Origin of the sequence: Flavobacterium ginsenosidimutans, from assembly GCF_003254625.1 — a bacterium.
Taxonomy (GTDB): domain Bacteria; phylum Bacteroidota; class Bacteroidia; order Flavobacteriales; family Flavobacteriaceae; genus Flavobacterium; species Flavobacterium ginsenosidimutans.
The window spans coordinates 288,357-346,027 of sequence record NZ_QJRJ01000080.1; the positions used below are offsets into that span (position 1 = coordinate 288,357).

General features: G+C 33.8%; 40 protein-coding genes and 2 tRNA genes (1 of these 42 only partly in view). 20 read left to right on the plus strand and 22 right to left on the minus strand.

Translation table 11 applies throughout. The features are described from left to right. Positions 1-871: the 5' end (the start) of a translational GTPase TypA gene (gene typA / locus DM444_RS17555; RefSeq protein ID WP_111288996.1), read on the minus strand. 926 nt of this gene lie to the left of the window's left edge; 871 of the gene's 1,797 nt are visible here — the first part of the coding sequence; its start codon is at positions 869-871; the stop codon falls past the left edge of the window. A gap of 168 nt (positions 872-1,039) precedes the next feature. Between typA and DM444_RS17560 the strand changes: the two genes are divergently transcribed. Next, the gene (locus DM444_RS17560; protein WP_111288998.1) at positions 1,040-2,749 is read left to right on the plus strand and encodes a PAS domain-containing sensor histidine kinase; all 1,710 of its coding nucleotides are present in this window, start codon (positions 1,040-1,042) and stop codon (positions 2,747-2,749) included. Between the two features lie 5 nt (positions 2,750-2,754). Continuing rightward, entirely contained in the window at positions 2,755-3,162 is a 408-nt protein-coding gene (locus tag DM444_RS17565; protein WP_111289000.1) for a response regulator, read from the plus strand. A 185-nt stretch (positions 3,163-3,347) separates the two neighbouring features. On the opposite strand, the gene rpsT is transcribed toward DM444_RS17565, so the two are convergent. From rpsT to proS, 4 genes are all read right to left on the minus strand, one after another. Further along, positions 3,348-3,599 (minus strand): 30S ribosomal protein S20, encoded by a 252-nt coding sequence (gene rpsT / locus DM444_RS17570; RefSeq protein ID WP_012026903.1) that lies wholly within the window; start codon positions 3,597-3,599, stop codon positions 3,348-3,350. Between the two features lie 154 nt (positions 3,600-3,753). Continuing rightward, a tRNA-Glu gene (locus DM444_RS17575) sits at positions 3,754-3,825 on the minus strand. A gap of 45 nt (positions 3,826-3,870) precedes the next feature. Then, a tRNA-Glu gene (locus tag DM444_RS17580) sits at positions 3,871-3,942 on the minus strand. Between the two features lie 78 nt (positions 3,943-4,020). Then, positions 4,021-5,499, minus strand: coding sequence for a proline--tRNA ligase (proS, locus tag DM444_RS17585; RefSeq protein WP_111289002.1), 1,479 nt, complete (start codon positions 5,497-5,499; stop codon positions 4,021-4,023). A 102-nt stretch (positions 5,500-5,601) separates the two neighbouring features. Here proS and DM444_RS17590 point away from each other — a divergent pair, with 102 nt between their 5' ends. The 5 genes from DM444_RS17590 to DM444_RS17610 all read left to right on the plus strand — a co-directional run bounded on the left by DM444_RS17590 (position 5,602) and on the right by DM444_RS17610 (position 11,286). Then, positions 5,602-6,606: a hypothetical protein gene (locus DM444_RS17590; RefSeq protein WP_111289004.1), complete on the plus strand. Its 1,005-nt coding sequence runs from the start codon at positions 5,602-5,604 to the stop codon at positions 6,604-6,606. A gap of 42 nt (positions 6,607-6,648) precedes the next feature. Continuing rightward, entirely contained in the window at positions 6,649-8,229 is a 1,581-nt protein-coding gene (locus tag DM444_RS17595) for an OmpP1/FadL family transporter (protein WP_111289006.1), read from the plus strand. Positions 8,230-8,436: 207 nt separating this feature from the next. Continuing rightward, on the plus strand, positions 8,437-9,750 hold the full coding sequence (gene rimO / locus DM444_RS17600; RefSeq protein ID WP_111289008.1) for a 30S ribosomal protein S12 methylthiotransferase RimO: 1,314 nt from the start codon (positions 8,437-8,439) through the stop codon (positions 9,748-9,750). A gap of 42 nt (positions 9,751-9,792) precedes the next feature. After that, positions 9,793-10,353 (plus strand): hypothetical protein, encoded by a 561-nt coding sequence (locus tag DM444_RS17605; RefSeq protein WP_111289010.1) that lies wholly within the window; start codon positions 9,793-9,795, stop codon positions 10,351-10,353. Positions 10,354-10,380: 27 nt separating this feature from the next. Continuing rightward, positions 10,381-11,286 carry an N-acetylmuramoyl-L-alanine amidase gene (locus DM444_RS17610; RefSeq protein ID WP_111289012.1) on the plus strand — a complete coding sequence of 302 codons (906 nt, stop codon included), beginning with the start codon at positions 10,381-10,383 and terminating at the stop codon, positions 11,284-11,286. A gap of 382 nt (positions 11,287-11,668) precedes the next feature. On the opposite strand, the gene DM444_RS17615 is transcribed toward DM444_RS17610, so the two are convergent. The 8 genes from DM444_RS17615 to DM444_RS17650 form a co-directional block, all read right to left on the minus strand. Beyond that, positions 11,669-12,760 (minus strand): outer membrane beta-barrel protein, encoded by a 1,092-nt coding sequence (locus DM444_RS17615; RefSeq protein WP_111289014.1) that lies wholly within the window; start codon positions 12,758-12,760, stop codon positions 11,669-11,671. A gap of 610 nt (positions 12,761-13,370) precedes the next feature. Further along, a complete protein-coding gene (locus DM444_RS17620; RefSeq protein ID WP_111289016.1) occupies positions 13,371-14,333 on the minus strand; it encodes a glycoside hydrolase family 5 protein in 963 nt (320 codons plus the stop codon). A gap of 10 nt (positions 14,334-14,343) precedes the next feature. After that, a complete protein-coding gene (locus DM444_RS17625) occupies positions 14,344-15,576 on the minus strand; it encodes a glycoside hydrolase family 27 protein (protein WP_111289018.1) in 1,233 nt (410 codons plus the stop codon). Positions 15,577-15,663: 87 nt separating this feature from the next. Beyond that, positions 15,664-16,923, minus strand: coding sequence for a fasciclin domain-containing protein (locus DM444_RS17630; protein WP_111289020.1), 1,260 nt, complete (start codon positions 16,921-16,923; stop codon positions 15,664-15,666). 63 nt (positions 16,924-16,986) lie between these two features. Continuing rightward, positions 16,987-18,054: an IPT/TIG domain-containing protein gene (locus DM444_RS17635; RefSeq protein WP_111289022.1), complete on the minus strand. Its 1,068-nt coding sequence runs from the start codon at positions 18,052-18,054 to the stop codon at positions 16,987-16,989. 20 nt (positions 18,055-18,074) lie between these two features. Further along, positions 18,075-19,637 carry a RagB/SusD family nutrient uptake outer membrane protein gene (locus DM444_RS17640; protein ID WP_111289024.1) on the minus strand — a complete coding sequence of 521 codons (1,563 nt, stop codon included), beginning with the start codon at positions 19,635-19,637 and terminating at the stop codon, positions 18,075-18,077. A gap of 11 nt (positions 19,638-19,648) precedes the next feature. Next, entirely contained in the window at positions 19,649-22,816 is a 3,168-nt protein-coding gene (locus DM444_RS17645) for a SusC/RagA family TonB-linked outer membrane protein (protein ID WP_111289026.1), read from the minus strand. A 318-nt stretch (positions 22,817-23,134) separates the two neighbouring features. Beyond that, positions 23,135-24,013, minus strand: a complete 879-nt coding sequence (locus DM444_RS17650) for an AraC family transcriptional regulator (protein ID WP_111289028.1) — start codon at positions 24,011-24,013, stop codon at positions 23,135-23,137. A 307-nt stretch (positions 24,014-24,320) separates the two neighbouring features. Between DM444_RS17650 and DM444_RS17655 the strand changes: the two genes are divergently transcribed. The 8 genes from DM444_RS17655 (at position 24,321) to DM444_RS17690 (ending at position 34,582) form a co-directional block, all read left to right on the plus strand. Further along, positions 24,321-25,457, plus strand: a complete 1,137-nt coding sequence (locus tag DM444_RS17655) for a glycoside hydrolase family 26 protein (protein WP_111289030.1) — start codon at positions 24,321-24,323, stop codon at positions 25,455-25,457. Positions 25,458-25,493: 36 nt separating this feature from the next. Continuing rightward, a complete protein-coding gene (locus tag DM444_RS17660; RefSeq protein WP_111289032.1) occupies positions 25,494-26,885 on the plus strand; it encodes an MFS transporter in 1,392 nt (463 codons plus the stop codon). A 26-nt stretch (positions 26,886-26,911) separates the two neighbouring features. After that, entirely contained in the window at positions 26,912-28,102 is a 1,191-nt protein-coding gene (locus tag DM444_RS17665) for a glycoside hydrolase family 130 protein (protein WP_111289034.1), read from the plus strand. A gap of 6 nt (positions 28,103-28,108) precedes the next feature. Beyond that, entirely contained in the window at positions 28,109-29,299 is a 1,191-nt protein-coding gene (locus DM444_RS17670; protein ID WP_111289036.1) for an AGE family epimerase/isomerase, read from the plus strand. 27 nt (positions 29,300-29,326) lie between these two features. Beyond that, positions 29,327-29,875 carry a carbohydrate binding domain-containing protein gene (locus DM444_RS17675; protein ID WP_111289038.1) on the plus strand — a complete coding sequence of 183 codons (549 nt, stop codon included), beginning with the start codon at positions 29,327-29,329 and terminating at the stop codon, positions 29,873-29,875. Between the two features lie 6 nt (positions 29,876-29,881). Next, complete coding sequence (locus DM444_RS17680) at positions 29,882-31,111, plus strand: glycosyl hydrolase (protein ID WP_111289040.1); 1,230 nt, start codon at positions 29,882-29,884, stop codon at positions 31,109-31,111. A gap of 59 nt (positions 31,112-31,170) precedes the next feature. Further along, positions 31,171-32,457, plus strand: coding sequence for a glycoside hydrolase 5 family protein (locus tag DM444_RS17685; RefSeq protein WP_111289042.1), 1,287 nt, complete (start codon positions 31,171-31,173; stop codon positions 32,455-32,457). Between the two features lie 145 nt (positions 32,458-32,602). Then, complete coding sequence (locus DM444_RS17690; protein WP_111289044.1) at positions 32,603-34,582, plus strand: glycoside hydrolase family 97 protein; 1,980 nt, start codon at positions 32,603-32,605, stop codon at positions 34,580-34,582. A gap of 53 nt (positions 34,583-34,635) precedes the next feature. Here DM444_RS17690 and mgrA read toward each other — a convergent pair whose 3' ends face one another. From mgrA to DM444_RS17710, 4 genes are all read right to left on the minus strand, one after another. After that, a complete protein-coding gene (gene mgrA / locus DM444_RS17695; RefSeq protein ID WP_111289046.1) occupies positions 34,636-35,592 on the minus strand; it encodes an L-glyceraldehyde 3-phosphate reductase in 957 nt (318 codons plus the stop codon). 199 nt (positions 35,593-35,791) lie between these two features. Then, entirely contained in the window at positions 35,792-38,089 is a 2,298-nt protein-coding gene (gene bglX / locus DM444_RS17700) for a beta-glucosidase BglX (protein WP_111289048.1), read from the minus strand. Positions 38,090-38,457: 368 nt separating this feature from the next. Next, positions 38,458-39,843, minus strand: coding sequence for a sialate O-acetylesterase (locus DM444_RS17705; protein WP_111289050.1), 1,386 nt, complete (start codon positions 39,841-39,843; stop codon positions 38,458-38,460). Then, positions 39,833-40,933: an SGNH/GDSL hydrolase family protein gene (locus DM444_RS17710; protein ID WP_111289052.1), complete on the minus strand. Its 1,101-nt coding sequence runs from the start codon at positions 40,931-40,933 to the stop codon at positions 39,833-39,835. Before DM444_RS17710 ends, DM444_RS17705 begins: the two co-directional genes overlap by 11 nt. A 216-nt stretch (positions 40,934-41,149) precedes the next feature. On the opposite strand from DM444_RS17710, the gene DM444_RS17715 reads away from it, so the two are divergent. Continuing rightward, positions 41,150-41,659: a C40 family peptidase gene (locus DM444_RS17715; RefSeq protein ID WP_111289054.1), complete on the plus strand. Its 510-nt coding sequence runs from the start codon at positions 41,150-41,152 to the stop codon at positions 41,657-41,659. A 183-nt stretch (positions 41,660-41,842) separates the two neighbouring features. On the opposite strand, the gene DM444_RS17720 is transcribed toward DM444_RS17715, so the two are convergent. Together DM444_RS17720 and DM444_RS17725 are read right to left on the minus strand one after the other, a co-directional pair. After that, positions 41,843-43,423 (minus strand): L,D-transpeptidase family protein, encoded by a 1,581-nt coding sequence (locus tag DM444_RS17720; RefSeq protein WP_111289056.1) that lies wholly within the window; start codon positions 43,421-43,423, stop codon positions 41,843-41,845. Positions 43,424-43,590: 167 nt separating this feature from the next. Continuing rightward, complete coding sequence (locus DM444_RS17725) at positions 43,591-44,007, minus strand: DUF1573 domain-containing protein (RefSeq protein WP_111289058.1); 417 nt, start codon at positions 44,005-44,007, stop codon at positions 43,591-43,593. Positions 44,008-44,171: 164 nt separating this feature from the next. Between DM444_RS17725 and DM444_RS17730 the strand changes: the two genes are divergently transcribed. The 3 genes from DM444_RS17730 to DM444_RS17740 all read left to right on the plus strand — a co-directional run bounded on the left by DM444_RS17730 (position 44,172) and on the right by DM444_RS17740 (position 46,969). Then, positions 44,172-45,437, plus strand: a complete 1,266-nt coding sequence (locus tag DM444_RS17730; protein WP_111289060.1) for a sensor histidine kinase — start codon at positions 44,172-44,174, stop codon at positions 45,435-45,437. Next, positions 45,434-46,120, plus strand: coding sequence for a response regulator transcription factor (locus DM444_RS17735; protein ID WP_111289062.1), 687 nt, complete (start codon positions 45,434-45,436; stop codon positions 46,118-46,120). Before DM444_RS17730 ends, DM444_RS17735 begins: the two co-directional genes overlap by 4 nt. Before the next feature lie 84 nt (positions 46,121-46,204). Beyond that, complete coding sequence (locus DM444_RS17740; protein WP_111289064.1) at positions 46,205-46,969, plus strand: MBL fold metallo-hydrolase; 765 nt, start codon at positions 46,205-46,207, stop codon at positions 46,967-46,969. Here DM444_RS17740 and DM444_RS17745 read toward each other — a convergent pair. Further along, on the minus strand, positions 46,966-49,149 hold the full coding sequence (locus tag DM444_RS17745; protein WP_111289066.1) for a B12-binding domain-containing radical SAM protein: 2,184 nt from the start codon (positions 49,147-49,149) through the stop codon (positions 46,966-46,968). The two genes, DM444_RS17740 and DM444_RS17745, sit on opposite strands and share 4 nt — an antisense overlap. Positions 49,150-49,339: 190 nt before the next feature. Here DM444_RS17745 and DM444_RS17750 point away from each other — a divergent pair, with 190 nt between their 5' ends. After that, positions 49,340-56,569: a T9SS type B sorting domain-containing protein gene (locus DM444_RS17750; RefSeq protein ID WP_111289068.1), complete on the plus strand. Its 7,230-nt coding sequence runs from the start codon at positions 49,340-49,342 to the stop codon at positions 56,567-56,569. Positions 56,570-56,689: 120 nt separating this feature from the next. Here the strand turns inward: DM444_RS17750 and DM444_RS17755 are convergent, their stop codons facing one another. Both DM444_RS17755 and DM444_RS17760 read right to left on the minus strand, forming a co-directional pair. After that, positions 56,690-57,349 (minus strand): SdpI family protein, encoded by a 660-nt coding sequence (locus DM444_RS17755; RefSeq protein ID WP_111289070.1) that lies wholly within the window; start codon positions 57,347-57,349, stop codon positions 56,690-56,692. Between the two features lie 3 nt (positions 57,350-57,352). Next, positions 57,353-57,607: an autorepressor SdpR family transcription factor gene (locus DM444_RS17760; RefSeq protein ID WP_111289072.1), complete on the minus strand. Its 255-nt coding sequence runs from the start codon at positions 57,605-57,607 to the stop codon at positions 57,353-57,355. Positions 57,608-57,671: the final 64 nt, after the last annotated feature.

The following is a 57,671-nucleotide window of genomic DNA, read 5'->3' on the forward strand; positions in this document are numbered from 1 at the left end:
TTTCGAAATCTGCAATAGTATCACCAATTTCAAAACCTTCAATACCAACTACAGCACAAATATCACCAGCAACAACTTGCTCAACTTTTCTACGGCCTAAACCTTCGAAAGTGTGTAATTCTTTAATTCTTGATTTGATGATTTTACCATCTCTTTTTACTAAAGAAATTGGCATACCTTCTTTTAAAACACCTCTTTCAAGACGACCAATAGCGATACGACCTGTGAATGAAGAGAAATCTAAAGAAGTAATCAACATTTGTGGAGTACCTTCTGAAACTTTCGGAGCTGGAACATTAGCAATAACCATATCTAATAATGGTTCAATGTTTTCTGTTTGGTTTTTCCAATCATCAGACATCCAGTTGTTTTTAGCAGAACCGTAAACAGCTGGGAAATCTAATTGTTCTTCAGTAGCTCCTAATTCGAACATTAGATCGAAAACTTTCTCGTGAACTTCTTCTGGAGTACAGTTTTCTTTATCTACTTTATTGATAACTACGCAAGGTTTCAATCCTAAATCAATCGCTTTTTGCAAAACGAAACGAGTTTGAGGCATTGGTCCTTCGAAAGCATCAACTAGCAAACATACACCATCGGCCATGTTCAATACACGTTCTACTTCACCTCCAAAATCGGCGTGACCTGGAGTATCGATAATATTGATTTTTGTTCCTTTATATTGAACAGATACGTTTTTAGAAGTAATTGTAATACCTCTCTCACGCTCTAAATCATTATTATCTAAGATTAAATCACCTGTGTTTTCGTTTTCACGAAATAACTGACAGTGATACATAATTTTATCAACCAAAGTTGTTTTACCGTGATCGACGTGGGCAATAATTGCAATGTTTCTAATAGATTCCATCTGTGATTTTTAATGGGCGCAAAGGTACACTTTATTTTCTAAAAAAAAACGTTTCTATCATAGTTTGCGTATATCCAATCAATTAGTTAATAGAAAACGTTAAAATATAGGCCTCAAAATAATATTAACATACGTTTACTTATTGTTAAATTAACTATATTTGAAGTGATGAAAAGTAAAACTCTCCAAATTACTCTTATTTATACAATCATCTCGATAATTATGGCGGTCATATGTCATAAATTACTCATCGCCTGCTTTTCTTCCTCAGAATATCTATATCTCTCTCTTTTAAAAGACATTGTATTCATATTAATTACAGGACTGATCTTCAGATTTATACTTGCAAAAAACGAAAAAAGGAGCATAACAATTTTTGAAAAGTTAAACAAAACCAACGAAGAAATAAAAGAATCCAATGAGAAATATGACATTGTAGCGAAAGCGACTAGCGATACTATTTGGGATTGGAAAATTCAAGAGGATAGTATTAATTGGAATAAAGGAATTGAAGGTGTTTTTGGTTACGATCCTGAAGAAGTGGGTAAAACTTCTAAATGGTGGTTTGACAAAATTCACCCGGAAGATAGTATCCGAATGTCAATAAAACTCTACTCTTTCATTGAACAAAAAACTGAAAAGTGGCAAGATCAATACCGTTTTAGATGTGCTGACGGAACATATAAATATGTTTTGGACCGAGGATTTCTCTTAAAAGATGAAAATGGAAGAGCCATCAGAATGATTGGTGCCATTCAAGATATTACAAAACAAAAAGAAGAAGAACAACGATTAAAACTTTTAGAAACTGTAATTACCCAATCTAAAGACTCTATTTTAATCACTGAAGCCAATTCGCCAGAAGGAAAAATTCCTAAAATAGTTTATGTTAACCCAGCATTTTCTCAGATGTCTGGATATCAGTCAAACGAAATAATCGGAAAATCTGCTAATATTTTTAAAGGCCCAAACTCCGATTCGGATGAATTAAAAAAATTATTGCGAGCCATAAAAAATGAGGAAGAATGCCTTATTGAAACAATTACTTACACCAAAAGTAAGCAAGAATATTGGGTACGTTTTTCCATGATTCCTATTTTTAACAACGAAGGAGTAATTTCGCATTGGATTTCAATACAAAGAGACATTACGGACGAGAAAAAACTCGAAACAGAAAAAGAACATCTAATTCGAGAATTAACTCAAAACAATAAGGATCTAAAACAATTCTCATACATCACTTCACACAATCTTAGAGCACCGCTTTCTAATTTAATTGGCCTCTTAAATTTAATAGAAGACACTCCAATAGAAAACGAAGAACTTCAAGAGATTTTGGCTGGTTTCACCAAATCAACCCATTTACTAAACGAAACCATTAATGACTTGGTAAAAGTTATCATCATTAAAGATAATCCTTCAATGCAAAAAGAAGAAGTATCTTTAAAAGAAGTTTTTGAAAATGTATTTAGCCAGTTATCATTTCAAATAGAACTGCACAAACCTATTATCAAACTTAAATTTGACAAAGTTCCTGAGCTTATCACAAATAAAGCTTACATCGAAAGCATTTTACTAAATTTGCTCACCAATTCCATAAAATACAAATCTGAGAATAGAAAACTTAAAATATCTATAACTGCAGAACAAATAGAAAACAGAACAATCTTAACCTTTAAAGACAACGGAATTGGAATTGATCTTGAAAGAAATCGCGACAAAGTGTTTGGACTTTATCAAAGATTCCACAATTACCCAGACAGTAAAGGATTAGGCTTGTATCTTGTAAAATCGCAGGTAGAAACAATGGGAGGAACAATTTCTATCGACAGCGAAGTCAACAAAGGAACTACATTTACAATAACATTTAAAAATTAATTATTATGCTTGAGCAGATTTTATGCATTGACGATGATCCAATCACATTGATGCTTTGCAAAAAAGTAATTTCAAAATCTTCATTTTCCCATGAAGTTATTACGGCTCAAAACGGTGAAGAAGCTCTTCATTACTTCAACATCTTGAAATACACAAACGACAAGACCAAAAGAAAACCCGAGTTAATCTTTTTAGATTTAAATATGCCAATTATGGGAGGATGGGAATTTTTAGATCATTTTACCTCTTCAGATTACAATGAATTCAATTCTGTTCCTGTAATTGTTTTATCTTCTACAATTGATCCAGAAGATTTAGCCAAAGCAAAAAAATACCCAATAATAATAGATTTTCTTTCTAAACCCATTACGCAGCCAATGTTAGAATATCTTAAAAAGAAAATAGAACCTTAAAAGTTCAAATTCCAAACACAGGATTAAATTAAGATTTAAAATCATAATCTTTTAAATAACAAAATTCCAAATTCCAATTTTATATATATTGGAGTTTGGAATTTATTTTTTATTGGAATTTTATTTCGGAAACAAAAAAAAAAGTCCTCTAAAAGAGGACTTTCTATATCTTACAAATTGTTTAATTACAATTTAGCAACGTGTTTCGTTAATTTAGACTTCAAGTTAGAAGCTTTATTATCGTGAATGATGTTCTTTTTAGCTAATTTATCAATCATAGAGATTACAGTTGATAATTTTGCAGCAGCATCAGATTTATCCGTAGCTAATCTTAATGCTTTAATAGCATTACGAGTAGTTTTATGTTGGTATCTGTTAAGAACTCTTCTTTTTTCGTTACTTCTGATTCTTTTTAATGCTGACTTATGATTTGCCATTTCTTTTAATTTTAGATGTAATAATTATTATAAATACTAGTTAAAAAAGAAAAACCTCCCACAATTGTAAAATCAATCACTTTGGTTTTAACTAATAAAACAAAAACCGAGACACCAATTTTTGTTTTACAAAACTTATTTACAACTAATTTTGTAGTCCGTAGGGGAATCGAACCCCTGTTACCAGGATGAAAACCTGGCGTCCTAACCCCTAGACGAACGGACCAATATTCTCCTAAGTTGGAAACTTTTCAATATGTAATATAACTTGTAGTCCGTGGGGGAATCGAACCCCCCTTACCAGGATGAAAACCTGGCGTCCTAACCGATAGACGAACGGACCGTGCTTCTGTATTGCGGATGCAAAGATACATCTATTTTTTATTTGCGCAACACCTAATGCAAAAAAATATATTTTTTTTTAATAAGCCTTAGCAAAAAGCACTCTTTTAGAAGATGGTTTACCAGTAAACACGCAGGTTCCCGCCTCTTCAACAGCGTCTAAAGGTATACAACGAATCGTTGCTTTTGTCAATTCTTTTATCTTCTCTTCTGTTTCAGCAGTACCATCCCAATGAGCAGACAAAAAGCCTCCCTTACCTTCTAAAACTTCTTTAAATTCCTCAAAATTATTCACTTGCGTAATATGACTATCACGATACTCAAATGCTCTTTTAAATAAATCGTTTTGAATCTGTTCTAGCAAATCATTTACATAATCAACGATTTTATCTCCTTGAACAACTTCTTTTGTCAAATTATCGCGTCTTGCCACCTCAAAAGTTCCATTTTCTAAATCTTTTGGTCCAACAGCAATTCGAACAGGAACACCTTTTAATTCCCATTCAGCAAATTTAAATCCTGGTTTTTGTGTTGTTCTATCATCAAACTTAACCGTGATTCTCAATTTTCTCAATTTAGCTGTTAATTCATTAACTGCTTCTGTAATTTGTTCCAGTTGTTCGTCTGTTTTATAAATAGGAACAATTACAACTTGAATTGGAGCTAAATTTGGAGGAAGAACTAATCCTTGATCATCTGAATGCGTCATAACCAAAGCTCCCATTAAACGAGTAGAAACTCCCCATGATGTTCCCCAAACATATTCTTGTTTCCCTTCCGCATTAGCAAACTTAACATCAAAAGCTTTTGCGAAATTTTGACCTAAAAAGTGAGAAGTTCCCGCTTGCAATGCTTTTCCATCCTGCATCAACGCTTCGATACAATATGTTTCATCTGCACCTGCAAAACGTTCAGTTTCAGTTTTAAATCCTTTTACAACTGGAATCGCCATGAAATTCTCTGCAAAATCAGCATAAACATTCATCATTTTTTCAGACTCTTCAATAGCTTCTGCCTTTGTAGCATGAGCAGTATGCCCTTCTTGCCATAAAAACTCAGCAGTTCTCAAAAATAAACGCGTACGCATTTCCCAACGAACCACATTTGCCCATTGATTAATTAATAAAGGTAAATCTCTATAAGATTGCACCCATCCTTTATATGTAGACCAAATAATTGCCTCACTCGTAGGTCGAACAATAAGTTCTTCTTCTAATTTAGCGTTTGGATCAACGATAAGTTTTCCTGGTCTTTCCTCATCCCCCTTTAATCTATAATGTGTCACAACAGCACATTCTTTTGCAAATCCTTCTGCATTTGTTTCTTCTGCTTCAAACATGCTCTTCGGCACGAATAAAGGGAAATAAGCATTTTGATGTCCAGTTTCTTTGAACATACGATCTAACTCAGCCTGCATTTTTTCCCAAATAGCATACCCGTATGGTTTTATTACCATACAGCCTCTAACTCCTGAATTTTCAGCTAGATCTGCTTTAACAACCAGTTCGTTATACCATTTCGAATAATCTTCTGATCTTGTAGTAAGGTTCTTACTCATATTATATTTTTTGGCACAAATTTTGTTTTATTCAATTTTAACTAAATAGTTTGACAAAACTAACTAATTTTGTAATGTGCAACAATAAAAAACACCACAGATATGAAAACTTACATTTCTCTCCGCCGAAACTCTAATCATTTTTACATAATTGGATTATTGAGTTTATTGCTAGCGTCGTGTGGTTCTTACCAAAATTCATCTTATTACGATAATGATGGCGTTTACGGTAATTCATCAAACAATCATGTGCAGGCTAACAGCACAAACAACCAATACAAAGATTATTTCAGATCATTGCAAGATGATAATCAGCCAACTGAAATATTTACCGATGTTGACAACTACACTAATTATTCTGAAAGCGACAGTACTCAAACTGCCTCAGTGGGTTATCCTGCATGGGGAAGTAGCAGTTCTGATGTTTCGGTAAATGTTTACTCTGACCCAACATGGTCATTCGGATTTGGAATGGGCTGGGGTTATCCTTATTATGGTTACGGATATTATGGATGGGGCTACCCTTATTACGGATGGGGCTACCCTTATTACGGATGGGGTTATCCATACTATGGATGGGGTTATCCAGGATGGGGCTATCCATATTATGGTTATTATGGAAATTACTCTTACAATTACGGAAGAAGAGGTTCTGCAGCATATTATGGAAACAGAAATTATGCATATAACAGAAGCTACAATACTGGTAGAGGATATGCAACAAATAGAAACTATACCACCAACAGAGGAAGCTATACAACAAATAGAAATTACACTACAAATAGATCTAACAGTTATACCGACTTTAGAAGATCTAACATAAATAGCAGAACATCAAGTCCAACATTTACTAATAGAAGAAGCTATACTAATGGTTCAGACTATAGCACTTACAGCAATAGAAGATCTTACAACAATAGCGGAAACACTACAACAAATAGAACTTACACTCCTAGCAACAACAGCGGATCAACGAGAAGTTACGCACCAAGTAGCTCATCACGATCAATGAACAGCAGTGGCAGCGGAGGAAGCATGAGATCATATAGCGGCGGCGGTGGCGGCGGTGGAATGAGATCTGGTGGCGGTGGCGGAGGAAGAAGATAATCCTTCCTCAGCAGAGTAAATTTCGAACTAAACCTTATCAAAATGAAAAAAATACTTTTCCTATTTATAACAGGACTAACTGTCAGCGCGTCATATTCACAAGAAGTTACAGACGCATTGCGTTATTCACAAGACAACTTAACAGGAACTGCGCGTTTTAGAGCAATGAGTGGTGCATTTGGAGCTGTTGGAGGAGATCTATCTTCTTTAAGCGTCAACCCAGCTGGATCTGCAATTTTCAACAGTAACCAAGTTGGAGTATCTTTTAGCAATCAGAATCTCAAAAACAATTCTAATTATTTTGGCACAGAAACTTCAGACAAAGAAAACTCATTTATCTTAAACCAAGCGGGAGGCGTATTTGTTTTTAAAGATCATAATCCTAATAATGGATGGAGTAAAATTGCAATTGGTGTAACATACGAAAACACAAATAATTTCAACAACGAAGTTTTCTCAGCAGGAACAAATCCATTCAATTCCGTTGATGGTTACTTCTTAGATTATGCAAATTACGGAAATGGCGGAGCACCTGTTCCTCAGGAATTTGTTAATTTACAGCCCGGCGAAACATTAACAGATTTATATCAATTTCTAGGATCAAACTTGCCTAATGGCCAATACCCTAACCTATCTGGTTTTTCAGCACAACAAGCATTACTAGGAAAAATGGGACAGGTCATAAATATCGACGACCCAAGTAATCCCAATAGTGCATATTCAACAAATGTACCAAAAGACACGGATTACTACCAGACGAATGAAATTTACTCAAGAGGTTATAATAGCAAATTAAGCTTTAATATTGCAACATCGTACAAAGACAAACTATATTTTGGAGCCAATTTAAATGTTCATATAACTGACTATAGAAGATCTACAAGTTTCTATGAAGCTAACAATGGCGCTTTGCAGTCAGGTGCTACGATATCAGATTTAAGATTCAATAATGATTTGCACACTTACGGAAATGGTTTTTCTTTCCAACTTGGAGCAATTGGAAAAGTAACTAAAAACTTTAGACTTGGTGTAGCTTACGAATCTAATACTTGGTACGAATTATATGAAGAGCTTTATCAAAGCTTATACACAACAAGACAAGCTGCAGGTGGACAACCAATAAATGCTAATGTAAACCCTGATGTTATAAACGTATACGATTCTTACACTTTACAAACACCAGATAAATGGACCTTTAGTGCTGCGTATGTTTTTGGAAAATCAGGTTTATTAAGCATCGATTATGCTTTAAAAAATTATGGAAACACTAAATTCAAACCAACCAACGCTGGTTTTGGAGGCATCAACAGTGAGATTGACAATAGTCTTACTAGCACTGGCGAACTTCGTATTGGTGGAGAATACAAAATCAAACAATTAAGCTTGAGAGGCGGTTACCGCTTTGAAGGAAGTCCTTATAAAAACGGCACTACAATTGGAGATTTAAACAGTTATTCTGCTGGTTTAGGCTATAATTTTGGAACGACTAAATTAGATTTGGCTTATTCTTATTTAGAAAGAAAATCTAACGAAGCATTCTTAGCATCACCAGGTTTCACAAGTGGAGCTAATATTACTTCGAAACTAAACAATGTTACTATGACCTTATTATTTGAATTGTAACTAAAAATCAAAATAGATGATTGAGAATTTCCGTCAGGTTTTTATACTTGACGGATTTTTTTTACTCTTTTAAAACCTTTTTCTAAAAATTAGACTTAAATAATAACTAAAAGCAGAGTCAGCTTCATAAAAAACAGCTAAAACAACTTGAAAACTAGTGTTGTTTGAATAAAAAAAGTGTAATTTTGCACTCCAATTTATAAAAGTATGAGAACCAAGTCTTTAAAAAAGAACAAAATTAACGTAATCACTCTTGGGTGTTCAAAAAATGTTTATGACAGTGAAGTCCTAATGGGACAGCTGCGTGCGAATGGAAAAGAAGTTGAACACGAAGCTCCTGCAGAAAAAGAAGGAAACATTATTGTAATTAATACGTGTGGATTTATTGATAATGCAAAAGCAGAATCAGTAAATATGATTTTGGAATATGCAGATAAAAAAGACAGAGGACTTGTTGATAAGGTTTTTGTTACAGGCTGTTTATCTGAACGTTATAGACCAGATTTAGAAAAAGAAATCCCTAATGTTGACCAATATTTTGGAACTACAGAATTACCTCAATTACTAAAAGCTCTTGGAGCAGACTATAAACATGAATTACTTGGAGAGCGTTTAACTACTACTCCTAAAAATTATGCTTATTTGAAAATTGCAGAAGGATGCGACAGACCTTGCAGTTTTTGCGCAATTCCTTTAATGAGAGGTTCTCACGTTTCTCAACCAATTGAAAAATTAGTTAAAGAAGCTCAAGGTCTTGCTAAAAATGGAGTTAAAGAATTGATCTTAATCGCTCAAGATTTAACTTATTACGGACTTGATCTTTACAAAAAACGAAATTTAGCAGAATTATTAGAAGCTTTAGCAGCTGTTGAAGGAATCGAATGGATTCGTTTACATTATGCTTATCCTACCGGATTCCCGATGGATGTTTTAGAATTAATGAAACGCGAGCCTAAAATTTGCAATTATATTGATATTCCATTACAGCACATTTCAGATTCTATCTTGAAATCAATGCGTCGTGGTACAACTCAAGCAAAAACAACTCAATTATTAAAAGATTTCCGTGCTGCAGTTCCTGGAATGGCAATTAGAACTACTTTAATTGTTGGTTACCCTGGTGAAACTCAGGAAGATTTTGAAATCTTGAAAGATTTTGTTCAAGAAATGAAATTTGACAGAATGGGATGTTTTGCTTATTCTCATGAAGAAAATACTCATGCTTATTTATTAGAAGATGATGTTCCAGACGATGTAAAACAAGCAAGAGCAAACGAAATTATGGAATTGCAATCTCAAATTTCTTGGGATTTGAATCAAGAAAAAGTTGGCAAAGTTTTCAGATGTATTATTGACAGAAAAGAAGGTGCTCATTTTGTAGGACGTACAGAGTTTGACAGCCCAGATGTTGACAATGAAGTCTTAATTGATGCTTCTAAACATTATGTAAAAACTGGCGAATTTGTTAATATAAAAATAATTGAAGCAACAGAATTTGATTTATACGGAGAACCTGCTTAAATTTACACTAAACTATTGCTAACATTAGACAAACATACTTTTATGAAACCTATTCAAAACTTAATTCTTTTTGTTTTTACTTTATTCTGTTTCAACACTGTTTCAGCACAATATGGTAACGGATACTATAACAATGGTTATGGTAACGGCTACGGAAGAGGAGGCAGCGGAATGGGAATGGATAGAAGCATGATGGCTGGACAGGGACAGCAAGGTTCTCAAAGCAAGCCTAAAGAAACACCTCCAGAAGAAACTGCTGGAATTATTGTTGAACAAATGAAACCGCAAGTAAATCTTGACGAGCTTCAGGCAATTGCAATTACAAATGTTTTAGCAGACAGCATTAGAGAGCAAGGAATTTTATTGAAAAATGAAAGCAGCAGCCAAGATCAAAAAATTGAACAAATAAAAGCCTTAAGAGAAAGTACTGATAAAAAAGTTACCGCTTTTTTAAATCCAGATCAAGTTGAAAAATACAAAACTTTTATGGAGAAATTAAAAGATGGTAAAATGAATAAATCTAAAAAGAAAAAAGATAAAGAATCTAAAGAGTCTAAAAAAGAAAAAGATACCGAAACACCAGATACGAAAATTTCAGAATAATCGTTTTAACCTATAAAACAACGAATTATGGCAAAAAAACTTTTTTGTTATCTGCTCATAGCTGTTGTAATCAGTGCTTGTTCTACAAATCCGTATAAAAACACGGAAAAGGCATACGATCAACAGTTAAAAAATTTAGAAAACCAGATTACAAGTAAAGAAGCAAAAGCAATTCCAGCGGTTTCACCTGTTGTTATTGACACTTCTTACGCACAACAGCTGGGAATTATAAAAGACACTTTATCAAAAACAGGTTCTACTTATTTAGTAAACGGAATCAATACGGAATGGATCGGTACGGTCAATTTTAATTTAAGAAAACCTAGTTTCGTTATTATTCATCATACTGCCCAAGATTCAATTCAGCAGACGATAAATACTTTCACAAAAACTAAAACTCAAGTTAGTGCACACTACGTTATTTCTGAAAATGGAAAAGTAGTGCAGATGCTTAATGACTATCTTAGAGCATGGCATGCTGGAAATTCTACTTGGGGAAAAACAACAGATTTAAACTCCTGCTCTATCGGAATTGAGTTAGACAATAATGGTTTTAAACCTTTTACTGAAGCACAAATTAGCAGTTTAGTTGCCTTGTTAACTAAATTGAAAAAGGATTATAACATTCCTACTCAAAACTTTATTGGTCATGCCGATATTGCTCCAGGAAGAAAACAAGATCCAAGCGCATTGTTTCCTTGGAAAACTTTAGCAGAAAAAGGATTTGGAATCTGGCCTGACGAAGTTTTAGAACCAGCTCCTTTTGATTTTAAAATTGAGCCAGCGCTTAGAATTATTGGTTATAATACCAAAAATTTAACCGCAGCAATTCAAGCTTTTAAACTGCATTATATCCAAACTGATATCACCTCAGTTTTAGATAGAAAAACAATCGACACTATTTATTCGATTTATAAAAAACAGGTTCAATAAACCTCATCAAATTAAACTAAAAAGCGTTTCTAAAATTAATAGAAACGCTTTTTTTATTTCTCAATATTAAATATTCCAAAGAACTATTTATTTCTTTTTTGGAAAATACATTTATCTCGTTGGTTAAACATCTCTACATAATATGTAAATCCTATCGAATTTTATTGTATTAATAAAACATTCCTAAGGAACGAAGATCTCTTTTAAACAATAGACCCGACAGGTTTTAAAAGCCTGTCGCGTTTATTACGTTTTCAACTTGAAACATGAAACTTGAAACTTGAAACTTGAAACTTTAAACCTCAACTAAATAAAAAAGCTGCCAAAACATTAATATGTTTCGACAGCTCCAAAAAAAAAAAAAAATATCAATCTTTATCTCTTAGAAAGAGTATGTTGTAGCAATTAAAGCAAAGAAGCTTCCTCCTGTTGGTAACGCATCTTTATCTAAAAATATATCTTCAGAAGCTGCATCGTATCTTAGCTCAGGAATGATCGTTAACTTTCCAACTTTGTAGTTTAAAGAAACTGTATTAGCAAACACACTAGAACCTGACAAAGTTCCTAAACTTGGAGCTGCATCTTTAGCATCAAAATATTCCAGCCTGTAAGCTAAAAGCAATGATGGGCTGAAAGAATAATTAGCATATCCTACTAATGAAAACCATTCTCCATCTAAAGTACTGTCAAAATCATTAGTTGTTTTAGCATAAGTTGCATTTAATCCAAGTGCAAAACTATCACTAAGTGTTTTAGACGCAGTCAAATCAAATTGCGTTTTATTCTCGTCTGAAACTGGAATTACACTTCCTGGTATCGGGTTAGTACTTCCTGTTGTAAAATTCAAATAAGCACTTCCTGTATCACCAATATATCCTACTTGTCCAATGAACGTTTTTTGATAAGATCCCGCATCCATAGCTGATTTAAAATCAGTTGGATTTGTTAATCCTAACATAGCTGTAAATTTACCAGATGTATATTGTGCTTTAACCCCTGTGTTAAAAAATGGCCCATAAGAGAAAGCATAAGACATACTGTAGTTTTTATTATCTACGGCATCCAAAACTTCATAACCGATATGAGTTCCGAAGCTACCTGCTACTACTTTAAATTCATCTGTTAGATTGTATGTAAAGTATAATTGTTTAATTAAAAATTTTGCACTTGCATCTTTGTCTGGTGTTTCGTTATATGAAAATTCTGCTGCTCTTTTTCCGAAACCTAAGTCTACAAATACAGAAGCTTTCCCGAAAGTATGACTTGCTTCTATCGAAGCCATTCCTAACTCGAATGAATTTTGTGAGTTGGTAAAGCTCGTTAATCCATTCATCTGTTTTGAAAAATCATATTTATAGTACGCATCTGCAGAGCCTCCCCATGTGGTTGCTGGAGAAGCGGCAGCTTCATCTTCTTGGGCAAAGGCAAAAGAACTTGTTAACATCGCGGCTAAAATGTGAAATGCTTTTTTCATGTTTTAAATTGGTTTTTAGTTATTAATTGATTCTGGTTAGTTAATCGTTTATATATCTATTTAATAGTATAAGTCATTTCTAAAACCTTTCATGCGCCCTTCAAATCATCATCATTTTCATTAGCGAATTTATTAACTTTTGTATCATCAGAATAATTCAAAACTGCTTTTTTGACGTTTTAGGCGAAGAATTATGGATTACAAAAATTAAATCAACAATAATCATTATTTCATATTTATCGATATTTGTTTTTGAAAATTCAACAACGTATTTTTAGCTATTTACACAAAATAAAACAAGGTAAAAGTAAAAATTACTACAAAAATTCCAGTCAAAATAACCAAAAAACACTTTTTAAAAATACAACCCCTATAAAAAATAGGGGTATGACTAAAAAATAAAAATAAAACACAAAACAAACAAGATGAAAAAACCAAAAGCTTAGTACTACATTCGCAATAAAAAATTCCTACAAAAAATACTCTACAGAAAAAGCAATTTTACATTAAATCCTACTATTTTTTTAAACACAAAAACATGATAAAAACAAAAAAAAGCCCGTTCATTTAATTTGAACGGGCTTTCCAGAAAATGATCTAACTACACCTATTATTCTTTATTATACTTTCTTAAATATTCACGAACCTTAATTCCTGATTCTTTTAAATCTTCATCTTTCCATTTGCCTTCTGAGCTAGCTGATTTTTTTAAAATAGAACACGTTTCGTCTTTATCGGACACTGACCATGTAATCCAGCTTAACTTTTTAGACTCCATCCAATCTATATATTCTTGCCAGGCTTTTATATTAAGAGGACCATCACCTGATGCTTCCATTCCTGCCGATTCTGAAATAAATACTGGCAATCCACTTTTGATTGCCAAATCTGTTCTATCTCTTAACTCTTTGCCATGAGTCGCCGCATAAAAATGCATGGTATACATTATATTAGTATAATCTCTTATAGGATCTTCTGCTGCAAGATCAATATCTTGGTCCCAGTGCGGACATCCTACCAAAATAATATTATTCGGATCGTTTTCTCTTATTACTCTAATAACTTCTTCTGCGTAGTTTTTTACTTCCCACCAAGTTTCGTGATCTGGCTCATTTAATACTTCATATATAATATTGGGATACTTGGCGTACTTTTTAGACATCTCCTCAAAAAAGGCTTTAGCTTCTTTTAAATTTATATTATGGCTGTGCCAATCTATAATTACATAAATATCTGACTTTATAGCCCCTTTGATTACAGCCTCAATTTTTTCTTTAGAAAACTGCGGATCATTTATATAGGAGTAATCTCCAAGTTCGATTCCCATTGCGGCACGAACTACATTACAATTAAAGTCTTTTTTCAACCAACTTACTGCCTTTTCATTATAAAATCTCGGCCACATGCTATGCCATCCAAAACTTAGTCCGCGGAGCACGATGGGATTATTATTTTTATCCACAAGCTGCGTTCCTAGAACACTTAACTGACCATGTTGTTTTACAAATTGCGCCTTTGAAACGTTCACAATCATTAAAAGAAAAAAAGTAGCATACCAAAACTTTGATTTCATAACATATTTATTAAGGGATTAATTTTAAGGTAACAACGTCATGAGAAGCGATTTCTGAGCTAAAAGCTTTTTTAGTGTTTCCAACTTCTTTATTCTTCCAAAGGTCCTTTATTTTAAAGATTGTTTTGCTAAAATCTGCTTCATATCCAAAATCAGCATCTTTTATATTGTTTTTCTTCCAATCTAAATTGACCTTTTTCGAAGTTTCGGTTCTATTTATAAAACTAACTGCCCAAGCTCCATCAGAAAGTGGTTTTACCCATACTTCTACTCCGTCTAAGATAGCATATTTAAAGCCTTGAATTCCAAGCTTATCTTGATTTACAGCCAATAATTCTTTATTAGTTAAAATAGCCAGAGTCTCTTTAGACATTTTTCTGTAATCATTTCCAGTAAACAAAGGCGATGACAACATACACCACATTGCAAAATGCGATTTATCTTCGGTATCATTCATCTCGTTTCCAACTTCCATCATGTCAAAATCATTCCAATGATCTGGTCCTGAATATTTACGAATATCCTTTCTCATATCAGCAATTTTCATAAATCCCCAAGATGACCAATTTTCTGGATGTTTAAATTCACAGTCAAAACAAGGATAAATATCTCCCGAAATTCTCCAAAGATTCCCAACAGGTTTTCCCCATTCCCAAGGCTGATTATCTCCCCATTCGCAAAGACTAAAAACGATTGGTCTTCCTGCTGTTTTTAATGCATTACTCATTGTAGTATAAGCCTCTTTTGCTGTGATTCCTTCTGTATTACACCAGTCATATTTTAAGAAATCTATTCCGAGTTTTGCATAAAATCTTGCATCCTGATATTCGTAACCGCGTGTTCCTGGATAACCTGCACAGGTTTTTGTTCCTGCACAATTGTATAATCCGAATTTTAGGCCTTTACTGTGCACATAATCGATAACTGCTTTCATTCCGCTTGGAAATTTTTCAGGATCTGGCACTAAATCACCATTTGCATCGCGTTCGTGTGTCATCCAGCCATCGTCTAAAACAATATAATTGTAACCTGCAGCTGCCAAACCAGAAGAAACCATAATATCTGCCGTTTCTTTTACTAATTTCTCATCAATATTAGTTGCGAAAGTATTCCATGAATTCCAACCCATTGGTGGTGTCATTGCAAGTCCTTCAAATTTTCCGGCTTGCTGTTTATGCGTATTTCCTTGACCAAAACAAAAAGCAGTAAGACTTAAGGCGAATAATAAAGCTATTTTTTTCATCTTTTTTAATTTAATATACTTTAAAAAAATGTTCCCTAATCTTTCAATAAGGGAACATTTTCAGACTAACTCAAACAAATTATTTTTTTATAAAAATCCTAGGTCATCGATATAAATAATACTAGATGGAGTAATTGTGCCTCCAGAAAATTCTTGAATAAATACACTGTCAAAGTTTCCTCCAGGTATAAGATCTGGATGCAAATCTGAGATAGGAATTGAAATATTATTCCACTGTCCTGGTATTAAAGTTACCGTAGTACCTTTACTAGAATCACCTGTATCACTATTTATAGTCACCATAATTTTAGTACTCTCAGTAGGGAAAATAGACATTTTAACAAATTGATAATCGGCAGTATTCAGAGCTAAATCAGAATGCATGAAAAGTCCACTCCAAGACTCAGCAACTTTTTTAATTGCATGAGTTCCTCTGCTTACATTTTCTGTGCTTTCCCAGGTGATATCGCCTCCCCAGCCCCAGCCCCATCCTTTCAATGAGTCTTCGTATAGTAAATATTTAAGACCTATACTGCTTGCTGCAGATACTCCAAATTCAGTCTCTACTACAATAAGAGCATACGAATCAAAATCAGCTGGAACAGTTGCTTTTATTTCTGTTTTAGATACTGCTGTAAATGTAGCTTCAGTAGATCCGAATTTTACACTTTTAACTTTCACAAAATTCTGACCTGTAATTGTAATAACATCTCCTGCAGAAGCCAATACTTGCGATAAGCTCGTGATTACTGGAGCTGGCGGAGTTAACTCAATTACATTGCTTAAAACATTTACAAAACCATTTGTTGCGTAATAGTCTAGTCCTGGCGCTTCTTTATCAGATCCGTTTACTTTTAAAACACCATTAGTTACATTGATGCTTAATAAGTATAAATCGGGATTTACTGCATTTGCCATTGTAGCATAATCGCCTGTTGTTAAATAATCAGCTTCAACGCCTTCAAGTTGACCTACTCTTTTCTTAACACCTTTAACAACATGACTTAAAACAAGTTGCTTTAAATCATCTACAGGAACCAAATTAATATCTGGATATCCTAAATCATTTACATAACCATTATCTACCAAGTAAGTAGAAAAAGTCGCATCATTAGGAACAAAATAGGTATAATCGTCAGCTGTATTTAATGTCGATTCTAAGCCAGCTAATTCTATTGCTTTTACAAACGTAGTTAAATTACTATTTGCCAGAAGCAATCCGTATGCTGTGTTATAATTTTGCTGTGCTCCTCCTATATCTGGAATATCATTATCGCAAGAAGAAGCCGCGACAACCAAAAAGACACATACAGCAATATGTTTTACTTTATTATATATATTTTTCATAAATTCTCTTTTAGTTTTTAATTATGGATCTCATTAGGGATAAACCTTTCTTATCCGTCACAATTATTTTAACACCAATCCAATATCATCGATAAATAAATTGTTTCCTCCAAAACCTCCAGTTTCCTGAAAAGTCACTTCTGTTAACTCAGTCGGACTTCCAACACTTGAAATCGGAATCTCTAAATAAGTCCAGCTTGTTCCGAATTTAAGTGCATAAGTAGCTCCATAATTACCATTGATAATTGCTGATATCGAACCTGCTTTCTGCCCTTTAATATTGATGCGGATCGCTTTATATTTAGAAAGATCTACTTTAGATTTATCAATACCAATGTATAAACCATCCCAATCTGGTCCAGAAGTCCAGTTGATACATTTTGTACCTTGCGATGAGTCTTTATCATAAGCAATATCATAATGATTAGTTGCTGGTCTCCAAAGTCCATTGTAACTCATTAAACTAGTGTAAGCATCGTCGTAAATCGCAGAACCTAAAGACTGACCTGCAACAGTTGTACCCGATACGTTAGTTATCGATAAGCTTTTATATTGAATATTATTCGGCACCTGCACTTTAATCTCTGTCAATGTAGACGATATCGGTTCAACAGCAGTTTCACCAAAATTTACCACAGGATGTAAAAAGTATTCTCCAGTAATCGTAATTATGTCTCCAGGATTTGGGTTAATTGGAAATCCTGTAATATTAGGACTTGGAGGTCTGATAGCCACTTTATAGTTCAAAGTTCCAATATTAGTAACGATTTTCATTTCGTCCATTTCGTTGTAATATGGCGTTTTTTGATCCACTAACACAACGATTGCATTATCTGTTACCATTGTTGGATTAAAATAAGATTCCATTCCATTAAACGAAATTGATTTTAACGTAGCAAAACCAGATCCTCTAATGATATAATAATTTCCTGCGTTAATAATATCTGTAGCAACATCAACTTGTCTATCTCCTTCAACCAAAGGATCGTCAATAACAGATCTACTAATTCCTGTTACCGCAAGCTTGCCAGCAGAATCTCCCGAGTCATCTGAACAAGAAGCGAACAGCAAAATTGAAATCGAAGCTAAAAAATACAACTTCAATAACATTCTATTTTTTATATTTTTCATAGTGATTTACTTTTAAAAAATTAGTTAAAATTGTAAGGAACCGGTGCCTCTTTCAACTTTGGATTTTTTCTAACTTCGATATCTGGTTTTGGGTAAGTAAAATCAGTTGGAGTTGGTGTATAATGCATTACTCCCTGAGAATCAAAACCTCTATCTTGCTGAGAAATGATATTGATTGCCTCTTGACGCGGAAGTCTTCCTAAATCAAACCAAAATTCTCCTTCAAAAGCAAATTCAACTCTACGCTCATGAAATAAAGCCGCTTTTGTTAAAGGCACATTTGTTCCTAAAGCTCCAAGACCTGCTCTAAGTCTAACTTTATTATAAGATTCTTTTGCTGCAGCATTTGTAGTTTCATCAGCTCCTGCCATAATTGCTTCTGCGTGAATCAACAAAAGATCTGCATAACGCATAATGTAGTTACAATTATTCATACCACCCCATGAATCAGCTGGTCCAGTTTCACTAGTCGCTTGACCCACAACATATTTCTTAACCGCTGCGCCAGTATTAGCCAATACATCTCCGTATTTGGCTTTATCCATAACAAACCCCACTTCTCCGTCAGCTTTCATATTAGGATAAGAATCTCCGTAAATCATAAAAGACTCTTTTCTTCTTAAGTCTCCAATTTCAAAAGCATCCTGAACATCATTACTTGGCACATAAGTAGCACCGTATGAAGCATTATCATTTAAAATATCCAAACCATATTGAATATTCGAGAAATTTCCTCCTCCATACGTATTAATAGCACCAGACCATTGCCAAGAATAAATAGATTCTTCGTTATTGTTTTTGCTTGTCAAAAATAAATCTGCAAAATTTGGCAACAATCCAAACTCACCAGAATTAATCACTTTTTCAGCCATTGTCTTAGAATCTGAATATTTTTTCTCATACAGATAAACTTTAGCTAAAAATGCTTCAGCAGAACCTTGAGTTACAAAAATATTATCACCACTAGCAGATCTAGATCTAATTTTTGATTTTAAATTTGCTGCCGCGAATTTTAAATCGTTTTCAATAAATGTATAAACGTCTTCAATTCTATTTGTATTCACTAAAGGATCTTTTGCTAAAGCTAAATTATCCTCAATAATAGGCACAGGCCCATATAAACGAACTAGATAGAAATAAGCGATCGCTCTAAAGAAATGTGCCTCTGCAATAGTATTTTTAATTACAGCACTGCTCACATTAGCAGTAGCATTACTTTCAATATTATTAATTAAATTATTCGATTGTGCTACAATAGCAAAACAAGCTCTCCACGGATCAAGCAAAATCGGACTATCAGAAGTCAATTTAAACTGAATCAATTCCGGTCCATCTGCATATGCTAAACAGTTTCCTGATGATAACTCAGACAAAGCATAGAAATTTTTAGTATAATAAGGAGCCCACATCGCGCCATACATACCATAGGTAGTTCTAGCTACTTGTTCGTCACTATTATAAAACTGGTCACTGCTGTAACTATCTTCAGATGGGCGATCCAAGAAATCTTCGCTGCAAGAAGTAGTTGCCAAACCTAGTGTTAAGAATAAAACTAAGGTCTTTATATTGATATATTTTTTCATAAGAGTAGTAATTAAAATTCTAAATTCAATCCAAAAGTGAAACTACGATTGGTTGGGTAACGGCCAGAATCAATTCCTGATAATAATGCATCTTGGTTATATGACCCAACCTCTGGATCATAACCAGTATATTTAGTAAATGTGTAAAGATTTTGGATACCTAAGTAAAATCTTAATTTACTAATGTTCGCTTTTGAAATAACATCAGAAGGCAAGTTATACCCTAAAGTTACTTGTTGAATTCTTAAGTAAGATCCGTCCTCTACATAGCGGTCAGAGATTGCGATATTTGGATGTCCGTCTGCACCGTCAGGTCTTGGATATTTTGCATCAACATTATCTGGCGTCCAAAAATCTGCAGCTTCTGCCAATTGATTTTCATACAAACGTTGGTTTTTAGTACCAGCACGTCTCGTTAAGTTCATTACTTTATTACCATATGACCCTTGTAAAAAGACTCCCAAGTCAACATTTTTGTATTTAAAAGTATTATTGAAACCATAAGTAAACTTCGGCGCAGGATTACCTATATAAGTTAAATCCTTGTCATCAATTAAACCATCTTTATTTTGATCCACATACTCAACATCTCCTAATTGACTTTTCACAGCTTTATTTCCTGTGTAAGGAATAGGTGCATTTGCTAATTGTTCATTAGTTCTGATAATTCCAACTGCCTGATATCCGTAAAATTGACCTACAGGCTGACCTACAACAGTTTTAGTTACCGCTTTAGTAGTGTAGTCATTAAGCATTACATCTTTTGTCAAATCAAAATTATCTTGTAAGCTCAACAGTTTATTTTTATTTGTAGAGAAAATCACTTTTGAATTCCAAGTAAAATCTTTTCCAAATTTATTATTGTAATCTAAAGTCATCTCAAAACCTTGGTTTCTTAAGCTTCCTAAATTTACATTAGGCGCTCCTAAACCTCCTTGGTAAGCATCTGTACCTGTAACATAATAAGGTAATGGCAGAACAAATAAGAACCCTTCTGACTCTTTTCTGTACACGTCAAATGTTGCTTGAAGTTTTGAATTGAAAAGTGTAAAATCTAAACCGAAGTTAGTTTGCTTAGAAGTTTCCCAAGTTAAGCCAGGATTTGCAATGTTATTAACAGTAAAGAAATTCCCTAGTGCCGATTTTATTGCGCGAACTGTACTCATATAACCTGCACCTCCAACATTTTGGTTTCCAGTTTCACCATAACCTCCTCTAAATTTGATATTATCGATATACTGTTTAGTCCCTTCCATAAACTTTTCGTTTGAAAGTTTCCAATAACCTGAAAATGATGGGAAGTAACCCCATTTTTCGCCAGGCCCAAAATTAGAACTTCCATCAGCTCTCATTGTCACCTGCAAACCATATCGATTATTGTAATCGTAATTGAAAGTTCCAAAGAAAGAGTATAAAGCAGAGCTTCCTTTATATTCTGAAGCTACAAGAGTATCAGGATCTCCTAAACTAATAGAATGAATATCATTACTTAACAAACCAGAAACTGATTGTGAATTTCCATTCCAATGACTATCATTAGCTTCTTGACCAACCAAGACATTAAAATGATGATCACCAAAATCCGTTTTATAAGTTAAAACGTTTTTAATATTCAGACCATACCAATTGTTAGCTCTCTCTGTCAGCATATTAGTTTCTCTAACCGCCGCACCCCATTTGTATGTAGGCTGAAACGCTTCAAAACTATCAATATTCGTAGAACCTCCAAAATCAAATCGATAATCAAGACCTTTTGCTAATCTAAAACTGGCATAAAAATTTCCTAAGAAATTCTTTTTAATCAATTTGTTAGTATTCATCAAAGCCGAAGCAACTGGATTAATCCAAACTCCGATTGATCCGTCCTCTGGTGGACCAGCATAATTTCCACTTGTATCTTTTACTGCAACATCTGGAGTAGATAAAATAGAAGTACTAATAATACCATTACTTGCTCCATTAATTGTAATATCTTCATTTGTGATCCCTGTTCCAATAGAAACTCCAACAGTTAGCCAATCTTTTATTTTGGCATCTACATTAGTCTTAAAATTATATCTCTTAAAACCTGAACCAATAACAATACCCTCTTGATTTACATAACCACCAGAAATGTAGTAATTGATACCTTCTTTCCCACCTGAAAATGAAATCTGATGATTCGTCATTACAGCTGTCTTATAAATCTCATCTTGCCAGTTTGTCCCTTTACCCAAAACAGACGGAACCGCAAACTCATCTCTCGGCGCTACACCATAAACAGCCGCTAACGCATTTTGCTGTGTTGCATATTGGCTCAAAGTCATTGTATCCAGTAAACGAGTTACATTCTGAACAGATAAAAACGAATCAAAAGAAATTTTCCCTGTACCTTTTTTTCCTCTTTTTGTAGTAATAATTACAACTCCATTCGAGGCTCTAGAACCATAGATTGCAGTTGCAGAAGCATCTTTCAAAATATCCATTGTTTCGATATCATTTGGATTTAAAAACGCTATTGGACTAGATGCTACGTTTCCTGTATTTGCGCCTAAATAACCTGTTACAATAGAACCTCCTGTATTAGTATTAGAAGCATCTCCAGAAATTGGAATACCATCTACAATATACAACGGCTCATTAGTTCCAGATATAGAAGTCGTTCCACGTATTTTTACAGAGACACTACCTCCAGGCTGACCAGAGTTATTCGTAACCGAAACCCCCGCGGCACGTCCTTGCAGTAATTGATCGACAGATACTTGTGGAGAATCTGCAATATCTTTGGCGCCAACTGTAGAAACAGCTCCCATCAAATCTTTTTTCTTCACACTTCTATATCCAACGTTAACTAGTACCTCACGTAAATCTTCAGCACTCAATTTCAGAACAACGTTGATTGTTCCTCCGTTTTTAACATTGATTGTTTGGGCAACATAGCCAATAAATGAAACCGAAATAGTAGAATTTGCGGGTGCTTCAATGGAATATTTTCCATCAAAATCTGTAGAAGCAGTCTTTTTTGAACCTGCAACCACTATGTTTGCTCCTGGTATAGACAGTCCTTTCTCATCAGAAACTGTCCCCGAAACCTTCACCTGAGCCATAATAAAATTACTGCTCAGCAACAAAAATAATATCAAAGGAACGGCTCTGTGGTTAGCCTTCCAATGAATGAAGCTAGTCATTAGTTTTTTCATAATAAATGTTTGGTTAGTTTAAATTTGTTTTATTGCATAATCCAAAAGTAAATTGTCAGGGGTAATTTTTACTTTCAAATTATTTAACAAATCTATAACAGAGAGGATTATCAAATCGATAATATTATATCATTTAATGATAATATTTTTACTTTAAGCGCTTAAAAAAACATATATGAAAATAAAATCATATAAAAATTAAATTATTCGCAAAGACAATACTCAAAAAGAACCTAAACAATGAATAAAAAACAATGAAATCTCAAAAAGCAAACGTTTTCGTTAAAAATAATATTTATCAGTGATAAAAAAGTATCACTATAAAATGCGCTTCAAACCAGAAAATTCTTCGCGATATTGGCTCGGTGTGCAGTTTTTTGTCGCTTTAAAACTACGATTGAAGTTTGCTATGTTATTAAAACCAGATTTAAAAGCAACTTCAGAAACACTCATGTCTTTTTCAACCAGCCAGCGTGCCGCATAACCAATTCGAATATCATTTATATAATTGACAAAAGTCTTTCCTGTACGTTTTTTAATAAATCGGTTAAAAGAAATAATCGACATACTCGCCACATTTGCAACATCTTCTAATGTAATTTTTTCAGCAAAATGTTTTTGCACATATTCATAAACCAATTTCATTTTATCATAATCATCAAACGTATCATAATCTACCGTATAAGTAGAAAGTAAGCGCTGATTTCTAGAATTTGCTAAATCATATAATAAAGAAGTGATTTCCAAAAAATAATCCATGCCGTCTAGTTTTGAAAGCCTAACAAGTCTTGGCATCAATTCTTCAGCAGTTTTTTTTGAGAATAAAATTCCGTGAATAGATCTGTTAAACATATCTCGAATCGGATTCATAATACGTCTTGACAATAAAGATTCATGAAATAAATCATTATGAAACTGAATTGTTATTTCGTGTATCTTTTTACTCGTACATTTATTTAATTCCCAGCCGTGATATAAATTCGGGCCAATCAAAACCAATTCGACATTATCAATTTCTTCAATATTATCTCCCACAACCCTCTTCACTCCTTTTCCATTTTGAATAAAATTGATCTCAAATTCCGGATGATAATGAACTGGAAAATCAAAACTGTCTTTTACTCTATCGAAAACCAAAAAGCTGTCGCCCGCAGCAAGCGGAGCAATTTCTCTATAAAAATTTTTTGCAGTACCCATCTTAAAAACTATTTTCAGGAAAACAATACGTTTGTTTTTTGACTGCAATAATATGATATATAATTGATAAAATAATATTAATTACACTATAATCATCCGTTTATCTTTGAAAAAATTAATTATCATTTCTTTAAAAAGAAGATTAATAATAAACATTAATCATTTTTAATTAAAGATCTTTTTATAGTTTTAATAATTTTAACAAGAATATCATAAGGATTTTTCGGACTGATAGTAATCTTATTTTTAAAACTGTAAACCATTGTTTATTGTGCTTTTAGCTAAACAACAAACTAATAATTTCTCAATGAAAAAACATTTTTTAACGCTTTTGACCGCAACTATAATAAGCAGTTCTTGTATATCTCAAAAAAGTGCAAGTAATACTAATTTGTCACTTTCAGATAAAAAAGCAACAACAGAAACAAAATCTTTATATAAAGAACTTAATATTTTAACTCAAAAAGGATTTTTATTCGGGCATCAGGATGATTTGGCTTACGGCGTAAAATGGAAATATGAAGATGGCCGAAGTGATGTAAAAGATGTTGCTGGAGATTATCCTGCCGTTTATGGATGGGATATTGCTGGTTTAGAAAATGACAGTCCAAATAATATTGACGGCGTTCCTTTTGCCAAAATGAAACAATATATTATTGATGCAGATGCAAGAGGCGGAATTTCAACTATCAGCTGGCACTTTGATAATCCTGCAACTGGAAAAAATGCTTGGGATAATACCAAAAATTCTTTAAAAACGATTTTGCCTGGAGCAGAAAATCATAAAAAATTCACTTCTTGGTTAGATAAAGCAGCTGCTTTCTTTTTGTCTTTAAAGGATAAAAACGGCAATAATATTCCAATTCTTTTTAGACCATTTCATGAGCTTACAGGCGGATGGTTCTGGTGGGGAAAAGGAAACTGTACTCCAGAGGAATTTAAAACAGCTTGGAAATTCACTTTTGATTACCTTCAGAAAAAAGGTGTTCACAACTTAATTTATGTTTACAATACAGGTGGTTTTGGCAGTGAAGCTGATTTTTTAGCCAACTATCCAGGTGACGATTACGCTGATATTTTAAGTTTTGACAGTTACCAAAATAGTAATGATCCGGATGGTCAAAAATTTATTAGCGAAGTCCAAAATCAATTTAAAATATTAAATGAAATCAGTCTAAAAAAACATAAATTGATGGCTTTGGCAGAAGCTGGTTATGAAGCAGTTCCAGACTCAAAATGGTGGACAGGAACTTTATTAAAAGCAATTGGAGATTACAAAATTTCTTATGTGCTTTTATGGAGAAATCACGGCTGGCAAGAAAAAGAACAAAAAATGCATTACTATGCTCCATTTTCAGGTCAGGTAAGCGAAAAAGATTTTATCGATTTTTACAATCTTGACCAAACAATCTTTGAGAAAGACATTCAGAAAAAATTAAAATAATTGCCCCAAATAAATTACAACCTTAAAAAATAACCAATGCACGACAAAATTAGTTTAAAAGAAAAAATCGGTTACGGACTTGGAGACGCTGCTTCATCTATGTTTTGGAAAATTTTCAGCATGTATCTGCTATTTTTCTACACCGACGTTTTCGGATTGGCGCCTGCTGTAGTTGGAACCATGTTTTTAATTACTAGAATCTGGGATTCTTGCTTCGACCCGATCGTTGGAATTCTAGCTGATAGAACAAAAAGCAAATGGGGGAAATTTAGACCCTATTTACTTTGGGTAGCGATACCTTTTGCCGTGATTGGAGTTTTAACTTTTTACACTCCAGATTTTGACGAAAAAGGAAAAATCATCTATGCTTATGTTACATATTCACTGATGATGATGATTTATTCTTTAATCAACGTTCCTTACGCATCGCTTTTGGGAGTTATGTCTTCTGATCGAAAAGAAAGAAATACACTTTCTTCTTACCGTATGGTTTTTGCTTTTGGAGGAAGTCTTTTAGCGCTTTGGTTAATTGAGCCTTTGGTAAATTATTTCGGTGGAAATTTAAATTCAAAAACAGGTTGGCTTGCCACAATTGCCGTTTTCGGATTAATTACAACCATCTTTTTCTGGGCTTGTTTTTTATTCACAAAAGAAAGAATCAAACCAATTGCAGACGAACAAAATAATCTAAAAGAAGATTTAAAAGATCTTCTAAAAAATAAGCCTTGGTGGATTTTACTTGGAGCAGGAATTGGAGCATTAGTTTTTAATTCTATTCGTGACGGTGCAGCAGTTTACTATTTCAAATATTATGTAAGCAGTACTATAAACTTCGATTTTTCGCTTTTCGGAACCGATTTCCACATGACACCAACTTCAATTTATTTGGTTTTGGGACAAGCAGCAAACATCATTGGAGTTATTGCCGCAACACCAATTGCGAATAAAATTGGTAAAAAGAAAACTTTCTTCGGAGCAATGGCATTAGCTGCAATTTTAAGTCTGGTTTTCTATTTATTCGGAAAAGAAGATATTTTCTTAATCCTGAGTTTCCAAGTTTTAATCAGTATTTGCGCAGGGTGCATTTTCCCATTAATCTGGTCAATGTACGCAGATAGCGCAGATTATTCAGAATGGAAACAAGGGCGAAGAGCAACAGGATTAGTTTTCTCTGCTTCTTCGATGTCACAAAAATTCGGATGGACAATTGGTGGTGCTGGAGCTGGATGGCTTTTAGGATATTACGGTTTTCAAGCCAACGTTGAACAGACTGCAACAGCTCAAAACGGAATTCAATTAATGCTGAGTATTCTTCCGGCAATTGCCGCGGCAATATCAGTAGCTTTTATAGCATTTTACCCATTATCAGAAGATAAATTACAAATTATAGAACAGGATTTAAACGAAAAGAGAGACCAAAATCATTAAAAAAACAGATACAGAAATCAATTGATATGACAACGATAACATCTTCAGCCACTTTTCTAGAAAGAAAATCGGCATTAGAAAAACAACATAAAACACTGCTTGAGCAAAAAAACACGCCTCAGGAAATTATTGGAAACGGAATTTATGACCGTTACAAAAATCCTGTTGTAACTGCAGCGCACATTCCGTTAAACTGGCGTTTTGATTTTAACGAAAAAGCAAATCCATTTTTACAAGAAAGAATTGGCGTGAATGCAGCTTTCAACGCTGGAGCAATGAAATGGAATGGAAAATATTTATTGGCTGTTCGTGTGGAAGGAATCGACAGAAAATCTTTTTTTGCTATCGCCGAAAGTCCAAACGGAATTGATAACTTCAAATTTTGGGATAAACCTTGCGTGATTCCACAAACTGAAGAACCAGATACCAACGTGTACGATATGCGTTTAATTCATCACGAAGACGGTTATGTTTATGGAATATTCTGTACCGAAAGAAAAGATCCAAAAGCTCCAAAAGGTGATACAAGTTCGGCTGTAGCCAATGCTGGAATCGTTCGTTCTAAAGATTTAGTAAACTGGGAAAGACTTCCTGATTTAATTTCGAATACAGGACAACAGCGAAATGTAGTTTTACACCCAGAATTTGTAAACGGAAAATACGCATTATACACACGTCCGCAAGATGGTTTCATTGATGTTGGATCAGGTGGCGGAATTGGTTTAGGTTATGTTGACGACATGACAAATCCAGTTGTAAAAGACGAAAAAATCATTTTTGGGAAACAATATCATACCATTTATGAATTGAAAAATGGCTTGGGTCCTGCTCCAATTAAAACTTCAAAAGGCTGGTTACATTTGGCACACGGAGTTCGTAATACTGCTGCGGGATTACGCTATACTTTGTACATGTTTATGACCGATTTACATGATATTGCAAAAGTAACACACGTTCCGGCAGGACATTTTATGGGACCTGAAGGAATTGAAAGAGTTGGAGACGTTTCGAATGTTTTATTTTCTAACGGATGGATCCAAGACGAAGACGGAACGGTTTACGTATATTACGCTTCTTCAGATACTAGAATGCACGTGGCGGTTTCATCTGTAGATAAACTTGTCGATTATGTAATAAATACTCCAGCAGATACTTTTATTTCGGCAGGTTCAGTGCAAACAATCATTAATCAAATCGAAAAAAATAACGCAATTTAAAATATCGTGTCATTACAAAGAAAGCTTTTAAAATCGGAATTAACCGCAGAACTTGATTCTATTCTAAACTATTGGTCGGAGCGTACTATTGACGATCAAAATGGTGGTTTTGTTGGTCAAATCGATTTTAACGATCATCTGATTGCCAATGCAGAAAAAGGTTCGGTTCTTAATGCCCGAATTCTTTGGACGTTCTCTGCCAGTTATCAAACCACTAAAAACGAAAACCACAAAAAACTGGCAAAAAGAGCATTCGAATTTCTTGCCGCTTATTTTTATGACACACAGTTTGGAGGTCTTTTTTGGAGTATAAATGAGGATAAAACTCCAAAAGACACCAAAAACCAGATTTACGCTTTAGCTTTTGCGATTTATGGATTGTCTGAATATTATGCAATTTCAAAAGAAGAAAGAGCTTTAGAAATTGCTAAAAACTTATATGCAAAAATCCAAGAACATAGCTATGACAAGCTAAATAAAGGTTATTTTGAAGCTTTTACCAGAGATTGGCAACCAATTGAAGATTTGCGTTTAAGCGCAAAAGATGCCAACGAAAAGAAAACAATGAATACGCATCTTCATATTATCGAAGGTTATGTAAATTTATATAAAGTCTGGAAAGACGAAAAGCTGCATCAAGATATTGTTGAATTATTAGAAACGATCGAAAAATATTTCATCAATACGGAAACGGGACATTTGCGCTTGTTTTTTGATGAAAACTGGAAAGAAAAACCAGATGTGATCTCGTACGGACATGATATCGAAGCAGCTTGGCTTTTGCAGCAATGCGCCGAAATTTCAGGAAACGAAACTTTGATTGCCAATTATAAAAAACACGCTGTACAGATTGCAGAAGTAACAATTGAGGGTCTTGATTCTGATGGAGGATTATGGTATGAATATGATCCCAAGAAAAAAGAATTAATTCCCGAAAAACACTGGTGGCCACAGGCAGAAGCTTTAATTGGTTTTTACAATGCTTATCAATTAACTGGAAAAGACGAATATCTGGACGTTGTTTACAAAATCTGGAAATTCACAAAAAAACACATGATTGATCATCAAAACGGAGAATGGTTTTGGGGCGTTTACGATGATTATTCTATAATGAAAAAAGACAAAGCCGGATTCTGGAAATGCCCTTATCATAACGGCCGAGCCTGTCTAGAACTTATTGCCCGAATTCAAGATTAATATTTAATGTTTTAAATTCTAATTATCATGAAACAGCTTTTCCTTTTTAGTCTTTTATTGCTTTCTGCAATAACAAATGCACAAATGAATCTTGTAAAAAATGGTGCTTTTGAGAGAGATCTAGTTAATTGGAGAGGCGAAGAAATTGCTGCTCTTTCACCTTATGAAAAAAAATCTGGAAAGAACAGCGTCATGATCAATCAGTTTACGGGAGCAGAATGGCGTGCACTAGATCAAATTGTTTTAATTCCGAAATTGACTTATGCTGTTGAATGCAGTGTTTGGATCAAAACAGATCAAGTAGAAAGCCAAAAAGAAGAATACAAAGCCGCTGCTGTTATTTTAGAATTTACAAATGATAATGAAAAACAAATTAGTACAGAAACCATTGCGCAAGTAAAAGGAACAACTAGTTGGACTAATTATAAAAAAGCGGTTAAAATTCCTTCTGATGCAAAAAAAATAAGAATCATGCTGGCTTTGGCACAAACAAACGGAACCGTGTTTTTTGACGATGTAAATCTAAAAGCGCTTGGAGAAGAAGAATATGCAAAAGTAGATTCTCAAAACAAATAATCTAAAATGAAAAAATATCTTTCTAAAATAATCTATCTGAGTTTGACTGTTTTTCTTTTGGCAGGCTGTTCTTCAGATCAAGATTCTACAGACGAAGTTATTGTAGATCCTCCAACACAAGACGATCCTTTAACGACTTCAAACGCTGCTTCTTACATGGTTGATGCCAGTGCGACAAAAGAAACTGTTGCTTTGTTTTATAATTTAAAAAGATTGTCTCAGACAAAAACCGCAATTGGTCAGCAAGATGCTTTTAATAGTTTTTATCAGGATGCTGGCGGAGATTCAGACATCAAGAAAAATACAGGTTTTGATCCAGCAGTTTTAGGTTCAGACTTCATGTTTATTACCGATAAAAGCAATAACGAACAAGCAGATAACTGGTTTTATCAGCAAGAACAAAAAATTATTGCCGATACTAAAGCCGCTTACGCGAAAGGAATAATCAACACTTTCAGTTGGCATTTGAGAGAACCTTATAATGAAGATTCTTTCTACACGGCAGACATGACTTCCGAACAGAAATCTACTGCTTTTAGAAGTATTCTTCCAGGCGGAGCAAACAACGAATGGTACAAGAAAAAATTAGATAAAGTTGCCAGTGTAGTTTCTAATTTAAAAGGTTCAAACGGCGAATTGATTCCGATAATTTTCAGACCTTTTCATGAATCTGATGGAAGCTGGTTTTGGTGGGGAGCCGATTTCTGCACAGCTGATGAATATAAAAAAGCGTATCAATTTACGGTTGATTACTTAAAAAATACAAAGGGCGCACACAACATTTTATATGCTTTTTCTCCTGATAATTCTTATACAACTGAAACCAGTTATTTAAGCCGTTATCCAGGTGACAAATACGTCGATATTATTGGAATGGATAATTATGGAGATTTTAGCAATCAAGGGCAAACGGGATCTGATCGAGCAAATTCCAAGCTAAAAATCCTTTCTGATTATGCTAAAGCGAAAGTGAAAATCGCAGCTTTAACCGAAACAGGATATCGCATTACAAGCACAACCCCAGCCATTACAGATTGGTTTTCGACTTTATTGTATAGCGCTTTGACCAAAAATGATATTCAGATAAGTTATGTCATGTTTTGGAATAATAATACTGATGGATATTATGTTCCAAATAGTTCTGTATCAAATGCAAATGACTTTAAAACTTATAGTTTGAAAACGAAATCAGCTTTAGTGAATTCATTGCCGAAAATGTATGAAATGCCAAAATAAAACAGCTCAAAACCCGACAGGTTTTAAAAACCTGTCGGGTTTAGCTTAAAATATAAATTATGAAAAACAGATTTTTAAAAACACTTTCATTAGCCATAATTTTTTCAGCAATTGCTTGTCAGGCGCAAGAAAGAATTACCGTAAAAGGTAACCAATTTTATAAAGGTGACAAACCTTATTCTTATATCGGAACCAATTATTGGTATGGAAGTATGCTGGCTTCTAAAAAAATAGGCGATCGTAAAAGACTTTTGCGTGAATTAGATGTAATGAAAAAAAACGGAATTGATAATTTACGTGTTTTGGTTGGTGCCGATGGCGGAAAATACGATTTTACCGTTCGTCCCGCATTACAATACGAACAAGGAAAATATGATGAAGATTTATTAGACGGTCTGGATTTCTTAATTAACGAAATGAGCAAACGCAATATGTATGCGGTTTTATATTTGACTAATAACTGGGAATGGTCTGGTGGAATGTCTCAATATTTAGAATGGAATGGCAAAGGTCCGGTTCCAGTTCCTGCTATTCCGCCAAATACTTGGCCACAATTTATGTCTTATACAGAACAGTTTCACAGTTGCGAACCTTGTATGGAAGCCTTAAATAATCATGTGAAGTTTATTATTGGAAGAACAAACGCTTATTCTAAAAAGAAATACAACGAAGACAACACGATTATGGCGTGGCAAGTTGGAAATGAACCTAGGCTTTTTACGGTAGAAAACGAAGCCAAATTCACAAAATGGTTAAATAATATTGTCGATTTAATTGACAGTTTAGATAAAAATCATTTGGTTTCTACAGGCTCTGAAGGAAAAAACAGTTCTAACGATAGCATGGAAATTTTCGAAAGAACACATCAAAATCCGAATATTGATTATTTGACGATGCATATCTGGCCAAAAAACTGGAATTGGTTCAAGGCCGATAATGCCGAAGCAACAATACCAAAAACAATCGAAAACGCCGGAAAATATATTGACGATCATATTAAGGTTGCTAATAATTTAAAAAGACCAATTATCATTGAAGAATTCGGACTTCCTAGAGAAAATGAAAATTTAAATACTGGGGCATCTTCTATTCATCGTGATCAATTTTACAATTATATTTTTGGAAGAGTTGTCGAAAGCCATAAAAATGGCGGTCCGCTTCAGGCTGCAAATTTCTGGGGTTATGGCGGCGAAGGGAAAGCAATTCACACTGATGGAAAATGGAATCCTGGCGAACCTTTTACTACTGATCCTCCGCAAGAACCGCAAGGTTTGAATTCTGTTTTTAATGGAGACAAATCGACATTAGAAATTGTAAAAAAATACAATTTAGAATTGAAGAAATAAAAAAATCATTCATCCCTGTTTTCTATAGAGACGCACTGCAGTGCGTCTTATTCGCAACGAATATAACAGTCGTAAACTGGGCGTAGACGCACTGCGGTGCGTCTCTACAGAATAACAAAATCGAAATTTGATAAAAAAGCACAGCATGAAAAATATATTTATTCTTTTTTGTTTTTTATTTCTGAACATCTCTTTTTCACAAAAGAAACAAGACTTTATTCTGAAATCTCCCGACGGAAAAATTGAAGTTAAAATTTCTGTGAGTGATAAAATTTCATGGTCAATTTCACATGAAAAAGATTTGATTTTAGCACCTTCAGAAATGTCTTTGAGTTTAGATGAAAATCAAATTTTAGGAAAAAATCCTGTTGTTTTAAATTCAAAAAAAGAAACTGTAAATAATTCGTTTGAAACACCGCTTTACAAAAAGAAATCGGTTCAAAATCATTACAATCAGCTGACATTAAACTTCAAAAATGATTTTAGCATTGAATATCGCGTTTTTGACGACGGCGCTGCATATCGATTCGTCACAAAAAAGAAAAAAGATATTACTGTAAAATCAGAAGAAGTCGTTTTAAATTTTGACAAAGATTACAACACTTTAATGCCGTATGTAAGAGATTTAAGAAATCCTAAAGATCCCTACATTTCTTCGTTTGAAGCGCATTATGAAAACAAAAAAATCAGCGAATTTGCAAAAGATACTTTAGCATTTTTACCGTTTTTGATTGATTATAAAAATCATAAAAAAGCTGTTTTTCTAGAAGCCAATCTAGAAGATTATCCAGGATTATTTGTAACCAATAACAAAGATAAATCAGGTTTTGAATCTCGTTTTTCAAAATATCCATTAAAAGAAACCAATGGCGGATTCAACAATATCAACCGATTAATTACAGAAAGAGCTGATTATTTGGTTAAAACCAAAGGAACGAAAACTTTTCCTTGGAGAGCAATTGTCATTTCTGATAATGATGCAGTTTTAGCAAATAATGATATGGTTCAAAAATTATCTGAAGCTTCAAAAATAAAAGATATTTCGTGGATAAAACCCGGAAAAGTAGCTTGGGATTGGTGGAATGATTGGAATATTTACAATATCGATTTTAAAGCTGGAATCAACACGCAGACTTATAAATATTACATTGATTTTGCTTCTAAAAATAAAGTTGAATATGTCGTTTTAGATGAAGGTTGGAGTTTAGAAGAAGACATTATGAAACACAATCCAAATGTCAATTTAGAGGCTTTAATCGCTTACGGAAAAGAACGAAATGTCGGGATTATTTTATGGAGTTCGTGGATGGCTTTGACAAAAAACACAGACGGAATTTTAAAGAATTATGCCAATTTAGGAATCAAAGGTTTTAAAGTCGATTTCTTAGATCGTGACGATGCTAAAATGGTAAATTCGGTTTATGATATTGCCCAAAAAGCGGCGAATTACAAATTAGTTTTGGATTTCCACGGCATGTACAAACCAACTGGAATTCAGAGAACTTATCCAAATATCTTGAATTTTGAAGGTGTAAAAGGTTTAGAAAATAATAAATGGACACCAAATGATGATGTACCATTATATGATACTACAATTCCGTTTATAAGAATGATGGCTGGCCCAATGGACTACACGCCAGGCGCAATGCGAAATGCTACAAAAAGCGAATTCAAACCAAGTCATTCAACACCGATGAGCCAAGGAACGAGATGCCATCAATTAGCACTTTACACGATTTTTGAAGCGCCTTTACAAATGATGGCCGACAGTCCAACAGCTTTTATGAAAGAACAAGAAAGCACTGATTTTATAGCTAAAGTTCCAACAGTTTTTGATGAAACTGTCGCTCTTGATGGTGAAGTTGGAAAATACGTTTCAATCGCCAGAAGAAAAGGAAATACTTGGTATTTAGGTGCAATAACAAACTGGGATTCCAGAGATATTACAATTGATTTTTCTTTCCTTGAAAAAGGCAAAAAATTCCAAGCAGAAGTTTTCTCAGATGGTTTAAATGCAGATAAAGCAGCAACCGATTATAAAAAAGAGATTATTACTGTTGATTCGACAACCAAGTTAAAATATCGTTTGGCTAGCGGAGGCGGATTGGCGATGATTATAAAATAATTAAGAAAGATAGTAGAAACCTAACAGGTTTTAAAAACCTGTTAGGTTTGATATTATGATAAAATACTCTCAATCGCATTTAATTCATCATGAGAAAACTCTGTATTCTGCAAACAATCAATATTATTACACAATTGTTTTACAGAACTTGCTCCAATTAAAACAGACGTAATTCGTTTGTCTTTTTGCAGCCAAGCCAAAGCCATTTGAGCTAAAGATTGATTTCTATTTTGAGCAATTTCATTCAGCTGAATTAATTTCTGAATTCTTTCCTCCGTCACCTCATCTTCTTTCAAATGTCCGTTTGGATTATGTGCTCTTGAGTTTTCTGGAATTCCGTTTAAATATTTATCTGTTAAAAGTCCTTGTGCCAAAGGTGAAAATGCAATACAACCTACTCCTTTTTCTTCTAAAACATCTAATAAACCATTTTCTACCCAGCGTTCCAACATTGAGTATTTCGCTTGATGAATCAAACAAGGTGTTCCCAATTGTTTTAAAACATCAACCGCAACTCGGGTCTGTTCAGCAGAATAATTACTGATTCCAACATACAAAGCTTTTCCGCTTCTTACGGCGTGATCTAAAGCCATCATGGTTTCTTCGATTGGAGTTTCTGGATCTGGACGGTGTGAATAAAAAATATCTACATAATCGACATTCATTCGTTTCAAACTCTGATCTAAACTCGAAAGCAGATATTTTCTAGAACCCCAATCTCCATAAGGACCTTTCCACATGGTATAACCAGCTTTTGTAGAAATTACGATTTCATCACGCAGATTTCCTTGAAAATTATGCCATAATATTTTTCCGAAATTTTCTTCAGCAGAACCTGGAACAGGCCCATAATTATTCGCTAAATCAAAATGAGTAATTCCTTTATCAAAAGCTTCAATAGCGATACTTTCGGCATTTTCAAAATTATCTACTGAACCGAAATTATGCCATAATCCTAAAGAAATCTCAGGCAGTAATAATCCGCTTCTGCCGCATCTGTTATATTTCATGTTTATAATTTAAAAGTTGGAGTTTTTAATAGATTTTAAAGGTAGAAAAAAATACTAAGTTTTGCCACAAAGACTCTAAGACACAAAGATTTTTATCCAAAAATGAAATCGCCACGAATTCACGAATTTATTGTTTAAAAATTCGTGAATTCGTGGCGAAAAAAACTTAGCGTCTTAGTGCCTTCGTGGCAAATCACTTTTACTCTTTAATTTCGAAACCACTTTGCAAACCTTTATCAGAGCTTCCTCCAACCATAATTTTAAAAGTTCCAGGTTCTACTAAATAAGTTCCTTCATTATTATAAAAACCAAGTTCTTTATCCGTTAAAGTAAAGTTTACCGTTTTCGTTTCTCCTTTTTTAAGATTAACCAATTCAAATCCTTTCAATTCTTTTATTGGGCGAATAATACTTGCAAATTCATCATGAATGTATAACTGAACTACTTCTTTTCCATCATAATTTCCTGAATTCGTAACCTCAACGCTTACCTCAACTTTTTCTCCTTTTGCAAAAGACGTTTTATTCAATTTCAAATTTTTATAATCGAAAGTTGTATAGCTTAATCCAAAACCAAACGGAAATTGAGGCGTTTTCTCCACATCCATATAATGCGACCAAAAAACATTTTTATCACTGTCAGTAGGTCTTCCTGTACTGTATTTGTTATAATAAATCGGAACTTGCCCAACATTTCTTGGAAACGACATTGGTAATTTTCCACTCGGATTATAATCTCCGTATAAAACCTGAGCAACTGCATTTCCAGTCTGAGTTCCCAAATGCCAAGCTTCCACAATTGCAGGAACATTCTCTGCTGCCCACGGAATACTCAACGGACGTCCGTTATTTAAAACTAAAACTACATTCGGATTCACGTTATAAATTTCCTCTAATAATTCTTGCTGTAATCCTGGCAAGTTCAAATCAGTTCTACTTCTTCCCTCACCGCTTTGGAAACCATATTCACCTAACACCATTACGACAACATCGGCATTTTTTGCTGCTTTTTTTGCTGCTTCAAATCCGCTTTTGTCAGTTGTGTTGAAAACAGTTTCGGTTAAGAAAGTTGCTTTTTGTTTTAATAAATCTGCTCCTTTTTCAAAAGTTAGCTGATTGTCTTTGTATTGCTGCATTCCTTCTAAAACAGAAACTGCAGTATCATCAGAAGCCGCAATTCTCCAGCTTCCTAACGGACTGTTTTTATCATTTGCTAAAGCGCCAATCAAAGCAATTTTCTGTCCAGATTTCTTTAGCGGAAGCAAATTCTTTTCATTCTTCAATAAAACGATAGATTTTTTTGCCATATCCAAAACACCTTCGTTATTAGCTTTACTTCCAACAACTTCCTTTTCGCGTTTTTCATCACAATATCTGTACGGATCATCAAATAATCCTAATTCAAATTTCACACGAAGAATTCTGCGAACAGCATCATCAACCAAAGATTCTTTTACTTTTCCAGATTTTACCAAATCAACCAATTTTGCCACATATAAATACGATTCCATATCCATATCAGAACCTGCAATTACCGCTTTTGCTGTTGCATCTGCTTCATCTTTTGCATAACCGTGCGGAATCATTTCGCGAATCGAAGCATAATCAGAAATTACAAATCCGTCAAACTTCCATTTTCCTTTTAATATATCTCTTTGCAAAAAGGCATTTCCAGTTGCAGGAACACCATTCAACGTATTAAATGAATTCATAAACGTACGAACTCCTGCTTCAACCGTAGCTTCAAAAGGCGGTAAAACCGAATTGTACAATTTCGAATTACTGATATCCACAATATTATATTCCAATCCTGCTTCAACATAACCATACGCAGCAAAATGTTTCGCACAAGCTGCAATCGTATTTACTTTGGCCAAATCTGCAATGGTTTCTCCTTGAAAACCTTTCACACGTGCATAAGCGATTTTACTTCCTAGATACGGATCTTCTCCCGCACCTTCCATCACACGTCCCCAACGCGCATCATTTGCCACATCGACATTTGGTCCAAAAGTCCAATTAATCCCTGATGCCGAAGCTTCATCAGCGGCAATCGCAGCCGATTTTTTAATCGCTTCTAAATCCCAACTCGCTGCTTCTGCTAACGGAATCGGGCTTAACGTTTTATAACCATGTATTACGTCAAAACCAATAATTAACGGAATTCCTAATCTCGTTTCTTCAACCGCAATTTTCTGCACAGCACGAACTTCTTTTACACCGCGAACCGTAAGCATCGAACCAACTAATCCTTTTCTTAAATGTTCGTATTTTAATTCGGCAGTTCCGCCTTTTGGCGCAGGTCCCGTAACATCCCAAAAACCATTATATTGGTTCATCTGTCCCACTTTTTCTTCCAACGTCATCAATGGCAAAAGCAAATCAATGCGTTGCTCAACAGTTTTATTTTTATCCAGATACGGCTTTTTTTGTGCACTCATATTTCCAACAGTAAACAGGGAAAATACCCCAATAAATATTATTTTTTTATTTTTCATAGTGTGGTTTAGTTAGTTTTTCTTTAAGATTCTAAGGTTCTGAGACACTAAGATTCTAAGTTTTTTTGGCGTGTCCCTTCGGGTCGGGCTATCCGTTTCAAGTCCTCGCACTTCCTTCGTCAGGCTGTGGGCTTTCCACTTCTATCCCTCACGCAAATCGTTTTCAAAAGAGCGTTTTCGGTTATCTTGTCATCCTGAGGAACGAAGGATCACACTAGAAACTCCACACAAAACTTCGCCAATCTTTGTCGAATCCCGAGTGTGATCCTTCGTTCCTCAGGATGACAAACTTTGTGTTTCACTTTGCTTGGCTTCGACTTCGCTCAGTCTGACAAAAAATCTAAAATCTACATTCTAAAATCTAAAATCTAAAATCCTTCAGTCGTAAAACAAGAAGCCGGCAAATTCGCTTTATTAAACAAATCCGACTGCGTTGTATTTCCCCATGCAAACCTCACTTTTGCTGGATTTACAACTTTTTTACTTGTCAAAATCACTTCGTTATTTTTAATTGAAGCTTCGGCTGGATAGAAAATGCCATCGGAACCAGCAACTTCAAATTGATTCGATTTTTTGTCTTTAAAATAAAGTCCATCAGCATAATCGAAAGAAACAATTACCTTGTTTTTTTCAATCTTAATATCTTTAAACAATGGACCATTTACCAAATTAGAATTGGTTTTATAAGTTTCAGCCAAAGCTAAATTCGCCAAACGAATTCCAACCGATTTTTTATTCTTTGGATGAATATCAATTGTATCCGAAATATCGCTAATCACAACCATTCCCGTTTTTGAAACTTCTTTCAATAATTTTCTCTGCGAATTTCTAACCGTTACATTTGAGAAATTATTTGAACCCGTTTTAAACGGCGCAATCTGAACATAATAAAACGGAAAATTATCATTCCATTCTTTTCTCCAAGAAGTAATTAACGCTCCCAGAGTTTTATCATAAACCAAAGAACCCACATTTGATTCTCCCTGATACCAAAGCGTTCCTGCAATTTTAAATCCTACAATCGGGTAAATCATGGCATTGTAAGCACGTCCTGGCTGTCTTGGTCCATATTCTTGTTCGTTTAGTTTTTTGGCATTTTCTAACAAAAGCGGATCGTTATTTACCACATCTTCTGGCATCCAGATTTCTGCAGGAGTTCCTCCCCAATTTGAAGAGATCAATCCGATTGGGACATTTTTCAAATCTTCGCGAAGGCGTTTGGCAAAAAAGTAACCAATGGCGCTAAAATATTTCATGGTTTCTGGAGTCGATTCGGTCCAATTTCCAAGTAAATTATTCTGCGGACTTGTAGCGGTTAATTTCGGAACCGTAAAAAAACGAATGTTTGGATTCGTTGCATTTTTCATTTCTTCTTCTCCGTCATCAATTCCCCAGCTTACCGACATTTCCATATTCGATTGTCCAGAGCAAAGCCAGACTTCGCCAATCAAAATATTTTTTAAAATGACTTCATTGTAGCCCTTTATCGAAATAGTAAAAGGTCCACCAGCTTCTGAAGTTTTAATCGTCAGTTCCCATTTCGCCTGATTAGTGGCAACGGTTTTATATTCCTGATTGTTCCAACTAGAAACCAGTTTTATTTCTTCTTTTGGATTTGCCCAACCCCAAATTTTCACTTCAGAGTTGCGCTGTAAAACCATATTATCACTAAAAATATTCGGAAGCGAAACGTTTGCCATCATAGTACTGGAAATCAATAAAAAGAAAACAAACTTATAGATATTATTTTTCATTTAGTAACTTCTTTAAAAATGGAGCATATTCGTCTGCCAAAACCTTATGTTCAGCCACATCTGGATGTCCTGAACATCCGCTTGGAGTCATTGGTTTGAATTTGAAAATCTGAATTGGTTTGTGCGTTTTATCATTTGCGAAAGCATTTTTAACTTTATTTAGGCAATCTTCAAAAACAACTCCTCTTTCTCCTCCAACCATTGGACTATTGGTAATTACAATCTGCACTTTCGGATTATGTTCGTACAACATTTTTATAAAATTGATGTAATTCGAAATATATTTTTCAGGATTAAAAGGCAAACGTTCTTTTTTACCATCTCCGCCAGAAAAATCATTTGTTCCTAAAGCAATGCTGATAATATCCGGCTGAAAAGCGAAATCATATTTAGGTTTTGAAGTATCTTTCGTTAAATACAAATTCGGATAAACATCTGGCATGATCGCTTCGTCCTTATGTTCGTCGTTCCAGTTTCTGTACATTCCAATTCCAGAAACGCAACTCATTAAATAATCAACACCAATCTCTCTTGAGAGTGTTGGACCGTAAGCATAATAACTATTGTGATGATCGTAATATTCCCCTTTATCGCAAGGAATGTCAGAACCGTCGCTTGCTGCACCGCAAGTAATCGAATCTCCGATAAACTCGATTTTCTTTTTCTTTTTAAACAAAATTGAAGTCAGCTTTGCCGTTGTTCCAGCGAACAAAACTCCGCCCGTATGCGCTTCTGTATTTTTATAAATTTCTAAACGATGTTCTTTTTGGTTTGAAGTAACCTTTACAGGAAAAGATTGAACCGCACCTTTTTCAATTCTAATTTTTCCAATATATTTTCCATCCAAAACCAAAGAAACATAATTATGATGTTCGTAAGCATCCACACTTTGAAGTGAAATCGAACATTCATTTCCAGTAAAATTGAAAGAAACGGAAGAAGCCGTTGCAATCAAAATGACATTATCATTCTGCAATTTTTCTATGCGACCTTGATATAGGAAAGTTTTATTTGAATTTAGCGTTTGCGAGTTCGAAATAATCGAAATCAGCAAAAACGAAATTAAAAGTGCTATTTTTTTGGGAAACATAATTTATTTGTTAAAATATAAATACGATTCACAAATATATTGGAAAGAGAATATCTAAAAAGATACTAAAATGTCAAAAAGTAATAAAAAAACACCACACAAAGACATCAGTTTTGGGTTTATTTGCGTTAATTCTTACAAGTGAAGCAAATGGTATTCTTTTAAAATGCCTAATTTGCAGCTTTCTTTATTAATTCAATACTTTTTATAAACAAAATGCGATTACGTTTTTTTATTTTTCTATCAGCCGTTATTTTATTTTCATCTTTTAATTTAAAAAAGAATGAAAGACAAACTCCTATTCAAAATCCTAAAAATCAAACTGAGATCAATCGTGATTCTTTAATTGTTTTTGCTAAAAAACATTTAGGAGTTCCTTATGTATATGCCAGCAGTAATCCGCAAAAAGGCTTTGACTGTTCAGGTTTTGTGAGTTATGTTTTCAACAATTTTGGAAAAACATTGCCACGAAGTTCAAGCGGATATAAAAACATCGGTAAAACTTTAAAACCAGAAGAATTTAAAGTTGGAGATATTTTAGTTTTTTACGGATATAAAAACAGGAATGTTGTGGGTCACGTGGGTATTATTTGTGAAGCCAACGGAATGCAGTCGAAGTTTATTCACGCTTCGTCAGGAAAAGCGCAACAAGTAACTATAACGGCGCTTGATACAGAACACTATACCAAACGCTTTTATAAATGTGTTGATGTTTTATCGGAATAGTTTTTTTAGCCACTAATTACACAAATTTTCACGAATTTATCTTTTTGCCACAGATTAAAAAGATTAACACAGATTTTTTATAATCCTTTTAATCCTTTAATCTGTGGCTTTTATTTTTTATACCAATTGTTGAATAGATTCAGTTTTTAGAATTTGGAATTTAAAAAATTGGAATTTAAACTTTTATTCTTCTGTCAATAATTTAATCAAACTTTCATCTCTTCCATAAATATCTTTATAGAAGTTTAGATTTCCTTCGCGGTCTACCCAAGCAGTAAAATAACCGATGTAAACTGGAACTTTTTTCTTTAAAGTGTACCAGCTTTCTTTTCCGGCGTGCATTGCTTTATCAATTCTGGCAGGATTCCATTGCGGATCAACTTTTAGTAATTCAATCGCTAATTCACGAGGTTTTGCTACACGTACACAACCATGACTAAAAGCTCGGCTATCTCTTTCGAACAAACTTTTTGAAGGCGTATCGTGCAAGTAAATATTACTTGAATTAGGAAATAAAAACTTCACCAAACCTAAAGAATTGTTTTTCCCTGGAAGCTGACGAACTGCGCCGTTATTCCATTCTAGATTTTTCTTCTGCAAATAGTTTTTATCTTTTGCCATTCCAGGTTTAATCTCCGATTTGATAATACTTGGCGGCACATTCCAATACGGACTAAAAACAATATTACTCATCATTCCGCTGAAAATTACTGTTTTTGTCATCGCTTTCCCTACAACAACCGCCGATGTAAAAGCGATTTTTCCATCTTCAATTATGTACAGTCTAAATTCAGGAATATTTACTTCAATATATTTTTGACCTTTCTCCAATTCGGGATCAATCCAACGGCAACGTTCCATATTCGCAATAATCGTTTTGATACGCTCCGAAACTGGAATATTCAAATCATTAATATGTTCTAATAAAATTGTATTTTTTGGAGTGTAGCCGTGACGAACTTCGTAGTTTTTAATAGCTTTCATTAAAGTTGTATCGCAAACAGCACTTTTACTATCTTCCTTAAGATCCTTAGTTACAAAAAGCCTTTCTCTAATCTGAGCAACAACATTTGATGAATCGCCAACTTTTAGAGCTTTATAATCTTCATCCGTTTCTATAGTTTTCCATCCTCCATTTTTCTCAATTTCTCTATATTCTTTTAGAGCGTCACGAAGTTTGTAATATTGGCTGAACATCTTTTTTTTCTTATCATCAAGAATAGTTGTTTTCTTAAAAATAGAATCAGAAAGCACTTGGTAATTGAACTTTTTGCGAGGTAAAAGCCATTCTAAAGAAATACTAGTTTTCTCATCAAAACCGGCATATACTTTTTCTGCATAGTAGTAATACAAATTTGACAGCAGTAAATCGGTATCTTCTTTAGATATTTTTTTGGTTGGATTATTTTCGAAAACCGAATTTAATTCTTCTTTATAAGGATAATTAGCTTTTAATCCTTCCTGACCTAAATTTTTGTATTGATTGAATAATGTATTTCCAAATTCAACAACTCCTTTATTATCTTGCCACAATTGGGTTGATTTATTTTTTAGATATAAAGAAGTTACATCATTTTTAAATTTATCCAGTTTCGGATAACTTTCATAAAATTTCGCAATACGCGTGCTGTCAATTGTAAGTTTTAATTCTGGAATTTTTTCGACTTTCTTTATCGAATTTTCCTCCTTTTTATCTCCTTTCGAATTACACGAAAAAACAAGCAAAAAAACAACTGCAACTATAGGCGAATACCAAATTTTCATATGTAGAATTTTTCATTAAAAGTAGAAAAAATTCTATTAAAACAAAGGACTCGGCAATAAATCTTAATCCTTATTTTTTTGAAGTCTAAATGTTTAATAAAAAATAAAAGCTCCAAACAATTTATATGTCTGGAGCTTTCGCCATATAACCAACCTATTAAAATTTCTTAAATAACAGTACCTTTTAAAGTAAGTACTTTTGGTGTTGTTTCTGCACTAGTTGTTACAGTAACCGTTTTTGTAAAAGCACCTTTGTTTGCAGCGTTGTAAGTTGCAGTAACTTTTGCAGATTTACCTGGCTGAACTGGTTCTTTTGTGTAATCTGTAGCTGTACATCCGCAAGATCCTTGAACGTTTGTAATAACTACAGCTGTTTTTCCTGTATTTTTAAATTCGTAAACAATTGCTTTTGGAGTTCCTTGCGGGATTTGTCCCACATCAATTGTTTCTGCTTTCCAAACAATTGTAGAAGCCGAAGGCTCTGAAATTGAAGTTTCTGAAACTAAAGATTGCACAGGTGCGATTGCCGAAAAAGACATTAGGCCTAAAGCCAAAGCTAACATCGAAATTTTGATCATTTTCATAACTGATATATTTAAAATGGTTTGTAGTTCATTTTGATATTACAAAGGTAATTCAGACAAATTCATGTTGCTGTTAACTGGTTTCAAACGTTTGTTAATGACTTGTTAACCGCCTGTTTTTAGGCCAAAATTGATTAATATTACACTCTCAAAATTCTTTATTCTTGAAAATTAATAAACTCAACAGCATCATTCTCTTAGGATTGGTAGCCATCATTAGTATTTTGGTGGCACAATTGTTATGGACAAAAGAGGCTTTTACGATTGAACAAAAAAAGCTTAGCCAGAAAGCTCATATTGCTTTATTGGAAGTGGCTAAAAAATTATACGAAGGAACTAATCATGAACTTCCAGTTCAAAATCCCGTTCAGAAAATTGCAAACGACTACTATATTGTAAATGTCGATAACGAATTTGAACCTGATATTTTAGAATTTTATCTGAAAACGGAATTCAAAAAAATGAACATCACAACCGATTTCGAATACGCGATGTACAATTGTCAAAGCGACGAAATGATTTATGGTGATTATATTTCACTTTATAAGAAAAAAGCAGAATGCAAAAAAACCGTTTATTTTCCTAAACATAAAAATCTAGTTTATTATTTCGCGGTTCGTTTTCCAAATGAAACTACTTATTTGTTTAGTTCAATGCGATTTTGGTTTATTCTTTCAACCGCATTGATTCTGATTTTATTGATTTACGTTTATTCTATTTTTACACTTTTACAGCATAAAAAATATTCAGAACTACAGCGTGATTTCATTAATAATATGACACACGAATTTAAAACGCCACTGGCTTCAATTCTTATCGCTTCGAAATATTTGATTGAACAAAAACCAATTAAAGAAGACAAAAAACTTTATACTTACACTGATATTATTATCAATCAAGGAAATAAATTAAACGGCCACATCGAGAAGATTTTAAACATTGCAAAAGCCGATTATGCTCCTTTAGAACTTAAAAAAGAAAGTATTTTAATTGTGCCCATAATTGAAGAAGCAATTGAAAACATCAAATTAAAATATCCCGAAGCTTCGATTAAAATTGAAACTTCTTCAAAAGAATATTTGCTGGAAACCGATATTTTTCACTTTGGTAATTTAGTTTATAATTTACTGGATAATGCCGTGAAATATTGTAATGAAAAACCAGAAATAACTATTAAATTCACAGAAGAAAACAATTGTTTAAAACTAGAATTTATTGATAACGGAATTGGGATTACTCCTAAAAAAATATCTTTTATCTTTGATAAGTTTTATAGAGTTCAAAATGAAAAGAGCAATGAAGTTAACGGATTTGGACTTGGCTTGTATTATGTAAAAGAAATCTGCAGTTTGCAAAACTGGAAAATAAAAGCCGAAAACAATAAAGAAAAAGGTGTTACTATAACTTTATCAATTCCTAATAAAAAATGAAAAACTTCAAAATACTATATGCCGAAGACGACGAAACCCTTGCGTTTTTAACCAAAGATAATTTGGAGCAAAATAATTATGAAGTTATTCATTGTTCTGACGGAAAATCGGCGCTTAATTTTTTTGAAGAAGAAGAATTTGATATTTGCATTTTTGATATTATGATGCCAAAAATGGATGGTTTTCAGTTGGCAGAAGCCGTTCGAAAAATAGATGTTGAAGTTCCGATTATTTTTCTTTCAGCTAAAACATTGAAAGAAGATAGAATTAAAGGCCTGCGTCTGGGCGCTGATGATTATTTGGTAAAACCTTTCAGCATTGAAGAATTATTATTGAAAGTGGAGATTTTCTTAAAGCGTTCGCAAAAAAACATTCCAGTTGCAAAAACGATTTATGAAGTTGGCAAATATCAATTTGATACCAAAAATTTCATTCTTTTTAATAATGATGAAAAAGTCGGATTGACACAGCGCGAAGCCGAATTATTGAAACTTTTTCTAGATCATAAAAATTCTGTTTTGAAAAGAGAACAAATCTTAACTTCTTTATGGGGAACTGACGACTACTTTATGGGAAGAAGTTTGGATGTTTTCATTTCTCGTCTTCGTAAAATCCTTGCCAATGAAGAAGGAATTTCAATTGAAAACCTGCATGGAATTGGTTTTAGGTTTTCTATTGGGTAAATCACAATTCTGTTAAAAATAAAGAAAAATCTGTAAGCAGTTTTTCAAAAAACTTTGTATTTTTAATATCTAATTTTCTTGGATATGAAATTACATCATTTGCGAAATGCCACTTTGGTAATTGAAACAGAGAAGCATGTCATTTTAGTTGACCCAATGTTAGGTAAAAGAAAAACAATTCCGCCTTTTACTATTTTCAGATATAAACCGAAACGAAACCCGCTGGTTGCATTGCCTAAAAACAGTCGTGACATCTTAAGTCGCGTAACGCATTGTTTAATTACGCATTTACATCCAGATCATATTGATAAAGCTGGCGAGGTTTTTTTAAGACGAAAAAGCATTCCGGTAATCTGTAGTTCTAAAGATGAAAAAGCTTTGGTTCAAAGAGGATTAAGTGTAATTCAGACTCTAGAATATTGGGAACCACAATTATTCTTAGATGGGAAAATAACTGGAATTCCTGCTATTCACGGTTACGGTTTCATTGCCAAATTAATGGGAAATGTAATGGGATTTCATATTGAATTAGCAAACGAAAAATCTATTTACATAAGTTCTGACACCATTTTTACAGAGCATGTAGAAAAGGTTTTAACGCAATTTAAACCAGATATTTCGATTGTAGCCTGCGGAACCGCAAGATTAGATATTGGACAGCCATTATTAATGCGAATGGATGACATTTTAAAATTTGTGACACTTGCTCCAGGAAAAGTTCTTGCGAATCATTTGGAAGCTTTAAACCATTGTCCAACGACACGATTACAGTTAAGAACTGCACTTTCAGATCATGGCCTTTTAAGCAGAACCGCTATTCCAAATGATGGAGAATGTTTAGAATATTAAAGAACCAATAATCCAAATTCTCTCAAAGTATTTACTGGTTTAGAATACCAAAACAATTCAAAATCTTCCAAGGAAGTTTCAAAATCATTTTTGACTTCTTGAAAAGTATAATTTTTAGAACCTGAAACGGCTATTTTCGACAAAATGGAAACTAGCCATTCGCCTTCTTCTTTACTAGTTTGTATATCGAAACTTTCTTTTTTGTCGTGAAAAGTTAACGACATCATTTCCCAGCTTCTTCCTTTTTTTGATTTTGTGAAGACTTCTGACGAAGGTTTTCCACCAAGCCAAACCACTTTTGCATTTGGTTTTGTATTGAAATCATTTTGTTCTTCTAAAGCATTAAAAATAAAATCGGGGTGGATTTTTGTTTTCGGAATTTTAAAATCGAACCAATCTTGCAATTCGTAATCAAAACAGATTCCGTGCATGAAATTGAAGAGCGATTTCTTTAATCCGAAACTAAATTTATCGTGATTGATTCCAGTTGAATCGGTATATTCAATATCATTATTGGCAAAGGTTCCAATTGCTTCCGTCTTTTTTGTCACACCAAATTGTTCTGGGTACAATCCAACCGGACTATGAGCCGTCAAAGCAAATTGATGCCAAAAACCAGATTGCAAAACTCCTGCTTCAAACAATTGACGAACCATTTCTAAACTGTCAATCGTTTCTTGGATTGTTTGCGTTGGATATCCATACATTAAATACGCATGAACCATAATTCCGGCCTCGGTAAAATTTCGCGTTACTTTTGCAACCTGTTCAACCGTAACTCCTTTGTCAATTAATTTCAATAATCGATCTGAAGCGACTTCTAAACCGCCTGAAACGGCAATACATCCAGAAGCTTTCAGCAAAAGACATAAATCTTTTGAAAAACTTTTCTCAAAACGAATATTCGTCCACCAAGTTACAGCAAGTTTTCTTTTTAAAATTTCAAGTGCTACTGCGCGCATTAAAGCTGGCGGTGCGGCTTCATCAACAAAATGGAATCCGTTTTGACCTGTTTTTTCGATCAACTCTTCCATTCGGTCGCAAAGCAAACTTGCTGCAACTGGCTCATACACTTTTATATAATCTAAAGAAATATCACAAAAAGTACATTTTCCCCAATAACAGCCGTGCGCCATTGTGAGTTTATTCCATCTTCCGTCGCTCCACATTCTGTGCATCGGATTTACAATTTCGATAACCGAAATATATTTATCCAAAGGCAGATCTGAATAATCAGGCGTTCCAACTTGAGATTGTTTATAATCGTGTTTTAAAGAATTGTTTTTGTAAACGACTTCACCATTTTCTAATAAGAATGTTCTTTTGAAAGAATCAGAATCTGGATTTTCTAAATGAAAAATTAATTCCTCAATTGGAACTTCTCCATCATCTAAAGTGATGAAATCAAAAAATTCGAAAACACGTTTATCAGAAAGCGAACGCAATTCAGTATTAGGAAAACCTCCACCCATCGAAATTTTAATCTCAGGATGATTTTGTTTAACCCATTGTGCGGAACGAAACGCACTATATAAATTCCCTGGAAAAGGAACAGAAATTAGAAATAAAGTTGGTTTTACGGCTTCTATTTTAGCTTTTAATAGCGAAATTAAAATCGAATCGATATAAGTTGGTTCTTGCTGTAAGGCTTCGTACAATTCATCAAAAGAATTGGCACTTCTTCCTAGACGTTCTGCATATCGGCTAAAACCAAAATTTTCATCAACACATTCTACAATAAAATCTGAAATATCTTCCAGATATAAAGTTGCCAAATGTTTTGCTTTGTCTTGAGTTCCCATTGTTCCAAAAGCCCAATCGAGTTCTTCTAATTGTGCAAAACGAGAAGCTTCTGGCAGAAAATCTTCCTGACAAATCTGCAAAGCCAAAGTTGGATTTTTTCCCTGCAAAAACTGAATTACAGAATCAATGGTTTTAATGTATTCGTCTTGAAGAGCAAAAATTCTTTTACAGTTGTCGCTTGTTGGTTGGTTGTTGGATTGAAACAAATCAATCAATCCTTTTTTTGAAAACAATTCCAAAATCACATCAATACCCAAATCAGCCTGAACCGATTCGATGTTTTTTGTATTTAGAAAACCTTTTATATACGCCGTTGCCGGATACGGTGTATTCAGTTGCGTAAATGGAGGCGTAATTACAAAAAGTTTCGTTTTCAAAAGGGAATTATTTTTTTGCAAAAATAAGGTATATTTAGAATTATTCGACAAAAGAAATAAATCAGAATTATTTGGCTAAGATCTCCAAATATTTTAAATTTTTATTATTGATATTAAACTTACAAAAACATTTTCTTTTCATATTTATGGCATTGTATTTTGGCTATATTTGTCAACAAAATTTCCCTAAATGAAGCTTAGAACTTTACTCTTATTTATTGTTTTTATTAAATATACTTGTGTTTTTTCACAAGAAATTAATCCGAATTCTTCCAAAAAATTATTGTTAGAAGATAAAGATGGTCATCTAATTCAAAATTTGGAACAGCAAAAACAATTTTTGAAAATTAGGGAGGAAAAGATGAAAGCAGAAATGCTGAATTTGAAAAAAGTAATTTTAAATTCAAAAGAAGGAAATTTAACTTCCAAAACAGCAGCTACTCTTCAAGGTGTAGAAATGTGTACTAATGGAGGTTTTGAGCAATATGAAACTATAAACGGGAACAGTTATCTAAAGAATTTTCTTTGTACAATTGGTGATCCTCCTGGCCCAACGCAATGCCGATCAATCACAAATACTGCTGATTCGTACATCAATCGCTATAATCCTAATAACATGGACATTATGGCAACTGGTGTTTCTTCCAATTTGATTGACCCTTATATAGGAGACATTAAAGCATTTGATCAATATGCCCTTAAAATTAATTATGAAAACTCCTCAACTTATGGCTCTATTGTTCAGGGCAAAAGGTTTAAAACAAATAATGAAAATTATCTGAAATTTAACTACAAAGCAGTATTACAAAGTGTGTACGACAATAGTCACACTGATAATCAAGCTTTTGTAAAAGCACGAATTTTAGATAAAAATAACACAGTTGTCAGTGAATTTTGTTTGGTAGGAGATGAAAAAAATTGCATTTTCAGCAAGGTTCCGAGTCAATTTTCTGATTTTGTTACTTTATATACCACCAATTGGCAATCAGGAATATTGGACATTTCATCAATTCCAAATAATGAGGAATTTACCGTTGAATTTATGGCTTCAAGATGTGGATTGGGCGGGCATTTCGGATATATGTATATTGATGATGTTTGTATCTTACATTCTGCCGAAAACTTGCAAGGTTCTATTGAGCTTGAACCTTTGAATAAAGTTTGTCCGACTTTACCAATTTCAGTTTGCGGCAATTATACTATTCCTAATTCTGGAGGAATTTCTGCATCAGTAAAAAAAATCACTTTAAATGTCTACAACAGCAATAATGTGTCCATTTATAGTACATCAACCACTTCAAGCTTAGACACTACAAACAAAAAATTTTGTTTTACATTAAAAACCAGTGATTTTCCAAATATTACAAACGCTAATTACAATGTAGGTGTACAAGTTGATTATGATATTTCTGGAACCTCATGCTCAGGAACCACATTTGATTCTGCCACAGATCCTGACGCAAATCCTGGCTGGGATATTTCTTTTTTGAATTGTTCATCAAGTTGTACTATTAATGTAACAACTGCGAAAATATCCCAATGTGATGCAAACCGTGACGGAACTGAAAATTTTAATTTGTCTACATTAAATTCTTTAATAGTTCCTTCTACATCGGGTTTAAATTTTAGTTATTTCAAAAATTACAATGAAGCAGAATCCAACTTGAATGCTATCACCAATTTTACAAGTTATCCAAGTTCAAGTGCTTCCATTTTTGTTAGAGTGAGTAAGGATGCAACTTGCTATAAAATAATTTCTGCCAATTTAGAGGTAAAAAATCCCACAGCAAATATTACTGGTATCCTAAATGTTTGTTCTGGAAGTACTGTATTAACTTCTTCTTCAGGAGCTTCGTATTTATGGAGTACAGGAGCAACTACGCAAAGTATTACGGTAACTTCGTTAGGAAATTATTCTGTTACGGTCAAAGATTCTTATGGATGCGCCAGCACTGCAAGTGTTACTATTGAACCAAGCCAAACTGCCGTCTCTCCTATTTTGCAGATTACGCAGCCTTCTTGTTTTTCTACCACAGGAACAATAAAAGTAACTTCGCCAGCATCACAATATAGTTTTGATAATGGTACAACTTGGGAGACAAGCAATACAAAGAGCAATTTGTATCCTGGAACCTATTTAGTAAAAATAAAGACCGTAAATGGCTGTACTTCCTACTCTCAAAGTGTAACTATTACAGCGGCTTCCACTTTGTATCCTAATTACAGTTATACCAATCCTTTATTTTGTGGAGATATTGGCAGTATTACCATTACAACTCCAGCTGCGTATTATAGCTTTGATGATGGTACAACTTGGGTAACTAATCCTACTGCTAATAATCTTTTACCAGCAAATTATAAAATTCGCACCAAAGATTTACAAGGTTGTATTTCATCAGCAAACAATGTACTCATCAGTAGTAATACGCTAGAAACTCCAACTTATACAATCGAATTACCTGCTTGTACTACAAAAGGAAGTATTACCATCAATACTCTTTCGGATTTTTATACTTTTGATGGAGGGACTACATGGGTTACAAACAACAAGATCAGCAATTTAGATCCAGGAAGCTATTCTTTAGGAATTAAAAATGCTTTAGGTTGTACTTCTTATTATTCCTATGCTTATTTAAATGATTTTAAAGATTCCTATCCTCAGTATACAACTGAACAACCTGTTTGCGGAAAAGATGGAAGCATTACTATTACTACAGTAGCAGATTCTTATAGTTTTGATGATGGGGTAACCTGGACTACTAATAATGTTAAAATTTTACCTTTTGGAACCTATCAAATAAAAATAAAAAACAGTGCAGGATGTATCAGTTCTGCTAGTTATGTTTCTTTATATCAGCCTTATTTGGATATGCCAATTATTACTTCGGATCAGCCAACTTGTGGTGTAAACGGAAAAATCACCATCAACTCGTTATCCGACTTTTATAGCTTTGACAATGGTTTAACATGGACAACCCTAAATTCTAAATCATTACCTCCTGGTATTTATAGCATAATTATAAAAAACAGTCTTGGCTGTACCTCTTACCCCAATACTATTTATTTGAATAATCCAAATATAGATGTACCAGATTACACTGTTGTTCAACCCACTTGTACATCCTCGGGTAGCATTAAAATAAATACAACTGCTAGTTTCTATAGTTTTGATGGAGGCTATACTTGGGGAACTTCTCCTTTACTATCAAATCTTACTTCTTATGGATATTACAACATTGCAATAAAAAACAGTTTAGGATGTGTTTCTAACTATGTTAGCGTTTCAATTAACGATGCAAGGCTTCCTGATCCAGATTATTCAGTTACCAATCCAAGTTGTGGAAATATTGGCAATATTACATTTAACACTACTGCAGACTATTACAGTATCGATTATGGTGCAACTTGGAGTACAAATAAGGTATTTAATAATTTACCCCAGGGATTTTACTATTTAATGATAAAAAAGGCTAATTGCATATCCAATACCATTTCCATTTATTTGGACTCCTCGAAGCTGGCACAACCCAATTTAACCATCGTTCAACCAGGATGCGGAACAAAAGGCAGTGTTAAAATTAATACTACTGCGAGCTTTTACAGCATTGATGGGGCAAATTGGGTAACAAGTCCTGTTTTTTCCAACCTTTCAGCAGGATATTATTACCCTATGATTAAAAATGCTCAAGGTTGTGTTTCTAACTCGAACTCAGTATATCTTCAAGAGTTTTATCTCCCAAATCCTACCTTCAAAACAACACAACCGACCTGTGGAGTTGGAGGAAGTATAACCTTTACTTCAACTGAAGCACAGTACAGTATCGATGGAGGCGCAACTTGGAGTACTAATCCTGTATTTACTAATCTTAGTCCAAACTCTTATTCTTTAGTAGTAAAAAATGCTTCTGGGTGCACATCTAACCTTTATGGCATATACACTTATCTGCAACAATATTATTTACCTAATCCCGATTTCACATTAATTCAACCCACATGTGGTGTCAATGGAAGTATTACTATTGCAACAGTTGCCGCTTCTTATAGCTTTGACAATGGCTATACTTGGACAACTAACCCAGTTCTTTCAGGACTTACTTCTGGTTATTACAATATCATGATAAAAAACGCAGCGGGGTGTAAATCTAATGGTTTATCAATAAACATTAATCCTTATTATCTGCCCAATCCAAACATAAAAGTAGTACAACCCGAATGTGGAAATGACGGAAGTATTACCGTTACAACACCTGCCGACAATTATAGTTTTGATGGAGGCACCACTTGGACTACAAATCCAATTTTATTAAATCCTGTAAGTTCATCTTATAATATACTTATTAAAAATGCAACAGGATGTAAATCAAATTCACAATATGTTTACATATACAAATATTACCTACCCTCACCAAATATTACCTCTATTCAGCCCACATGTAGCACTCCTACCGGAACTATAATAGTAAATTCGACTGCGGACCAATATAGTTTTGATGGAGGAACAACTTGGACTACAAACCCTATAAAGAAAAATTTAGCTGGCGGCTCATACAATGTATTAATAAAAAACACTCTAGGGTGTATCTCTTTTGGCAGTTATACTTATATAAATACTCCGCCCGCAATTCCTGCCGCGCCGACTGTAAAGGTCACTCAGCCTTCTTCTTGTGGTGCAACTGATGGCAGCATTACCATAACATCATCAGCGATAAGCTATAGTTTCAATGACGGAAACAGCTGGACAACAAGTCCTACAAAAGTAAATGTAGGAGCTGGCACATATATTATTAAAATCAAAACAAATTCATATAGTTGCGAATCATCAACAACCGTTGTCAACTTGAGTTCTGGCACTACGATTGCAGCTCCAAGTTTTACTACAACTCAGCCAAATTGTAGCTCGTCAAAAGGTTCTATTACCATTACGACAAATGCAGCAACTTATAGTTATGATAACGGATTAACCTACGTTTTTTCTAATACAAAAACTGATCTATCTCCAGGTACTTACTTCATAAAAATTAAAAACTCAGCAGGCTGTGTTTCAGATGCTGCTCAAGTCACGATATCGCCATTATCACCGCTTGCAGCTCCTGCTTTTAAAGCAATCCAACCCACTTGTACTGATTTTACGGGATCAATTACAATTAATACTGCAGCAGATCTTTATAGTTTTGATAACGGAATTACATTTGGAACATCCAATACAAAATCTAATTTATCTGCAGGAACCTATAATTTGGTGATTAATAAATCTGGGTGTATTTCTCTTGCTGCGCCTGTCACTATACAAGCTGCACCAGTAATACCTGAAGCACCACAAGTTGCAGTTACAAATCCAACGGGCTGTAATTCGACTACCGGAAGCATTATGGTTACTACAGTTGCAAATCTGTATAGTTTTGATGATGGCCTTAACTGGAGCACCAGTAATACTGCCAGTTTATCTCCTGGGAGTTATTTTATCCGAATAAAATATACAAATGGCTGTCCATCTATTGCGTATAAAGCGACTATCAATGCAGCACCAGATGCTCCAGCAATCCCAACTCTAAATGTTACTCAGCCTACTACTTGCAGCAATCCATTTGGCTCAATTTTAATTACAAGTACTGCTGCTCAATATAGTTTTGACAATGGTAAAAATTATTCAGCCAATCCAAATTCAGGAAATTTAATAGCTGGAACCTATATGGTTCGTGTTAAAAATAGTAGTGGCTGTGAGTCTGCTCCATTATCTACCATCATTAATCCTCCAACAGATTATCCGAGCAATCCTGCATTTACGCCTATCCAGCCCGATTGCAATAATCTTAAAGGTACCATTACAATTACCGATGCTGCATCGGAATACAGTTTTGATAATGGTGCTAGCTGGGTTACAACTGCAACAAAATCAAATCTTGATCCCGATACTTATTTTATTAAGATAAAAAATAATAAAGGCTGTATCTCAAATGCAACCAAAGTTATCATAACTCCTTTTACAAATTTTACTCCAAAGCCGGCTCTAGTTAGCCCTCAGACTTTCTGCGTTAATCAAAATGCGGGACTAAATGACATTCAAATTACGGGGCAAAATATAAAATGGTACAGCAACTTAACGGGAGGAACACTCGTTCCAAGCACAACTGTACTTCAAGACAACGCAACTTATTATGCTTCACAAACCATAAGCGGATGTGAAAGCGAAAGAGTTCCAGTTACAATTAATATTCAAGTTACATTAGCTCCAACTGGAAATGCAAATCAGCAATTTTGTACAGGTCAAAATGCGGCAATTGCCAATATTGAAATTACGGGAACTTCGATAAAATGGTATGATGCATCAACAAATGGTTCTTTGTTAACCGAAACTACTGCTCTGGTAGACGGAAAAACATATTACGCTTCTCAAACCATAAATAATTGTGAAGGCCCAAGATTTGGAGTTACTGTTTCAATTGTTACCACGCCGTCTGTGCCAAATGCAAATCAAGAACAGGCATTTTGTAAAAAAGAAAATAAAACTCTAAATGACATTCAAATAACGGGGCAAAATATAAAATGGTTTGACACTAATTTTTCTGCAGCTGCTTTACCAAATACAACTGTACTTGAAAATAATAAAACGTATTACGCTTCTCAAACTATTGGATGCGAAAGCGATAGAACACCAATTCTTGTTCACGTTTATGACACTCCATTACCAACAGGAAACAGCAATAAGCAGTTCTGTATTGATGAAATTGCAACTATAGAAAATCTTAATGTAAATGGAACTGACCTTAAATGGTATGATGCAGCCACAAATGGAAATATTCTGCCTGAAACAACTTTACTGGAAAGCCGTATTTATTATGTCACGCAAACACTAAACAACTGCGAAAGCGAAAGATTTGCCATAACTGTAAAAATACAAGATACACAAATCCCAAGTGCTGATTCTCCTCAGCAATTTTGTATTCAGAAAAATGCAAAAATTAGCAATATTGCTATAATTGGACAAAATATTAAATGGTATGACAGTGCGTCTTCATCTATTACTTTAACCGAATCAACTCCGTTAGAAAATGGAATTATTTACTACGCTTCACAAACAATTAGTAGTTGCGAAAGTGACAGAATTCCTGTTACAATAAACATTCTTGAAGCGACAATTGGAGATTGTATTAATTTTGTTGATGAACTTCCATTTCCAAAATTCTTTACTCCAAATGGTGATGGTTTTAATGATACCTGGACAATAGATTCTGCTTATTTAGCTCCAAATTCGTCAATTCGAATATTTGATCGTTATGGGAAATTTATTAAAGAATTAAGACTAAACACATCTTGGGACGGGACGTATCTAGGATATAACGAACCCTCATCCGATTATTGGTTTACTGTAACAAGATTAAACGGAACAGAATATAGAGGTCATTTCTCTTTGAAACGATAATAGCTAAAATTTAAAAAGGTTCGCGTATAATATGCGAACCTTTTTTATTTTAAAACTTTATAACATAATGTATTATCAATTCTACCAGAACAACTATTACTTTTATCATAATTAATTGATTTATAGATTTTCTTTCTTTTTCAAGCTTCTATATTTTATATAAGAATAAGCTATAGGTGCAATTGCTATACTAAAAACAATTATTAAAAATACTTTAGAGAAAATAGAGCTTTCAAAAATTAAACTTCCTAAAATAGTAATCAAGCCAGCAATAAACCAAAGTTTTCCAGCAAATAGATGTGTTGTTTTCCAAACTTCTTGACTTTCTAAAGTCCATGGCGTTTTTATCCCGATGAAATAATTAGGTCGGATCACTTTAAAATAATTGCCTAAAATCATAAACAAAGCACCAGCTAATGCGAATATAAAACTCGGACTAGACACAGATTGGCTTTTGGTGCTGTACACAATAAACAAAGCCAAAATAGACATAAAAAGAACCATGACAAATTTGAGCTGATACAACTTTCCTCCCATTAAAGACATTCTTTTCTTCGGATCAATCTTAGTAATTGTCGACAGAATTACATAAGTCAGAACAGGAAGCATCAAAAGCATTACAATTAAAGTAAATTTATTTCCCCATCCATCAATTTCTCCTTTAGAGTTCCAATGAATAGGAACGATTTCTGGAAGACTATTCCAAATTGTTGCCAAATAGACAAAAGGGATCAAAACAATTCCAATTAGAGGAAGCTCTTTTTTTAATTCTAAATTCATTTTTTATTGTTTAAAGGTTAGTATCCATTGCAAAACATCTTCCATTATGGTGGTATTGATGGAGTAAATGATGAATTGCCCGTTTTTTTCAGATGTAATTAAATCAGCCCGTTTTAAAATATCTAAATGATGCGAGATACTCGGTTTAGAAATATTAAAAGCGTCTGCAATCTCTCCTGCAGATAAATCCTTCTGCTTTAAAAGATCCAGAATCTCTCTTCTAGTTGCATCATTCAATGCTTTAAAAATATCGTTCATTGCATTTATATATTTAGACAAATATCTAAATACTTTTTAAATAAACAAAAAAAAGCAGTAATTT

Bases quoted from the DNA above. Each gene is read 5' to 3' on its own strand.
- DM444_RS17725 (WP_111289058.1), bottom strand. From the start codon at position 44,007: ATGAAAATGATCAAAATTTCGATGTTAGCTTTGGCTTTAGGCCTAATG.
- DM444_RS17610 (WP_111289012.1), top strand. From the start codon at position 10,381: ATGGCAAAAAAACTTTTTTGTTATCTGCTCATAGCTGTTGTAATCAGT.
- DM444_RS17750 (WP_111289068.1), top strand. From the start codon at position 49,340: ATGAAGCTTAGAACTTTACTCTTATTTATTGTTTTTATTAAATATACT.
- rpsT (WP_012026903.1), bottom strand. From the start codon at position 3,599: ATGGCAAATCATAAGTCAGCATTAAAAAGAATCAGAAGTAACGAAAAA.
- DM444_RS17640 (WP_111289024.1), bottom strand. From the start codon at position 19,637: ATGAAAAAATATATCAATATAAAGACCTTAGTTTTATTCTTAACACTA.
- DM444_RS17645 (WP_111289026.1), bottom strand. From the start codon at position 22,816: ATGAAAAAACTAATGACTAGCTTCATTCATTGGAAGGCTAACCACAGA.
- DM444_RS17620 (WP_111289016.1), bottom strand. From the start codon at position 14,333: ATGAAATCAAAGTTTTGGTATGCTACTTTTTTTCTTTTAATGATTGTG.
- DM444_RS17605 (WP_111289010.1), top strand. From the start codon at position 9,793: ATGAAACCTATTCAAAACTTAATTCTTTTTGTTTTTACTTTATTCTGT.
- DM444_RS17685 (WP_111289042.1), top strand. From the start codon at position 31,171: ATGAAAAACAGATTTTTAAAAACACTTTCATTAGCCATAATTTTTTCA.
- DM444_RS17565 (WP_111289000.1), top strand. From the start codon at position 2,755: ATGCTTGAGCAGATTTTATGCATTGACGATGATCCAATCACATTGATG.
- DM444_RS17675 (WP_111289038.1), top strand. From the start codon at position 29,327: ATGAAACAGCTTTTCCTTTTTAGTCTTTTATTGCTTTCTGCAATAACA.
- DM444_RS17660 (WP_111289032.1), top strand. From the start codon at position 25,494: ATGCACGACAAAATTAGTTTAAAAGAAAAAATCGGTTACGGACTTGGA.
- DM444_RS17590 (WP_111289004.1), top strand. From the start codon at position 5,602: ATGAAAACTTACATTTCTCTCCGCCGAAACTCTAATCATTTTTACATA.
- DM444_RS17615 (WP_111289014.1), bottom strand. From the start codon at position 12,760: ATGAAAAAAGCATTTCACATTTTAGCCGCGATGTTAACAAGTTCTTTT.
- DM444_RS17690 (WP_111289044.1), top strand. From the start codon at position 32,603: ATGAAAAATATATTTATTCTTTTTTGTTTTTTATTTCTGAACATCTCT.
- DM444_RS17755 (WP_111289070.1), bottom strand. From the start codon at position 57,349: ATGAATTTAGAATTAAAAAAAGAGCTTCCTCTAATTGGAATTGTTTTG.
- DM444_RS17720 (WP_111289056.1), bottom strand. From the start codon at position 43,423: ATGAAAATTTGGTATTCGCCTATAGTTGCAGTTGTTTTTTTGCTTGTT.
- DM444_RS17595 (WP_111289006.1), top strand. From the start codon at position 6,649: ATGAAAAAAATACTTTTCCTATTTATAACAGGACTAACTGTCAGCGCG.
- DM444_RS17735 (WP_111289062.1), top strand. From the start codon at position 45,434: ATGAAAAACTTCAAAATACTATATGCCGAAGACGACGAAACCCTTGCG.
- DM444_RS17630 (WP_111289020.1), bottom strand. From the start codon at position 16,923: ATGAAAAATATATATAATAAAGTAAAACATATTGCTGTATGTGTCTTT.
- DM444_RS17705 (WP_111289050.1), bottom strand. From the start codon at position 39,843: ATGAAAAATAATATCTATAAGTTTGTTTTCTTTTTATTGATTTCCAGT.
- rimO (WP_111289008.1), top strand. From the start codon at position 8,437: ATGAGAACCAAGTCTTTAAAAAAGAACAAAATTAACGTAATCACTCTT.
- mgrA (WP_111289046.1), bottom strand. From the start codon at position 35,592: ATGAAATATAACAGATGCGGCAGAAGCGGATTATTACTGCCTGAGATT.
- proS (WP_111289002.1), bottom strand. From the start codon at position 5,499: ATGAGTAAGAACCTTACTACAAGATCAGAAGATTATTCGAAATGGTAT.
- DM444_RS17760 (WP_111289072.1), bottom strand. From the start codon at position 57,607: ATGAACGATATTTTTAAAGCATTGAATGATGCAACTAGAAGAGAGATT.
- DM444_RS17715 (WP_111289054.1), top strand. From the start codon at position 41,150: ATGCGATTACGTTTTTTTATTTTTCTATCAGCCGTTATTTTATTTTCA.
- DM444_RS17680 (WP_111289040.1), top strand. From the start codon at position 29,882: ATGAAAAAATATCTTTCTAAAATAATCTATCTGAGTTTGACTGTTTTT.
- DM444_RS17665 (WP_111289034.1), top strand. From the start codon at position 26,912: ATGACAACGATAACATCTTCAGCCACTTTTCTAGAAAGAAAATCGGCA.
- DM444_RS17625 (WP_111289018.1), bottom strand. From the start codon at position 15,576: ATGAAAAAAATAGCTTTATTATTCGCCTTAAGTCTTACTGCTTTTTGT.
- DM444_RS17635 (WP_111289022.1), bottom strand. From the start codon at position 18,054: ATGAAAAATATAAAAAATAGAATGTTATTGAAGTTGTATTTTTTAGCT.
- DM444_RS17740 (WP_111289064.1), top strand. From the start codon at position 46,205: ATGAAATTACATCATTTGCGAAATGCCACTTTGGTAATTGAAACAGAG.
- DM444_RS17560 (WP_111288998.1), top strand. From the start codon at position 1,040: ATGAAAAGTAAAACTCTCCAAATTACTCTTATTTATACAATCATCTCG.
- DM444_RS17710 (WP_111289052.1), bottom strand. From the start codon at position 40,933: ATGTTTCCCAAAAAAATAGCACTTTTAATTTCGTTTTTGCTGATTTCG.
- bglX (WP_111289048.1), bottom strand. From the start codon at position 38,089: ATGAAAAATAAAAAAATAATATTTATTGGGGTATTTTCCCTGTTTACT.
- DM444_RS17650 (WP_111289028.1), bottom strand. From the start codon at position 24,013: ATGGGTACTGCAAAAAATTTTTATAGAGAAATTGCTCCGCTTGCTGCG.
- DM444_RS17655 (WP_111289030.1), top strand. From the start codon at position 24,321: ATGAAAAAACATTTTTTAACGCTTTTGACCGCAACTATAATAAGCAGT.